Raw genomic sequence first — 53,841 nt, 5'->3', positions numbered from 1 at the left:
CGATGGAGGCGGAGCCGGGAGCGCAGCTGATCAGAAGATTGAATCCAAAACGCCACGGCCAAATCAGGGGTCACTGCTGATTGATGCGACATGCGTTCCGGCAGATATTCGGCATCCAACGGATCTCTCGCTGCTCAATGAAGGCCGAGAGCTCACCGAGACTCTGATCGATGCCATGTATTCGCAGGTCAGAGAGTCCTTTGGTCACAAACCACGAACGCATCGGAAGCAGGCCAGGCAGCAGTTCCTCGCCGTGGCCAAGAAAAAACGCCCTCGGTTTCTCAAGATCCGCAAAGCGATCAAGCAACAGCTTGGGCATCTCAAGCGCAACCTTGCCAACATTGACGCCCTGACAGCCTGTGGCGCAAGCCTTCTGGCGGCTGGGCGGCATGCCTATCAGAAGCTGTTGGTTGTCAGTGAGCTGGTCCGCCAGCAGAACATTCTCTATCGCTCAGACACCAGAAGTATTCCCGCTCGCATCGTCAGCCTCTGTCAAGCGCACATCAGGCCAATTGTTCGCGGCAAGGCGAGGTGCAATGTTGAGTTCGGCGCCAAGATCTCACTTTCTGTCACCGATGAAGGATTTGCTTTCCTGGATCGGCTGAGCTTTGACCCCTACAACGAAGGGGAAGATCTGAAAGTTCAGGCCCAAGCCTATCGTCGTCGATACGGCTGCTATCCGGAGGTGATCTGCGCTGATCAGATCTACCGCACAAGATCAAATCGGGCATTCTGCCAGCGTCACGGCATTCGGCTGAGTGGGCCTCGTCTTGGTCGCCCGAAGAATGATCCGGAGTTGGTGGCAGCCGAGAGGCGGCAGTTCGTTGATGATCAAAGGCGGCGCAATGCTGTTGAAGGCAAGATCGGTCAAGGCAAGCGTCGCTATGGATTGGGATTGATCCGAGAGAAACTGCCGGCAACACAGGGTTCATCCATCGCGATGAATGTCCTGGTCATGAACCTCCAGAAGCTCCTGGAGCTTCTTTGTCTCTATTTTGTGCTCTGCTGGCAACTCTTGGTCTCCGCCGCACGGGCTCTGAGCTCCAGCAGCAGAGAGCTGAGTTGTCAGCTCAGCGGGGCCTGAGGATCACTCAGAGGTCGCCCGGGCAGGCTCATTGTGGTGCGCATTGCCCGCGGCTCACTTTCTCAGGAGGCCCCAGGTGAGCACGGGGATGCAGTTCACCCCGGCGTGGTGGCGGAACCAGTGGCAGGTCATGCAGGCCTTGCGGCTGCGGGTCTTGAGCAGCACGGCTTCATCGAGATAGGGCCAGTCCTCGATCTCGTCGGTGCGGGAAGGCTGCAGACGGGAGAGCGGGACCGGCACCATGACAACCAGGACATGCGTACGTCTGTACTAGCAGGGGATGCGCCTTGGCGCCAGGGGCTCAGTCGCTGCTCGCCTGGTGCTGCACGAGGAAGGTCTCAATCCAGTCGTGGTGGCACTTCTGGTTGATCCGATCGGCGATGGTGGCAGCGGCCTCGGGCACCTGGAACCGTTTGCGGAAGGCCCGGGTGAGGCTCTCCAGTAGTGGCCGGGGCAGGGCCCGGAGGGTGCTGTGGAGGTGCTGGATCGTCTCGGGATCGAGGGGCACCTGGCCGAGGTCGGCCGGGGCTGATGGCGGTGGTGTCGGGGCCGTGGCCTGGGTGTGGCCTTGGCCTGGGGAGGCGGCGGAAGCACCAGCCGACGGCCGGCTCACAGCAGACCGCTGCCCTGATTGACGCTGGGGCCCATCACCCTGGGCTGCTGCACTGCTGACCTGCCGCTGCGCCTTGTCGTAGAGGGCGAGGCCAAACGGATTCCCGAAGGTCATCAATGCCCGCTTCATGGCGTCGGTCTCGGCTTCCTTGAGGGCGGATTCGTGGGCCTGGCCCAGGTCAACGTCGATGCCGTGGCCGGCACCGCTGCCCTCGCGAACCAGGGGTGCCAGACCTCCAGCGGTGACGGTGACGCGCACACGGGCGGTGTAGGTGACGCCCCAGCCAGGCTTCTGGTCCCGACCGATCAACCGCTCGGCCTGGGCGACGCAGCGGACCGCGATGGTCTGCCGCTGCCAGCCGTCAAAGCCAAAGATCCGGTTGGCTTCCGCGATCACCTGCCAACCCTCCAGGTAGCTCACCCGGCTGCGGCCCTGCTCCCGCTGGCGGACGTTGGCCCGATTGAGTGGGGCGGAGAGCGCCGCGAGCTGCTCGGGGGAGAACCCGGAGGGCTGAGCCTGGGGGGCTTCCGGCGCTGAGGCTGGTGCGGGCTCTGGAGCTGGAGCGACCCCATCACGATCAGCGGAGCGGATCAGCTCCAGGGCTGAGGGAGGCCTCTGGACGGGGCGAGGTGCAGCGGGCCTGCTGGTCCCGTTGGCGGAAGGGGCGGCGACGGTCATGGCGATGGAAGCAAAAGAGTGTGAGGAGCGAAGGGGGCCCCGGCTGCCCAGCAAGGACCCCAGTTGCGAGGGGCTTATGCCCCGTTCAACAGATGCGCCAGGAGCGGCGGGAGATCATTTGGACGCCGGGGATCTCCCTGCCTGCTTTCAGGGCCTCTTTGATGGCGGCCTTATCCGGCTTGCTGGTGGTGGTGAAGCTCAGCCACTGGGGATCGAGGGCGTCCTCGTCGTCGATCTCGACGGCCTGCGACTTGCGGGAGCTGAGCTCGTGATTGGGGAAGGAGAAGCGCGTGGCTGTGGGCTGCAGGCGGGTGAGCACCAGGACCAGCGACTCCTCCAGCGCATCGGCCCGGCCGGCATCGGATCGCGACAGCTCGGTGAGCCGTTTGGCCTGCTGCTGGCGGTAGGCGGCCTGACTGCGCAGGTGCTCGATCACCCAGCAGGTGGCATCGGCCTTGGCGGCGAGGGCGTGCTTGTTGCCCTCTTCGGCCAGCAGGGCGGCCTCGAGCTCGGCCAGGGCCAGGGCGCGGGTGTCGTCATCGGCTTCCAGCTGCTCAGCCAACTGGCCGATGGCGGTGGTGAGCTCCTGGGCCTCGATGCCCAGCTGCCAGAGGGAACCGGATCGCTGCAGGGAGCAGGTAGGGCCTGAGGCGATGGCCCCTGGGGCAGGGACACCCACAGGAGCCGCGGGGATGGGGGTGAGGACAGCCATGGGATGGACGGCGATGGAATAGGGATGGAGTCAGCGGCAATGCCGCTGGGATCAAGGGACAGCGGGGGCTTGGCTGATCTGCGCCACGGCGATCGGCACAGGGGAACTGGCGGCCATGCGCCGGGCCTGCTGCACCAGTGAGGCGGTGCCGGCACCACCGGGGAACGCCACCACCAGCACGGCAACCGGGGCCGCGGCGGACGTGAGGGCCACGGCCCGGCTGACCGCCAGCTCGAGCAGCTCACGATTGCGGATCGGCCCGGCAGCGCGGCCATGGCGGCGCCAATCGGCGGGGAGCACCCCAACAGGCCAGCCCAGCTGACGGGCGGCGCGGCCGATGGCGCGATCAGCGCCACGGGCCCCGCCATGGAGCAGCTCATGCACGAGCTGGCCACTGGTGCGGGCCCCCAGGGCAGCGGCGATCTGCTGGGGCGACCAAAGGAGATCGCGGCCACCACCGGCGACGACCACCCGACCAGCGCGGACGGGCCGCAGCGGGGTGATCACGGCCGGCGCCAGCAACGGCACAACCGAATGGCTGCCCAATGCGGCGGCCTGGACCACCACAGAAGGGTGTGAATTCATGACCTACGGAGCAAACGAACGGAGCAGGTTGTCTCGGGATTTCGTTGCCGCAGGCGATGGGCTCGGGGCCTTTGGCGTAGCCCATATTCTACCAGTACAGAAGCACTGGCTAGCCAGTAGGGCCCAGCCGCTGCAATGCTTCTCAAGGAATGACTGCCTCTGGCCTGGCGAGGGAAAATGGAGAGCTTCTGGTCACGATCTTGAGGCTTCTAGATGCATCGGCCGTGCAGCCGTGCGCGCCAACATCAGACCTTCTCCCCATCAAGCTGGTGCCTTTCATGCGCCAGGCCACCGCAGCCGCGGGAGCACCACTTCGCTATTCCTTCACCCCATGGCACCCCCGCTAAGGGCGGCGGCGGCGACCGACGCAGGCCACGGCGCAGCCGTGGCACGCTGAGGGAGGCCGCTGCCGGCCGCAGCTCCTTGGGGAGAGGCGAGCGCCGCGACCTCCCGTTGATCACGACTCGGGGAACATTTGCCCCAGCGGCCTCTGATCGCCACCATGGCTTGATGAGCACCAGGCAGCTGTCTCTCCTGGCCTCAGGCCATCAAGCATCAGGGGTGGACAGGCCCAAGTCAATGTCCCCGGAGGTCCCAGTCGATCCGCCAGAAGCCCGCCAAAGAGGTGGTGCAAATGGTGGTGTATTGACCGGATCTCCCGCAGAGAACCCAGTCATGCCAATGACTAATAAGACCAGTTCAGAGGACACCCTCTCCGTTCTTCTGGCGCCGTGCCTGTCGGGGCTGGTCCTGTCGCCGCCCATGAAAAAGGCGGAGACCTGATGGTGTCCGCCCGAGGAACGTCGTGTGAAATTGTATTACAGACCGTGAACCGCCTTTCTCAGGGTGGCGGGTGCCCTGGTGACGGCTGGCCGAGCGGCGTCGGTGTGCCGTTCTGGCGCCCCTCCGGCGCCGTGTCTAGGTTGGACTCAGCTCCAGCCCACTGGTGACGGTGATGCGGATCACCCAGTGCGACGGCCAGTTCCTGGTCTCGTTGAATGCCCAGGAGGCGTCACGCCTGATGGATGCCTGCGCCATGGTCGTGCTGGCGGCGGATTCCGTGCCGGTGGCCACCCTGCCCCGCGAGATGGCCATCCTGCTGGGTGACCTGTTCGAAGGGCTGCGGGCTCCAGCCAGCTGCGCGGCCTCCGGCGAGCAGGCTCCCGAGGCCTGAATGGAGGGGCTGCCGGCCTGGCTTCTGAGCCGCCTGCGGGAGGGGAGATGGCCTGGTTCGTGAAGCTGGAGGAGGGCATCGTCACCAAGGCCCGCTTCGATGCGGTCGTCCCGGAGCACCTCGCCTGGCTGGCCCAGCTGGAGCGCCAGGGGCACCGCCCGGTGAGTGGCTACTGGGCCGACCGCCGCGGCTGCAACGGCGACGGCGCCGGTGGCATGCTGCTGTTCTGGGCCGACAGCTGGGAGGAGGCCGATGCCCTGGTCCGGCAGGATCCGCTCATCCGCCACGGCTGCGTGCGCTGGACCCTCCACGCCTGGACCACGGTGTTCGGCAGCCCCGGCGCCCACTAGAGCCGGTTCAGGAGTGGAACAGCAGCACCAGTCCGGAACTGATCTGGTGAAACTCCCGTTCCTCCCGGCTGAGGTCCAGGCCCACCTGCAGCCCCTCCTTGAGCGCATCCTCGTAGGGCGGAGCGGTGGGCGCCTTGCCGGCGTGCCACAGGGCCGCGATGCCGACCGGTGTGGCATGCCACCGGAAACAGGCAGTGGTCCCGATGTCCGGCTCCTGGAGGGCTTCTTCAAGGAGTTCGCGAATCGGCATGGGCCCAGGAACGTGCAAGCAGCTTCGGCAGTTCCTCGAGGCACGGCAATCAGCTGAGAGCTTTCGTGATGAAAAGGGCCAGGATCCCAGTGAGCAGGCCCGCTCCCAGCCACAGCCCCTCCAGCCGCGCCGAGAGCCGCAGCATGGCGTCCACAGCCGTGGCATCGGGCGCTGGCGATCCAGCGGCCAGCAGCGGTTTGCGCGTCGCGCTGCCGCCGTAGCGGTTGACGCCCCCCAGCTGCACCCCCACGACGTGGGCATAGGCCGCCTGCGACACCCCGGCATTGGGGGAGGGATCCGGGGCCCCGTCCCGCAGGGCGCATTGCAGCACCCCCCACGCCCGCGCAGGACCGCCGCCGCCCACCAGCGGCAGGGTGAGGGCCACCAGCCTGCAGGGCAGCCACACCAGCAGGTCATCGAGCCTGGCGCCGGCGGTGCCCAGCCAGGTGAGCCGGCCGCGGCGGTAGCCCAGCATCGAGTCCAGCGTGCTGGCCGCCTTGAAGCCCCAGGCCAGGCCCAGGGGCCCCGGCGCCCCGGGCAGCCACCCGCCGAGCAGGATTCCGGCCAGCATCCAGAACAGGGGAGCGAACAGCCCGTCCACGGCGTTCTCGCTGGCCGTTTCGGCCAGGGCCCGCAGGATGGCCTCCCGGTCGAGCTCCGCCGTGTCGCGTCCCACGATCCAGGCCAGGCGCCGGCGGGCCGGCTCCAGATCCTCCGCGCCGGATCTGCACAGCTCCAGCACGGCCCGCACCGCCTGATCCAGGCTCCTGCCGGCCAGGGCGCTGGCCAGGGCGATCACCAGCACCACCTGCCCCAGGGCATGGCGGCGGGCCCAGGCCTCCAGCAGCCAGCCGGCCGTCCCACTCGCGGCCACCACCAGCAGCGTGATGGCGAGGCCGGCCCAGCGCAGCCGGCCCGGCCGGTCGCCGGCCCAGCTCTCGGCCCGCCACCGCAGCCGGCTGATCAGCCAGCCCATCACCTGCACCGGGTGCAGCCAGCTGGCGGGATCGCCCACCAGGCGGTCGAGGCCGGCGGCGGCGGCCACCGCCGCCGTGTACAGCAGACCAGGCGGCATCGCTCAGGGGCTGGAGGGCCGCAGCGGCTGGCGGCCCAGGGGCCAGGCCACCCCCAGGAAGGCCAGCAGCTGCAGCGGCAGGGCCAGTCCCAGCCCCAGGGCCTGGCTCAGCAGGCCCATGCCCAGGCTGCCCGCCAGGCCGCCGATGGCCCCTGAGCGCTGCAGCACCTGCCAGCGCAATGGGGCATCACCGAGCGGACCCATCCCCTCCACCAGGGCGCCGTCGCAGGCGGCCGCGAGGGCACCCAGCGGCAGGAACAACAGCACCGTGGCCCAGCCGGGGGTGAGCTGCCCCACAGCCAGCAGAGCGGCCATCAGGCCGTAGCGCAGGGGGCCGGCCAGGACCGGCAGCAGGCCCGTGCAGCCGCGGCCGAGTCCGTAGGCCGCCAGCACCATGCCGAAGTCGAAGCAGTTGCCCGCCCCCACCTCCCGCACCCAGAGGGGCAGCAGGGCGAAGAGGCCACCGAACAGCAGCCCCTGAAGGGCGCAGCGTCGGTTGAAGGGAATGGCCTGGCCCGCCGGTGCGGCCGGCGCCGTGCGTGGTGGCTCCGCCGGGGTGTCGCCGCTGCCGAGGGCGGGCACGCCCAGGGGCAGCAGCAGCAGCAGGGCCGGAGCGAACTGCAGGGCGGCCGGAAACAGCAGGGCCGTGAGCAGATTGCCCAGCAGTCCCCCGAGATCGGTGCCGCGGCGCAGGCCCTCGATGGTGCTGCCCCGCCCCTGCAGCAGGCGGCGTTGCAGGGGCAGCTGGCTCATCTCCAGGCCGAGGCCGAACAGCAGCACCGCCAGCAGGGAGATCGGCAGCAGCACCCATTGGGGCAGGGCACCGCTCAGCTGGCCGAGTCCCACTCCCAGCAGCGCCAGTGCGGCGGCCAGCTGCAGGCCGTAGCCCGTGGCACGGCGTTGCAGGGGCAGCAGGACCGGCAGGGTGGCCAGGGCCGGCAGCAGGCTGTTCAGCAGCGGCGAGGCCGTGAGTCCGCTCACCAGCCACGCCGTGGCGGCCAGGGTGAGGCTGCTGCCGGCCTGGGCACTGCCCCAGAGCAGGGAGGGGGGAACGGAACGGAGGCGCATGGCCCTCGGGGCAGGGGGAGCGGCCGGCCCGGGTGCCGGCCGCCGGCGCGGCGGCTCCGGCTCAGGCGGCCTTCAACCAGCTGAACATGGAACGCAGGCCCTTGCCCACCTGCTCGATCGGGTGCTGGGAATCGCGCTCGCGGATCCGCTTCATCTCGGGCTTGCCCGCTTCGCATTCGGCCACGAAGTTCCTGGCGAAGGTGCCGTCCTGGATGTCGGCCAGGATGCGCTTCATCTCGGCCTTGGTGTCGGCGGTGATCAGGCGCGGGCCGCTCACGTAGTCGCCGTACTCGGCGGTGTTGGAGATGGAATCGCGCATGGCGGTGAGGCCGCCCTTCACCATCAGATCCACGATCAGCTTCACCTCGTGCAGGCACTCGAAGTAGGCCAGCTCGGGCTGGTAGCCGGCTTCCACCAGGGTTTCGAAGCCCGCCTTCACCAGCTCGCTCAGGCCGCCGCAGAGCACGGCCTGCTCGCCGAACAGGTCGGTTTCGGTCTCCTCCTTGAAGTTGGTTTCGAGGATGCCGGCGCGGGTGCCGCCGATGCCCTTGGCGTAGGCCATGGCCAGGTCGCGGGCCTGGCCGCTGGCGTCCTGCTGCACGGCGAACAGGGCCGGCACGCCCATGCCGTTCTGGTACTCCCAGCGCACCGTGTGGCCGGGACCCTTCGGCGCGATCATCACCACATCCACGTCGGCGGGGGGCTGGATCAGGCCGAAGCGGATGTTGAAGCCGTGGGCGAAGCTCAGCACCTTTCCGGCGCTCAGATGGGGCGCGATCTCCTTCTCGTAGATCGTCTTCTGGATCTCATCGGGCAGCAGCACCATGATCCAGTCGGCCTTGGCGCAGGCGTCGGCGACGCTGAGCACCTCGAGGCCGTCGGCCCGGGCCTTCTCGGCGGAGCGGCTGCCCTCGTAGAGGCCCACCACCACGTTCACGCCGCTGTCCTTGAGGTTCAGGGCATGGGCATGGCCCTGGGAGCCGTAGCCGATGATGGCCACCGTCTTGCCCTCCAGCAGGCTGAGATCGGCGTCGGAGTCGTAGAAGAGCTGGGCCATCCGGGCAGGTGCGCAGGCAGGGAGCAAGGGTCGAGCTTACGCAAGGGCCCGGCCTGGTTCCTTGGTTGACCCGCCGGGTTGGTCCGGGCGGGCTCAGGCCTCGCTGGGATGGGCGATCACGCGGTCGATCAGGCCATAGTCCTTCGCTTCGGCGGCGCTGAGGAAGTAGTCGCGGTCGGTGTCCTTCTCGATCTTCTCGAAGGGCTGGCCCGTCATGTCGGCCATGCTGTGGTTGAGCATGTCCTTGATGCGCAGGATCTCCTTGGCCTCGATGGCGATGTCGCTGGCCTGGCGCTGGCTGGTGCCCCCCAGGGGCTGGTGGATCATGATGCGGCTGTGGGGCAGGGCGAGCCGCTTGCCCTTGGTGCCGGCGCCCAGCAGGAAGGCCCCCATCGAGGCGGCCAGGCCCACGCAGATCGTCACCACGTCACTCTTGACGTACTGCATCGTGTCGTAGATGGCCAGACCGGCCGTCACCGACCCGCCGGGGGAGTTGATGTACAGGTAGATGGGCTTGGAATTGTCCTCCGAATCGAGGTAGAGCATCTGGGCCACGAGGGCATTGGCCACCGCATCGTTCACCTCCGAGCCCAGAAACAGGATCCGCTCCACCCCCAGGCGGGTGTAGATGTCGACCCAGCGCTCGTACTGGCTGCCGGGCAGGCGGTAGGGAACGCTGGGGGTGCCGATGGGCATGGCTCGGGGGCGGCGGTGGGGGTGGTGGAGAGAAAGGGTTGGAGGCGGGGAGCCGTGACGGGGGTGGGACGGCAGCCGGTTCAGCCGATGCCGGCCGGGCTGCGATCGCCCGCCAAGGGCACGCCGGCGGGAAGATCCTTCTGGCTGGTGAGCACCCGGTCGATCAGGCCGTATTCCCTGGCCTGCTCCGCCGTGAGGTAGGTCATGCGGTCGGAGTCCTTGGAGAGCTGCTCCACGCTCTTGCCGGTGTTGTCGGCCAGCATCTGCAGCATGGTGCGCTTGTTGTGCAGCACCTCCTGGGCGCGGATCTGGATGTCGCTGGCCTGGCCCTGGGCGCCGCTGCGGGGCTGATGCAGCACGATCGTGGCGTGGGGCAGGGCGGCCCGCTGGCCCTTGGTGCCGGCGCTGAGGATCATGGCGGCGGTGCCCATGGCCTGGCCGATGCAGATCGTGTGCACCGGCGGCTTCACGTAGCGGATCGTGTCGGCGATGGCGAAGGCCTCGGTTTCGAAGCCGATGGCGTCGCCGGTGAACCAGGAGGTGCCGGTGGAGTTGATGTAGAAGAAGATCGGCTTCTCCGGGTTGTCGAACTCCAGATAGAGCAGCTGGGCAATGATGAGCTCGGTCACATCGATGCCCATCTGCCGCTTGGCCTGGTCGTCGCTGAACAGGGGCAGACCGAGGTACACGATCCGCTCCTTGAGCAGCAGGGAGGGCAGGTCGGGCGGCGGGGTGCGCAGCACGGCGGAATCGCCGTAGTAAGGAGCTGACACCGACATCCGCTGACCCTGGCTGGCACTGGGTTGGAGCCTAGCGGGAGGGCCTCGGCTTGCGCTTGCCGTTCCCAGGTGCGGATCGCTCCCCCCTGCCGGAGCGGGCGGCATGGCTGTCGCTGGCGGCGGGAGCGTCGCCGCCGCCGTGCTGGCCCGCGGCTTCCCACCGGGCGAACACGATCCGCCCGGTGGGGTTCTGCAGGGCGCCGGTGACGATCACCGGCAGCCGCTCGCCGATGTGCTGGCGCGCCCCTTCCACCACCACCATGGTGCCGTCGTCCAGGTAGCCCACCCCCTGGTCGGCCTCCTTGCCCTCGCGGGCGATCTTGAGCTGGAACTCGTCGCCGGGCTGCACCTCCGGCCGCAGCGCGATCACCAGCTCACTGAGGTTCACCACCCGCAGGCTCTTCACCTCGGCCACCTTGGCCAGGTTGTAGTCGGTGGTGAGCAGGGTGCCGCCCGTGTCGGCGGTGAGGGTCTGCAGCTTGTCGTCCACCCCCTTGCCCTCGTAGCGGGTGCTGTTCACCACCAGCCGCCGTCCGTACTGCTCGCGCAGCTCACTGAGCAGCTTCAGGCCGCGGCGGCCGCGGCCCCGCTTCTCGGCGTTGGCGGAGTCGGCCAGGGCCTGCAGTTCATCGATCACGCTCTGGGCCACGATCACCTGGCCCTCCAGCAGGCCGGAATCGAGCAGGCCGCGGATGCGGCCGTCGATGATCACGCTGGTGTCGAGGATCTTGGCGCTCGCCGGCCGCAGCACCCCTTCGGCCACCAGCAGGGCCTCGGTGGTGCCGGGGCTGAACAGGCGCAGCAGGGTGCGGCCGTGCACCTCCGCCAGGTTGTAGCCCGACACGCCGAAGAACACGTTGCTAAGCACCGCCGCCAGGGGTTTGACGAACACCACCTCCCAGGGCAGGGGCAGCAGCAGGATCGGCGCCAGCAGCAGGTTGGCCACCAGCAGGCCGAGGATCAGGCCCACGGCGCGGCTGATCAGCAGGTCGGTGGGCATGCTGCGCACCTGCTGCATCAGCCGGCGCCGCAGCTGGCCGAAGAACACCCCCGCGATCAGGCCGAAGAACGCCCCGAATCCCCCCAGCACGGTGCGCAGGCCCTCGGGGTTGTCCACCTGCACCAGCAGGTTTTCCGGCAGCAGGTCGACCCCCAGCCAGCCGGCGGCGGCGCCGGAGACCATGAACAGGATCAGGATGAGGGAGTCCACCATTGCCGCTGTGCGTGGCTGCCCCAGCAATCCACACCGCAGCTTGCCTGAAACCGGCCGCTTTGGCCGGCAGGGGTAACCGCACTTGATCGGTTCCGCACCGTTGGCCGTGTCCTTCCCCCCGCGCAGCGCCTACCTCCACATCCCCTTCTGTCACCGGCGCTGCTTTTATTGCGATTTCCCGATCGTCCCGCTGGGGGACCGCGCCGGAGCCGCACCCGGCCAGCCCGGTGCCGCCTCGATCGCGGCCTATCTGGCTCTGTTGCAGCGGGAGATCGCCCTGGCCCCGGCCGGGCCGCCCCTCAGCACCGTGTATTTCGGCGGCGGCACGCCCTCGTTGCTGGATCCGGGCCAGCTGGAGGGGCTGCTGCAGGCCCTGCGGCAGCACTTCGGCCTCGCGCCCGGCGCGGAGATCAGCCTGGAGCTGGATCCGGCCAGCTTCGATCGCGAGCGGCTGCGGGGCTATCTGGCCGCGGGGGTGAACCGGGTGAGCCTGGGGGGGCAGAGCTTCGATGACGGGGTGCTGCAGCAGCTGGGCCGTCGCCACGGCAGCCACGATCTGCGCCAGGCCGCCGGCTGGTTGGGGCAGGCCCACCGCAGCGGTGAGCTCGGCAGCTGGAGCCTGGATCTGATTCAGGCCGTGCCGGGCCAGACCCTGCCGGCCTGGCGCGACCAGCTGGGGCAGGCGATCGCCAGCGGCGCTCCCCATCTCTCGGTGTACGACCTCACGATCGAGCCCGGCACCGTCTTCGCCCGGCGGCTGGAGCAGGGCCGGCTGGAGCTGCCGGAGCACGACCTGGCCGCCGATCTCATGGACCTGACCAGCGCGGAGCTCGCGGCGGCGGGCTACGGCCGCTACGAGGTGTCGAACTACGCCCTGCCGGGCCATGCCGCGCGCCACAACCGCGTGTACTGGAGCGGCGCCGGCTGGTGGGGCTTCGGCATGGGGGCCACCGCGGCCCCCTGGGGGGACCGGCTGGCCCGGCCCCGCACCCGGGAGGCCTACGCGGCCTGGCTGGACGCGGAGGGCTGCCCGCCCGCGGCGCCGGAGGGGGCCGGGATGCCGGTGGAAGAGCGCCTGATGGTGGGTCTGCGCCGCCGGGAGGGGGTGCGGCTGCCGGCCCTGCTGCGCCGGGAGGGCTGGTCGGAGGCCGCGATCGCCGCCGGACTGATCGGGCTGCGCCGGCAGCTGGAGCCCTGGCGGGCCCGGGGACTGCTGCTGGAGGAGGGCGAGCGCTGGCGGCTGGCCGACCCCGGCGGTCTGGCCCTCAGCAATGCGGTGCTGCGGGAGCTGTGGGCCTGGTGGGATGCCGCTGGGAGCCCAGCCAGCGCTGCAGGGCCTCCACGGCCAGAGCCCGCCCCTGCAGCAGCGGCGGGCTGAACGGGGGCTGCCGGCTGGTGAGCCCCAGCAGATCGGCGGTGACGCGCACCTGGCCGTCGCAGGCCTCGCCGGCGCCGATGCCGATCACCGGGATCGCCAGGCTGGTGCTCAGGTGGGCGGCCACCTCGGCGGGCACATGTTCCACCACCAGGGCAAAGCAGCCCGCCTGCTCCAGGGCCCGGGCCTGGCGCTCCAGCCGCTGCCGGCCGGCGGCATCGGCGGCCTGGCGGCGGTAGCCGGTGCGATGCACCGCCTGGGGCGTGAGGCCCACGTGCCCCATCACCGGGATTCCGCTGCGCACCAGCCGGTCGACCACCGCCAGGGTTTCGGGTTCGGCGCCCTCCAGCTTCACCGCGGCGGCGGGGCTCTCCTTGAGCACACGCCCGGCCGCCGCCACCGCATCGTCGGCGGCGCACTGGTAGGAGAGGAAGGGCAGATCGCAGATCAGCAGCGGCTCCTGCCCCGGGGAGCACACGCTGGCCATGCCGCGCGCCGTGGCCCGGCAGTGGTGCAGCATCTCGTCGAGCGTCACCGGCAGGGTGGTGGCATGGCCGAGCACCACCATGGCCAGGGAGTCGCCCACCAGCACCGCGTCAGCGCCGGCCTCGGCCACCACCGCTCCGGAGAGGGCATCCCAGGCGGTGAGGATGCTGATCGGCAGGCCGGCCTGCTTGCGACGGGCCAGGTCGGCGGGGCGCAGCGGCACGGCGTGGGGGCGCGGAGGGGGCCATTGCTAGCATCCAGCCGACTCGGACCCACGCGGCTCTGACGCCCAAACCTGGTCAGGCCCGGAAGGGAGCAGCCACACGGGATGCTCAGGGCAGGCGTGGACTCCGGGTCACCCCATTCAGCCCCGCAGGCTCCCGGCAGCGCAGAGTGCTGGCCGGCTGAGGCTCAGCTGTCCTGCTCGTTGCTGCGGCCCTGGCGGTTGAGCAGGAAGGGCGGGATCTTGGCGCCCTTCTCCTCGCTGGCGGGGCTGTAGGGGGCGCTGCTGGTGAAGGTCATGGCCGGACGCTCCGTGCGGTAGGAGGTGCTGCCGTCGAAGCCGGTGGCGATCACGGTCACGTGGATCTCCCCTTCCAGCTTGTCGTCCACCACCGCGCCCACGATGATGTTGGCCTCGGGATCCACCACCTCGTAGATCACCTCGGAGGCGGTGGTCATGTCTTCCAGGGTCATGTCCTTGCCGCCGCTGATGTTGATCACGCAGCCCTTGGCGCCATCGATCCGCGCCGACTCCAGCAGCGGGCTGCTCATGGCCGCCTGGGCGGCCTCGCTGGCCCTGCTGCGGCCCGATCCCACGCCGATGCCGAGCAGAGCGGTGCCGGCATCGGCCATCACCGAGCGGATGTCGGCGAAGTCCACATTCACCAGGCCGGGCCTGGTGATGATGTCGCTGATGCCCTTCACCCCCATGCGCAGCACGTCATCGGCGGCGCGGAAGGCCTCGTTCAGGGGGGCACCGGCGATCTCGTCACGCAGCCGGTCGTTCGGGATCACGATCAGGGTGTCCACGTGCTCCGCCAGGCGGGCGATGCCCTCCTCCGCCTGACGCATCCGCTTGCGGCCCTCGAAGCTGAAGGGCTTGGTGACGATCCCCACCGTGAGGGCGCCCACCTCCTTGGCCACCTCCGCGAGGATCGGTGCCGCGCCGGTGCCGGTGCCGCCGCCCATGCCCGCGGCGATGAAGATCAGGTCGGCGCCCACCAGCGACTCCTGCAGTTCTGCCCGCGATTCCTCGGCGGCCTTCTGGCCGATCACCGGATTGCCGCCCGCGCCCAGGCCGCGGGTGAGCTTCTGGCCCAGCTGGGTGCGCTTCTGGGCCGCCGACTGCAGCAGGGCCTGGGCATCGGTGTTGAGCACCCGGTAGCCCAGACCCTGCAGGTCGGACGCGATCATCCGGTTGACGGCATTGCTGCCGCCACCACCCACGCCGATCACCTCGATGCGTGCCGACTGGCTGGGAACAATGCCGGCGGAGGTGGTCGGGGTATGGGTCATGGCAGCACGGGTGAGGTAGGCACCATTGGTGGAGGAGCCGTTGGGAGCCAGGGTGTGTTCACCGGTGTGGGTCGGCGGCACGAGCTTGGGGCCGTCGTCTTGCGCCATGGGGCAGAGGTGCCGGTGAGCTGGGCTGCATTATGTCGGTAGCAGGCCTTTCTGACCTTGTCACGGGCGACGGTTTGCCGGATTCCTCGCAGGACGGCATGGTTTTGTGCCGACTGCACCGGTCTCAGCCGCACCATCACGGTGCCCTTGGGGGCGTTCCGGGGCTCTTGCTGCCCACCAGAACGAGCTCCGGCTGCTCGGGATCGCTCAGATCCAGGCTGCGCAGCCGCTGGCCCTTCAGCTGGGCCGGCAGGGTCTCCACCAGGTGATCCAGCACCTGCAGCCGCCGCGTCAGCTGGGCGTCGGCAGGGCCGAGCCGCACCTGCCCGAGCGTGGCGCTGCGCAGCCAGAGGCTTCCCTCCGGCTCGAAGCGGATCTCCTGGAGGTCGTTGCCGAACCGGCTGCGCTGCTCCAGCACCCTGGTGAGGCTGGCCCGGTGCCGGGGCTGCCAGCCCTTCACCAGCAGGGCAGCCGTGGCTTCGCCGGCCATCAGGTCGCCCTGGCTGCTGTTCATCCAGTGCCCCAGCCGGTCCACATAGCCCCGCTCCACACCCTGGCCGGTGCGGCGCTGGGCCCTGGCCACGGCCTGGCGGTCCACCAGGCTCACCCGCAGCCGTGGCGGCGCCATCAGCCTGCTCACGTGCACCTCCTCCACGGGCAGGGTCTCGGCCAGGTCCGCGGCCAGCTTGCGGGGCTGGAGGCCGAGCAGGGGCTGGGGGAACGTCAGACCCGCCGCTTCGATCACCCGATCCGGCGTGACCAGCCGGCTGCCCACCACCTGCACCTGGTCAGGGCCGGTGAGGGTCCAGCCCTCGCGCAGGAGCCCGTAGCCAAGGCCGCCGGCAATACCCAGGAGCACCAGCAGCCGCCAGGCGTTGCGCAGCCGCTCCCGGCGGCGCTGCAGCCGCAGCTGGCGTCGGCGCTCGGCCCCGGGGGGGAGGGTCCGGGCCTGGCTCACAGCTCGCAGCGGGAGCGGGCCATCAGCTCGTCCATCCAGCGACGGGCCCGCTCGGCGTCGGAGAAGGGCAGATCCTTCTGTTCACCTCCTCCAACGAGCCGGAGGCGGCAGGCGCCCTGGGCTTCGTCCGTGAGCGGGGCTTCCCCGGAGCCGAGCGCCAGCAGCTCCACCAGTTCCAGCTGCTTGATCACGAACCGGCCCTGCTCCGCCAGCTGCCCGGCGGAGAAGGTGCTCCAGCTCAGCACCCCGTCGATCAGGCGGGCGGCGCCGCAGCCATCGAGCTTGGCCAGTTCCGCCCCCTCCGCCCAGACGCGGAACAGGTGTTGCCGCCTCCGCTCCAGCCAGCCCAGCGTGGTGAGCAGCACGAAGATGAGCAGCAGCGGCAGCCAGAGCAAGCCGTGAATCATGCCGGGGGTCCTCCTGGCTGCAACGCCGCACGGGGCCAGTCTCGTGCCGCCTGGATCAACTCATCCACCAGGGTTTCGAGAGGCACACCCGTGGCCTCCCACAGCATCGGAAACATGCTCTGGCTGGTGAACCCCGGCAGGGTGTTGATCTCGTTGAGCCAGAGACGGCCTTCGCCCGCCTCGCCCGGGCCGGCTTCGCTGTAGAAGAAATCCACCCTCGCCAGCCCCGAGGCGTTCACCGCCCGGCAGGCCTGCAGGGCCATCGTGCGCGCCGAGGCCGCGACGGGCTCGGGAATCTCGGCCGGAATCACGGTGTGGCTCCTGCCCTCGCTGTATTTGGTCTCGAAGTCGTACCAGTCCGCGTCGTAGCGGATCTCACCCAGCACCGAGGCCTGCAGCGGCCGCGGGCCGCCGCCCCGCACCGCGCATTCGAGCTCCCGGGCGCTCACCCCCTGCTCCACCACCAGGCGGGGGTCGAGGGCCGCCGCGGTGCGCAGACCCGCCAGCAGGGCGGCGCGGTCGCCGGCCTTGCTGATCCCCACCGACGAGCCCAGATTGGCGGGCTTCACGAAGCACGGATAGCCCAGATCCCGCTCCAGCCGCTCCAGCACCGCCTCCGGGTCGGCCTCCAGATCGCCGGCCTCCAGGCAGACGTAGGGCACCTGGGGCAGGCCCGCGGCGGCGAGGGCGGCCTTCATCGCCTGCTTGTCCATCCCCACCGCCGAGCCGAGCACGCCCGAGCCCACGTAGGGCACCTGCATCAGGGTGAACAGGCCCTGGATGGTGCCGTCCTCCCCGTTGGGGCCATGCAGCACCGGAAACCACACCTCCATCGCCAGGGCCTCGGCTGGAAATCCCTGGAAGCCGGGGCGCTCGGGAGCCGATGCCAGCTGATCCGGGCCGGCCGGCCGGCCCTGGGCCAGCACCTGCTCCGCCAGCTCCGGACCCCACCAGCGGCCCTGGAGGTCGATGTAGAAGCAGCTCGTGGCGTAGCGCCCCCCGTTCTCCCCCCGCCGCAGCGCGGCGGCCACGGTGGCGGCTGAGCGGATCGAGATCGCATGCTCGCCGGAGGCCCCGCCGAAGATCAGGCCAACGCGGATGGGGCCGGGGGGCGCGATTCGGCTGGGATCAGGGGGCATCGCGGCGCAGCAGACCAACCGGGCGGGAACTCAGGCCAGTGTGCCGCTCAGCGAGAAGGCCCGCACCTCCTCGATGCGCACGTTCACCAGATCACCCGGCTCCAGCGGGGTGCCGTCCGGGCGCTGGCCCGGGAAGAAGGTGAGCCGGTTGGTGCGGGTGCGGCCCATGCGCTGGGAGGGATCGCGTCGATTGGTGCCCTCCACCAGCACCTCCTCGGTGCGGCCGGCGTAGCGGGCGCTGCGGCGGCGGGCCTGCTGCTCCACCAGGGCGTTGAGTTCCTGCAGGCGTTCCACCTTCACGGCCTCGCTCAGCTGATCGGGCCAGTCGGCGGCCGGGGTGCTGGGCCGCGGCGAATAGGCGGCGGTGTTCACCTGGTCGAAGCCGATCTCCTCCACCAGGCGCAGGGTGTTGCGGAACTGGGCGTCGGTTTCGCCGGGGAAGGCCACGATCACATCGGCACTGATGGCGGCATCGGGCATGCGCTCGCGGATGCGGTCCACGATGCGGCGGTAGCGCTCCACCGTGTAGCCGCGGGCCATCGCCTTCAGCACCGCGTCATCGCCGCTCTGGAAGGGAATGTGGAAGTGCTCACACACCTTGGGCAGAGCGGCGCAGGCGTCGATCAGGCGCTCGGTGAAGTAGCGCGGGTGGCTGGTGGCGAAGCGGATCCGCTCGATCCCCTCAACGGCGTGCACATGCTGCAGCAGGTCGGTGAGGGTGTGGCGGCGCCGGCCCTCCGGGGTGATGCCGGGCAGATCGCGGCCGTAGGCGTCGATGTTCTGCCCCAGCAGGGTGATCTCCTTGAAGCCCCGGGCGGCGAGCCCTTCCATCTCCAGGCGGATGGCTTCGGGAAGCCGGCTCTGCTCCCGGCCCCGCACCGAGGGCACCACGCAGTAGGTGCAGCGCTCGTTGCAGCCGTAGATCACGTTCACCCAGGCGCAGACGCTGCTGTCACGGCGGGCGGTGGTGATGTCTTCGAGGATGTGGTGCTCCTCGGTGGCCACCACCTGCTGCCCCTGCTCCACCTGGCTCAGCAGGGTCTCCAGCCGGTTGGCGTGCTGGGGGCCCATCACCAGGTCGAGCTCCGGCACCCGCCGCAGCAGGGCCTCGCCCTCCTGCTGGGCCACACAGCCCGCCACCACCAGGGTGAGGTGGGGGTTGGCGCGCTTGCGCTGGGCCTGGCGGCCCAGGTAGCTGTACACCTTCTGCTCGGCGTTGTCGCGGATCGTGCAGGTGTTGTAGAGCACCAGATCCGCCTCGAGTTCCGCGCCGGCTTCGCGGTAGCCCATGGCTTCCAGGATCCCGGCCATCCGCTCGGAATCCGCCTTGTTCATCTGGCAGCCGAAGGTGGTGATCCAGTAGCTGCGGCGCTCGGCCGCCGTGGCCGGGGCTGTGGGGGTGGGTTGGAGTCGGGTGGCCGTCATCCCCCCAGTTTCCGCCATGGGGGGCGCGCCTGGGCTTGCTGCTGATTCCACGGCCACGCCGGGCTCATTCCTCCTCCAGCAGCGCCAGCTGGTCGGTGGTGCGCTGCAGCTTGATCGCCAGGTCACCGTGCAGCACCCGCAGCAGGTCGATCACCGCCTGGGGATGGGTCTGCCCCAGCCGCTCCAGGCCCTGCCGCTCGAGCACCAGGCAGCTGCCGGCCTGATCGGCGATCACGCTGCCGCGGCGCGGGGTGCGGCCCAGAAAGGACACCTCGCCGAAGCAGGAGCCGGCGCTGAAGCTGGCCAGGCGGAGTCCGCTCGGGTGGCGGGCGGTGAAGAGACGGGCGCTGAAGCGGCCCGCTTCGATCAGGTAGAGCTCCGCGGCCACCTCACCCTGGCGGCACACCACGGCGCCGGCCTCGAAGTGGCGGCGCTGCAGCAGGGGCAGCAGCGCCTGCCGGCTGGGCTCGGCCAGGCGCTCGAGCAGGGCCTCAGCCGGCTCGCTCGGTTCGGCCTTCCGGGCCGGCCCGGCGGCCTCCAGCTCGGCCAGCAGTTGATCCTCGGCGGCCTCCAGGGCCTCATCCAGGTTGGGGAAGCGGCGCAGCCAGGCGCAGGCAGCGGCCCGGCCGCCGCCCAGGGCCGGCAGATGGTCGGCATGGCAGAGCAGCACCTGCCCACCGGAGCGCCCGAAGCCGGCGAGCTGCTCCAGCAGCAGCCCCGCGGCCACCGGCGGCAGGTCCAGCACCCGGGCCAGGTCGAGCACCAGGCAGGTACCCGATCCGCCCAGCCGATCGATCTGCGCCAGCAGGGTTTCGGTGGCGGCGAAATCGAACACCCCCTGCGCCTGCAGCACCTGGATCCTGTCGCCATACCGGTCGAGCCGCTGGCGCTCGTTGCCGCTGCGCCAGCGGCGTGACTGGCGCTGGCGGCCGTCGGTGGCCGTGCGGATGGCGCTGCTGCCGAGGGGCTGCTGGTGGAACAGGTGCAGCTCCAGCCGCTGCGACAGCCACTCGCACACCGCGGTGCCGCGCACCGAGTTGCCGTAGCCGTCCAGGGGTGGGGAGTACACCGCCAGGCCCAGCGTGCCCGGCACCACCGCCAGCACGCCTCCGCCCACGCCGCTCTTGGCCGGCATCCCCACGTTGTAGAGCCACTGGCCGGTGTAGTCGTACATGCCGCAGCTGCCCATCACGGCCAGCACGTTGGTGGTGATCGCCGCGTCGATCACCGCCTCGCCGGTGAAGGGATTGCGCCCCTGGCAGGCCAGGGTGGCGGCCATCACGGCCAGATCCACGCAGCTCACCGCCACGGCGCACTGGCGGAAGTAGAGCTGCAGCCCCGGTTCCGGGTCGGTGCCGATGATGGCGAAGGTGCGCAGCAGGTGGCCGATCGCCCGGTTGCGATGGCCGCTGTCCCGCTCGGAGCGGAACACGGCTTCATCCACCGTGAGCCGCCGCCCGGCCATGGCGGCGTAGAAGTCGAGCAGCAGGGTTTCGGCGCCCTCCGGATCGTGGGCCAGGATCTGGGCCGTGGTGGCGATCGCCCCGGCATTGATCATCGGATTGCGGGGAATGCCGGTGTCCGGATCCAGGCTGATCGCGTTGAAGGCATCGCCCGAAGGCTCCACCCCCACCTTGCGCATCAGCTCCTCGGCGGACAGCAGCTTGAGGGCCAGGGCGTAGGTGAGCGGCTTGGAGATCGACTGGATCGAGAAGCGGTGGCGGACATCCCCCACGCTGTAGAGGTGGCCGCCCGTGGTGGCCAGCACGATGCCGAAATCGGCGGGGCAGGCCCCGGCCAGCTCCGGGATGTAGTCCGCCGGGCGGCCCGCCTCCAGCGGAGAGAAACGGGCATGGGCCTCCTCCAGGATCCGCTGGATCACGCTGGCTCTGCCGTCGGTGGCGCCGTCGCTGGGGTCGTCGGTGGCGCCGTCGATCGGGGCCATGGCGAGGGCGGTGGTGGCGGGATGGCCCCATGCTGCTCCAGGCCCCGGCGGGGCAGTGGTCCGCTTCCCATGCCAGCGTGAGGCCCACGCCCGCCCTGCCGGCACCCTGAGCCGATGCGCTGCCGCCTGCGCCGCTTCACCCTCACCAAGGCCGTGCCGCTGGCCATCAGCCGCGGTGTGACCAGCAGCGTGGAGCACCTGCTCGTGGAGGTGGAGCACCACGGCCTGCGGGGCTGGGGGGAAACGGGCGGGCTGGACACGGGCCACCGGCACTACAGCACCGAGGCCATCGCCGCCGAACTGGAGCCGCTGCTGCCCCAGCTCGCCGACGCCTCGCCGCTGGAGGACCAGGCACTGGAGCCCCGGCTGGCCGGGCTGTCGCCGCCGGCGCGCTGCGGCCTCGATCTGGCCCTGCACGACTGGCGCGGCAAGCACTTCGGCCAGCCCCTCTGGCGGCTCTGGGGCCTGGATCCGGGTGCCTGCGCCGCCACCAGCGTGACCCTCGGGCTGGGCTCCTCCGAGGCTGTGCTGGCGCGGCTCGCGCGCTGGTGGCAGCAGCTGCCCGCCACCCGCATCAAGCTCAAGCTCGGCAGTCCGGACGGGCTGGAGCACGACCGCGCCCTGCTGGCGGCCGTGGCGGCGGCCCTGGAGCAGCGGCGGCAGGACACTGGCGCGGCCTGTGAGCTGCAGGTGGACGCCAACGGCGGCTGGAGCCTGGAGCAGGCCCTGGCGATGCTGCCGCTGCTGGAGGCCCACGGCGTGGTGCTGCTGGAGCAGCCGCTGGCCCCCCACGCCGATCCGGCCGACGACACCGCCGGCTTCGCGGCGCTCCATCCCCACTGCCCCCTGCCGCTGGTGGCGGACGAGAGCTGCTGGAGCCTGGAGGATCTGCTGCGCCTGGCGCCCCATGTGGACGGCATCAACATCAAGCTGCTCAAGAGCGGCGGCCTGGGCGAGGCCCTGCTGATGGCCCGCACCGCGCGGCGGCTGGGGCTCGGGGTGATGCTGGGCTGCTATTCCGACGGCGCCCTGCTCAACGGTGCCGCCGCCCAGCTGCTGCCCCTGGTGCGCTGGCCCGACCTGGACAGCCACCTCAACCTGGTGGATGACCCCTTCAGCGGGCTGGACGCCGAAGCCGATCAGCTGCAGCTGCCCCGGGGTGCCGGCCTGGGGATCGAGGTGCCCGTGGCCTGGCAGCAGGCCCCCTGGCAGGAGCAGGCATGAGCGGCGGTGCGGGCCCGCTGCGGCCGGAGGCAAGGGTGGTGCTGCTCCTGCATGGGGGCCTGGACAATCTTTCCGGCAAGACCGGCCTGGCCCTGCTCCGCTACCGGCCTGGGCCGATCGTGGCGGTGGTGGATCCCCGCCATGCCGGGGCCAGCCTGGAGGCCGTGACCGGGATCGAGCGGGCGGTGCCGGTGCTGGGCAGCGTGGCGGAGGCCCTGCCCCTGGGGCCCGAGGTGGCGGTGATCGGCCTGGCGCCCTCGGGCGGGCAGCTGCCCGCCGATGTGCGGGCCGATGTGGCGGCGGCGCTGCGGGCCGGCCTCTCGGTGGCCAGCGGGCTGCACAGCCGCCTTGGGGCGGATCCCGAGCTGGCGGCCCTGCGCCGCGACCCGGCCTGGATCTGGGACCTGCGGCAGGAGCCCCCCGCTCTGGCGGTGGCCGCGGCCCGGGCTGCCGCCCTGCCCTGCCGCCGGCTGCTGGCGGTGGGCAGCGACATGGCCGTGGGCAAGATGAGCGCCTGCCTGGAGCTGCTGGCCGAAGCGGGCCGCCGCGGCCTCCCGGCCCGCTTCGTGGGCACGGGCCAGGCGGGGATCCTGATCTCCGGCGCAGGGGTGCCGCTCGATGCGGTGCGGGTGGACTACGCCGCCGGTGCGGTGGAGGCCGCCGTGCTCGAGGCGGGCCGGGATCTCGGCCCGGCCGGGCAGCTGCTGGTGGAGGGCCAGGGTTCCCTGGCCCACCCCGGCTCCACGGCCACCCTGCCGCTGCTGCGCGGCAGCCAGCCCACCGATCTGCTGCTGGTGCACCGGGCGGGGCAGCGCCACATCAAGGGTCTGCCTGCGCTGCCCCTCCCACCCCTGCCGGAACTGATCGCCGCCGTGGAGGCCCTGGCGGCCCTGGGACGGCCGGACGGGCTGCGGCCGCGGGTGCGGGCGATCGCCCTCAACACCGCCGCACTGGAGCCGGACCAGGCCCTGCGGGAGAGCCGCAAGCTCGGCGATGCCACGGGCTTGGTGTGCGCCGATCCGGTGCGCCAGGGGGCCGGCCAGCTGCTGGATGCCCTTGCCCCGGGTGAAGGCGGAGCCTGCCCCGGGTGAGGACTGAGGGAAAAAGAGGGCGAGCGAGGGGATTCGAACCCCCGAATGGCGGCGCCACAAGCCGCTGCCTTAACCACTTGGCGACGCCCGCCGTGGGCCGCGCCAATGTACCAAGCCACCGACAGCCTGCTCGGGGGCCCGTTCCGGCAGGCTGATGCCAACCTGGCAGCACCTCTGCCCCCGTTCTTCCTGCCCTCTCCTGCCCGCCCGTCCTGGCTCTCTCCCTCGCTGGGACTCCCGGCCCTGCTCGCGCTGGTCGGAGGCAGCCTGGCCTTCACCAATCCAGGCCCCGACGAGTTCGCCGACTACGCCGGAGGGCGGCTGGTGCAGGAGATCACGGCTCAGGTGTGCGAGGGCGACCGGCTGCCCAGCCTGCTGCGCCTCGCCCTCACCAACTGCTCCGAGCTGGTGGCCTCCCAGCGGCAGGCCCTCGGCGCGGTGGTGCTGCAGCAGACCCGGCGCACCAACCTGGGCCTGTTCAGCCTCTACCACAGCGACCTGGGCGGGCAGCAGGTGTTGCGCTGGCGGGTGCCCCGGCTCAAGGCCACCGTGGTGGGCGTGGCCGGGCAGTTCGTGCTGGTGCAGGGAGGCGAGGCCGAGCCCGATTCTGATGCCGAGGCCGATGCCGAGCCGTGATGCTTGCCCATCCCCTCTGTGATGTCCAGCCTTGCTGTGCTGCCCTGACCCCCTGTGATGGCTGACGACCACTCCGGAACGGGCTCCCTGCGGCTGAAGCTGCCCCGGGCCCTGGTGGACGCCCGGCTCGAGCCGTTCGGCCCGGTGGATGCCGATGGCCTGGTGGCTCTGGAGGTGGGCTGGAAGCACGGCCGGATCACGGAACTGCGCCCCCTCGGCTGTTCCGCTGGGGAGCAGGCGGCCCTGCCCCTGGCGCTCACCCCGCCGGTGGAGCCCCATGCCCACCTGGACAAGGCCTTCACCGCCGCCGCCCATCCCAACTGGCAGGGCACGATGGCCCAGGCGATGCTCAGCAACCAGGAGGAGCACGGCGTGCGCAGCGCCGAGCAGGTGCTCGCGCGCGGAGAGCGCGCCCTCGATCTGGCCTGGCGGCAGGGTCTGCGCGCCATCCGCAGCCATGTGGACAGTGCCGGCCCGGCTGCCCTCCCCAGCTGGGAGGCCCTGCTCGAGCTGCGCCAGCGCTGGGCCAGTCGGGTGGAGCTGCAGCTGGTGGCGCTGGTCCCCCTGGCCCACTGGCTCACGCCCCAGGGGGAGGACCTGGCCCGCTGGGTGGCCGATCGCGGCGGGACGCTCGGAGGCGTGCTGGGGCCGCCGTACGCCACGGCCCTCTCCGATCGCGAGGCACTGGCAGCCCTGCTGGCGCTGGCGGAGCGGCTCGGTGTGGCCGTGGACCTCCATGTCGATGAAGCCGATCGGATGCCGGCCCGGGGCGTGGCCCTGGTGGTGGGCCAGGCTCTGGAGCAGCGCGCGGCGGTGCCGATCGTCTGCAGCCATGCCGCCAGCCTCGCCCTGCTGCCGGAGCGGCGTCTGGTGCCTCTGGCCGAGCGGCTGGCCCAGGCCGGCATCGGCGTGGTGGCGTTGCCGCTCACCAACCTCTGGCTGCTGGGGCGGCGGCCGGGCCGCACCCCCGTCCTGCGGGTGCAGGCGCCGATCCGCACCCTGCAGCGTGCCGGGGTTCAGGTGGCCATCGGTGCCGACAACGTGCAGGATCCCTGGTTCCCGGGCAGTGATTTCGACCCCCTGGAGCTGATGCGGCTGGGCGCGCTCACCAGCCATGTGGTGCCGACCCAGCGGCAGGGCCTTGCCCCCTTCACCACAGCGGCCTCCCGGTTGCTCCGCCTGGACTGGGACGGGGTGCTGCGGCTCGGCGCGCCGGCCGATCTGGTGGTGCTCGCCGCCCCGGACTGGATCGGCTTCATGGCCCGCTCTCCCCGCCGGCGGGTGCTGCGGGGTGGGCGGTGGCTCGACCCGCCGCCCCAGGAGCAGCCCTCGCCACTGCTCGCCGAGCTCACCCCCACCCCCGATCGCGCCTGACTGCCATGCCTGAGGAACTCCATGCCGGATGGCCGCCGGGGACGCCACCTCCGAGCGGGCTGATCCAGGAACTGGCGGCGGAACTGGCGCGCTGCGATCCGGAGCTGGAGCTGATCGGTGCTGCCCAGCCGGCCGAACTGGAGCGGCTCTCACGCGACTTCCACGACTATTCGCCCCTGCTGGTGCCCCTGCTCCACGGCTGCCGGGCCCAGCTGGCGGTGCGGGCCACCACGGTGGAGCAGGTGCGGCGGGTGGCGGCGGGCTGTGCCCGGCTGGGTGTGCCCCTCACCCTGCGCGGTGCCGGCACCGGCAACTACGGCCAGTGCGTGCCCCTGGCCGGCGGGGTGGTGCTGGAGCTCAGCGGTCTGAACCGGCTGCGCCAGCTCGAGCCCGCCACCGGGGTGGTGGAGGTGGAACCCGGCCTGGTGATGGCGGCTCTGGATCAGCAGCTGGCCGTCCACGGCCGGGCCCTGCGCCTGCAGCCCAGCACCTATCGCAGCGCCAGCATCGGCGGCTTCATCGCCGGCGGCTCCGGGGGGATCGGCTCGCTGCGCTGGGGCTTCCTGCGGGATCCCGGCAACCTGCTCGGCCTGGAGGTGGTGACCGTGGAACCCGAGCCGCGGCTGCTGCGGCTCGATGCGGCCGCCAGCGCCCCGCTCAACCACGCCTACGGCACCAACGGCATCCTCACGGCTTTGCGGCTGCCCACCACCGAAGCGGTGGCCTGGCAGCAGCTGGTGGTGGGTTTCGACGCCTGGGACTCGGCCCTCGCCGCCGCCGCCGCCCTTCCCGCCACAGCCCTGCTGCTGAACGCCCTCAGCCTGCTGGAGGCCCCGATCGCTGCCCGCTCGCCCTGGCCCGCGGGTTGTCCGGCTGCGGTGCCAGGTGAGCACCGCCTGCTGCTGCTGGCCGCTCCCGACACCCTGGAGGTGCTGCCGGGCTGGCTCCAGGCCCGCGGCGGCACGGTGCGCTGGCAGGCCCCCCAGGGGGAGAGCAAGGGCCTGCCGCTGCGGGAGCTCACCTGGAACCACACCACCCTGCACTGGCGCGCCCAGCAGCAGGGCTGGACCTACCTGCAGATGCTCCTGCCCCAGCCGGAGGCGCCGTGTCTGGCGGCCCTGCGCCGCCGTTGGGGCGAGGATCTGCTCTGGCACCTGGAGGCCGTGCGGCAGCAGGGGGCGCCGCGGCTGGCGGCCCTGCCGCTGCTGCGCTGGAGCGGCGAGGAGCCCCTGACGGCCCTGATGCAGCAGTGCCGCGAGCTCGGGGCGGTGATCTTCAATCCCCACACGATCACGGTGGAGGATGGGGGGCTCGGGGTGGTCGATGCCGACCAGGTGGCCGCCAAGGCGGCGTACGACCCCGCCGGACTGCTCAACCCGGGCAAGCTGCGCGGCTGGCTGGAGCGCTGATCCAGCGGGCCGCTCCGGGAGGCCCCTCCAGGGAGCTGCTCAGCAGCCCAGGCTCAGCCGGGTGTCGGCACCGGTGCCGGGGTGGATTCCCTCCGCATCCCGGCACAGCAGCCGCTGGTCGGCCCGATCGATCAGGGCGCCGGTGAAGTCGGCGTTGGTCACGGTGGCGCCGCTGAAGTTGCTGCCGGAGGCGATCACGTCGCTGAGGTCGGCGCCGGTGAAGTCGGCGCCACTGAAGTCCACCTTGTCCATCAGCACACCGCTGAGATCCGCGCCCGCGAAGCTGGCCTCCGGGAAGGCCGCCTGGGTGAGGATGGCCCCGTGCAGGTTGGCCCCTGAAAAGTCGGCATGGCGGCCGGCGGCTCCGGCGAAGGAGGTGTTGGCCAGATCCTGGCCGCTGAAGTCCTGTTCGTTCTGGTTGGTGAGGGTGTAGTCGACACCGGAGAACTCGGCCGCCGCGGGGGCCGGCGCCGCCGCCAGGCCCCACGCCAGCACCACCAGCGCCAGCAGGATGGCCACCAGCCGCTCCAGGTGTGGCACCAGCGGTGACACCAGGGGCGGCACCGGGCGCAGGCGGGCGGGGATGGTGGTCACGGGGCGGCCCTCCAGGAAGGGGTCTGCCCTCTCACTCTGCCGCGATCGCCGCCAGAAGGTGACCGATCAGATAGAGCGAGCCGGCCACCGGCACCGGGCCGGGCGCCGCGGCCCGCAGGGCCTGCTCCAGGCTCTCCGCCGGATGGAGCCGGCGGGCCAGATCGTCCTCGAGCGCCTGTTGCAGCTGGCGGTGCGACCAGGACGGGTGGCCCGGCACCGGCACGATCCAGGCCTGGTCCCCCGGGGCCAGCAGGGAACCCACGATCTGCGGGCCCTCCTTGCTGGCCAGCATCCCCAGCACCCAGCGCCGTGGTCCCGGCGGCAGCCCGTGGCGGCGGCCGTTGCTGTCGAGTTCCGCCCGCAGGGCCGCCGCCGCCGGGGGGTTGTGGGCGCCATCCAGCAGCAGCGGCAGGCCGCGCCACTGCACCTGCTGCAGGCGTCCGGGCCAGCGGGCGGCGGCGAAACCGCGGCGGATGGCCGCCTGCGGGATCACCCAGCCCTGATCCGCCAGGGCCTGCAGCACCCCCAGGGCCACGGCGCCGTTGCTGGTCTGCACAGCGCCGGGCAGGCCCAGATCCCATTGGCGGGGATCCAGGGGGTCCACCCAGGTGAGGCGCGCCCCCCGGCGCCGGGCCTCCTCCTCCAGCACCGCGCGTGCCGCCGGGACCTGCGCCCCACTGATCGCCACGGCGCCCTCCTCCAGCACCCCGGCCTTCTCGCGGGTGATGCTGGCCACATCCGGCCCCAGGAACTCGGCATGGTCCAGCCCGATGCTGGCGAAGCCGATCACGCGTCGGCCGGGGTGGCAGGTGGTGGCATCCAGCCGCCCCCCCAGACCCACCTCCAGCACCACCAGCTCCAGCCCAGCGGCGGCGAAGGCCAGGAACGCGGCGGCGGTGACCAGCTCGAACGGGGTGAGGTGGTGGCGGCGGGCTGCCGCGCTGGCGGCCTCCAGGTGGGTGCGCAGGGCGGCGGGGCTGATGGGGTGGGCGCCGAGGCGGATCCGTTCCGTCCAGCTCACCAGGTGGGGCGAGGTGTAGAGCCCGGTGCGGATTCCGGCGGCCAGCAGGGCCTGATGGAGCAGGGTGCAGATCGATCCCTTGCCGTTGGTGCCCGCCACCTGCACGGCGGCGAAGCGCCGCTCCGGATGGCCGAGGTCGGCGAGGGCCGCCTGCAGGCGATCGAGGCCGAGGTCCACCCCCCGGCGGCTGAACGGCTCGATCAGGTCGGAGAAGTCGTCCAAGGTCTGCCCCGGCCTCAGCCGAGGCCCACCAGCGCCCGTTCCAGCAGCAGCACGGCCTGGCGCAGCTGGCGGGCCTGGATCGTGAGCGGCGGCACGAAGCGCACCACGCCGGGGCCGGCGGGCACCACCAGCAGGCCCTGGCCCAGGGCGGCCTTCACCAGCTCCGGTGCCGTCGGACCCTGGTCCCTGAGCACCAGCCCCTGCAGCAGTCCCCAGCCCCGCACCCCCTCCAGCTGGGCGGGATGGCGGTCCACCAGGGCGCCCAGCTCCCGCTGCAGCAGCTCTCCCATCCGCTGCACGTGATCGAGCAGGCGGCGCCGCCGGATTTCATCGAGCACGGTGAGGCCCGCGCGGCAGGCGAAGGGATTGCCGCCGAAGGTGCTGGCGTGGTCGCCGGGGCGGAAGTGGTCCACCGCCCGCTTCACCGCCAGGGCCCCGATCGGAATGCCGCCCCCCAGGCCCTTGGCGAGGGTGATGGCATCGGGCTCCACGCCCAGTTGCTCGTAGCCCCAGAGCCGGCCGCTGCGCCCCACGCCGATCTGCACCTCATCGAAGATCAGCAGGATCTGCTTGGCGTCACAGAGCTGACGCACCCGCTGGAAGAAGGTGCGATCGCCCGGATGCACGCCCCCTTCCCCCTGCAGGGGTTCCAGGAGCACGGCCGCCACCTGGGGGCCATCGGCCTCGGCAGCGGTGAGCAGGGCTTCGAAGGCGGCGATGTCGTTGTAGGGGAAGTAGCGGAAGCCCTGCACCATCGGGGCGAAGCCCTGGTGGTACTTGGGTTGGCCCGTGGCCGTCACCGCCGCGAGGGTGCGGCCGTGGAAGCTGGCCTCGGCGGTGAGGATCAGGGGCGGCCGCTCGGTGGTGCCGCGGATGCCCCGCACCACCTGGCCATGCTTGCGGGCCAGCTTGATGGCCGCTTCGTTGGCCTCGGCCCCGGAGTTGCAGAAGAACACCCGGTCGAAGCAGCTCTGGCCGGTGATGGCCCGGGCGAGCTGCTCCTGCTCCGGGATCCGGTAGAGGTTGGAGACATGCTGCAGCCTTCCCAGCTGCCGGCCGAGGGAACGCCGCAGGCTGGGATCGCTGTGGCCCAGGGTGCAGACAGCGATCCCGGCCACACAGTCCAGATAGCGCCTGCCCTGCTCGTCCCACACCCACACGCCCCGGCCGCGGCTGAGGCTGATCGGGAAACGGGCGTAGGTGTCCATCACGGCACTGTCCGCCGTGGCGGCGGCCGCCTCGGCAGCGGTGCCCGGGGTGCTCCCCCGGGGCTCAGGGACGTTGCCTGGGGCCATAGGAGCGGTGGGACTTGAACCCACATGCCCGAAGGCGCTCGATTTTGAGTCGAGTCCGTCTACCAATTCCGGCACGCTCCCCTGGCGCTGAGCTTAGGCGGCGACGCGGGCGGGGGTCTTCAGGGTGGAGGTGGCACAGCCGACCCGCTCGATCGAGGCCCCCACGGAGGAGAGCTTGTCCTCGAGGCCGGCGTAACCCCGGTCGAGGTAGTCGAGGCCGCGCACGGTGGTGATGCCCTCGGCGGCAAGACCGGCGAGCACCATGGCGGCCGATGCCCGCAGGTCGGTTCCCTGCACCGGGGCACCGCTGAGCCGGGGCACGCCCTCCACGAAGGCCGTGTTGCTCTGCATCCGGATCGCGGCACCCATGCGCTGGAGTTCGGCCACGTGCTGCAACCGGTTTTCGAAGATGTTCTCGGTGATGACGCTGGTGCCCCGGGCGGTGGCGAGCAGGCTCATGAAGGGAGCCTGAAGATCGGTGGGGAAACCGGGGAACGGCTGGGTGCGCAGATCCACCGCCTGGAGTTCCCGGGCTGTGATGGTGAGGCCGATGCCGTCATGCTCGATGCGGCAGCCGGCTTCCTCGAGCTTGGTGAGCACGGCCCCGAGATGCTCGGGGATCACCGGGGTCACCCGCAGGGCCGACCGGGTGATGGCCGCGGCCAGCAGCAGCGTGCCGGCCTCGATGCGATCGGGGATCACGGCGTAGTCCGCACCGTGCAGCCGCGGCACCCCCACGATCGTGATGGTGGGGGTGCCGGCGCCCCGGATGCGGGCGCCCATCGCCAGCAGCAGGCCGGCCAGGTCCACCACTTCGGGCTCCTGGGCGGCGTTGTCGATCACGGTTTCACCCTCGGCCAGGGCCGCCGCCATCATCAGGGTTTCGGTGGCGCCGACGCTGGGGCAGTCGAGGTGGATGCGGCTGCCGCGCAGGCGGTGCCCCTGGCCGGGCACCACCGCCGTCACCACGCCGTGATCGATCGTCACCTGGGCCCCGAGGGCCTTGAGCCCCTTCACATGCTCGATCACCGGTCGGGTGCCGATCTTGCAGCCGCCGGGCAGCGGAACCTTCGCCATGCCCATGCGGGCCAGAAGGGGACCGATGCAGAAGAAGCTGGCGCGCAGGCTGTTCACCAGTTCATAGGGGGCTGTGGCGCTGTGGATGCCGGAGCCATCGAGTTCGAGGGTGTCGTTGTGGCGGTGCACCCTGCCGCCGAGGCTCTCGAGCATCTCGCCCATGCCGGTGATGTCGGTGAGCGGCGGCACGTTCCGCAGCCGCATGGGTTCGCGGGTGAGCAGACAGGCGGCCATCAGCACCAGAGCTGAATTCTTGGCTCCGCTCACCTTCAGCTCGCCTTCCAGACGCCGTCCACCGGCGATCAGTAGCTGGGGATCAGGGGTGGCCAGGGACCCATCCACGGCCGGAGCTGTCGCAAGACCCATGATTCCCAGCCCGTTCCGGCACCCTTGTGGCGGCATCTTGACAACAAATCGTGAGACCGTCTAGACGGCCGCCCCCTGAACTGGCCCGGCCCGGCAGGTGATGCCGTATCCTTTCCCAGTCGCTGAGCGACGGCCACGCGGATGTGGCGGAATTGGTAGACGCGCTAGTTTCAGGTACTAGTGGCAGCAATGTCGTGGGAGTTCAAGTCTCCCCATCCGCACTTTCCCTCTCATGATTCTGCTCAACATTTCCAATTCTTCCGAGGTCATTGCCTCGAAAGTGGGCAAGTTTCTGGAGAGTCTCACTCCCGATGGCCTCGATCAGGCCACGGTCGAAGACATCGTGGTGAGCAAGCTGATCGAGAACCTCAAGGCCGAGGGCATCAAAGGGGAGGTGGCGACCGTGAAAGGGCTGGAACTCCAGGCTGACGACATCGTGATGCATGACGCCATGCGGGTGCGGCGTCGCGAGCGTTTCTGAGCCGCCCGGAGCCTGGAGTGAGCCTGCCGTGAGCCGCGCGGCCGATCCCTCCCCGGCCGCCCCCGGCGGCCGTCACCACGGCGGCCTGATCTCCAGCCGGCGCCATCCCCTGGTGCGCCGGCTGCGCCAGCTTCACAGTGCCAAGGGCCGGCGGGAGCAGCAGCTGCTGCTCCTCGAAGGCACCCACCTGGTTCAGGAGGCCCTGCGCCTTGGCCTGGAGCCCGTGGATCTGCTGGCCACCGAGCCCTGGCAACGGAGCCATGGCGCCGTGCTCCGCGCCCTCCCCGCCGGTCTGGCAGCCACCATGGTCAGCGAGGAGGTGCTGGCCGCCGTGGCCACCACAGACCATCCCGATGGGGTTGTGGCCACCCTCGCGCCGCCGCCGGCCAGCTGGGGACCGGCATCGCCCCGGCTGGTGCTGGCCCTCGATGGCGTGCAGGATCCCGGCAACCTCGGCACGCTCATCCGCACGGCCCTCGCCGCCGGGGTGGAGGCGCTGTGGTTGGCCGAAGGGGCCGATCCCCTGCAGCCCAAGGTGCTGCGGGCCTCGGCCGGGGCGGCCCTGGCCCTGCCGCTGCAGCGGGCCGGCCGCTCCGACCTGCTGCACCAGCTCGAACTGCTCGCCACTCCTGCAGGGCCTGGGGCCCTGCAGGTGGTGGCCACCGTTCCCCCCCGGGCTGGGGCGATGCCCTACTGGGAGCTGGACTGGCTGCAACCCACGGTGCTGATGCTCGGCCAGGAGGGCGCCGGCCTCGGCGAGGCGTTCCTGCAGCGGGCCACCCACCGCGTCACGGTCCCCCACAGTGCGGCCGTGGAGTCGCTGAATGTGGCCGTGGCGGCCGCCCCGCTGCTGCTGGAGCGGTGGCGTCAGCAGCAGCGGGGCGGGCCGCTGGCCTGACGCCGGACCGATCACGGGAGAGAATGCCCCCACCTGAGCACGGCCCCCGGTGAGCGACGCCCCCTCCACAGCCGCCCATGACTTCGACGTGATCGTGATCGGAGCCGGTTACGGCGGCTTTGATGCCGCCAAACATGCGGCGGAGCACGGGTTGCGGGTGGCCATCGTGGAGTCGGGCGACATGGGGGGCACCTGCGTGAACCGGGGCTGTGTGCCGAGCAAGGCGCTGCTGGCCGCCAGCGGCCGGGTGCGGGAGCTGGCCGATGCCGAGCATCTGGCCGGCTTCGGCATCCACGCGGCGCCGGTGCGCTTCGAGCGCCAGAAGATCGCCGACCACGCCAACCAGCTGGTGGCCACGATCCGCACCAACCTCACCCGCACCCTGGAGCGGGCCGGCGCCACCATCCTGCGGGGCAAGGGGCGTCTGGCCGGCCACCAGCAGGTGACCGTGCGGGAGAGCGGCAGCGGTGTGGAGCGCACCTACAGCGCCCGTGACGTAATCCTGGCCACCGGCTCCGAGCCGTTTGTGCCGCCGGGCATTGAAACCGACGGCCGCACGGTGTTCACCAGTGATGAGGCCGTGAGCCTGGAATGGCTGCCCCGCTGGCTGGCGATCATCGGCAGCGGCTACATCGGGCTGGAGTTCGCCGATGTCTACACGGCCCTGGGCTGCGAGGTCACGATGATCGAGGCCCTCGACCGGGTGATGCCCACCTTCGATCCGGACATCGCCAAGATCGCCACCCGCCACCTGATCGACGGCCGCGACATCGATGCCCGCTCCGGCGTGCTGGCCCGCAAGGTCACCCCGGGCTGTCCTGTGACCATCGAGCTGGCGGACATGCAGAGCAGGGAGCTGGTGGAAACCCTGGAGGTGGATGCGGTGCTGGTGGCCACCGGCCGGGTGCCGAGCAGCCGGGAGCTGAACCTCGCCGCCGTGGGGGTGGAAACCAACCGGGGGTTCATTCCGGTGGATGAGCGGATGCAGGTGCTGGTGAACGGCCAGCCGGTGCCCCACCTCTGGGCCGTGGGCGACGTGACCGGCAAGATGATGCTGGCCCACACCGCCGCTGCCCAGGGCACCGTGGCCGTGGACAACATCCTCGGCCACAGCCGCCGCATCGATTACCGCTCCATCCCGGCGGCCACCTTCACCCACCCCGAGATCAGCTCGGTGGGGCTGAGCGAGGCTGAAGCGAAGGAGCTGGCTGCGCAGGATGGTTTCGAGCTGGGCAGTGTGCGCAGCTACTTCAAGGCCAACTCCAAGGCCCTGGCGGAGCTCGAGAGCGACGGCCTGATGAAGCTGCTGTTCAACAAGGCCACCGGCGAAGTGCTGGGGGCCCACATCTACGGACTCCACGCCGCCGATCTGATCCAGGAGATCGCCAACGCCGTGGCACGCCGCCAGAGTGTGGTGCAGCTGGCCAGCGAGGTGCACACCCACCCCACCCTCAGCGAGGTGGTGGAGGTGGCCTACAAGCAGGCCGCCATGGCGGTGGCCTGACGCTGCCCGTCGTCCGCCCCCCTGCCCCCGCCTTCCCCTCACCAGACCCCCCCCGCCCCTGATGGAGATCCGCCGCCGCCCCCCGAACCCCAAGGTGAAGGTGGCCCACCTGGAATACGCCATCCCCCACGCGGAGGCCGAACCGCGGCACATCCTCGAGCGGATCGTGTGGGAGAAAGACCGGGAGGTGGAGAGAGCCCGGGTACGGGTGCCGCTGGAGAAGCTGCGCAGCCAGGTGGCCGATCTGCCGCCCACCCGCGATTTCGAGGCGGCCCTGCGGTCCAGCTGCCGCAAGCCGGCCGTGATCGCCGAGATCAAGAAGGCCAGCCCCAGCAAGGGGGTGATCCGGGAGCACTTCGACCCCGAAGCCATCGCCCGGGGCTATGCCGCCGGCGGTGCCAGCTGCCTCTCGGTGCTCACCGACAAGACCTTCTTCCAGGGGGGCTTCGAGGTGCTGGTGCAGGTGCGCCAGGTGGTGGATCTGCCCCTGCTGTGCAAGGACTTCATCCTCACCCCCTACCAGCTGTATCAGGCCCGGGCCGCCGGTGCCGACGCCGCCCTGCTGATCGCCGCCATCCTCAGCGACCAGGACCTGGCCTACCTGCTCAAGGTGGCCCGCAGCCTGGGGCTGGCGGTGCTGGTGGAGGTGCACGACGGCGCCGAGCTGGAGCGGGTGCTCGCCCTGGAGGGGGTGCGGCTGATCGGCATCAACAACCGCGACCTCACCAGCTTCCGCACCGATCTGGCCACCACCGAGCAGCTCACCCAGCGCTTCGGCGCGGCGATCCGCCAGCGCGGGGCCCTGCTGGTGAGCGAGTCGGGCCTGTTCTGCCGCGACGACCTCGACCGGGTGCAGCAGGCCGGCGCCGATGCCGTGCTGGTGGGGGAGGCGCTGATGCGCCAGGACGACGTGACGGCCGCGCTGGAGATCCTGATTCAAGGAGGCTGAGAGGAGCCTCAGCCGAACAGAAACAGGTCGGAGCCGCCGGTGAGCTGGGGGATGTCATCCCCGTTGCCCGTGAAGGTGGACCGGCGGAGCCGGGCGAAACCGCTGCCCCGCAGATCCAGGCCATCCCCGCTGTTGCCGCTGGATGTGAACCGGTTGAGCACCACCTCCATCGGGGCGTAGAGCACCGGATCCCCGTCGGCCGAGGCCAGGCTGTCGAGCCGCAGGCCGTCGTTGCCGTTGTTGAAGGTGTGGATGGAGAGCCCGCGGAGCGCCACACGGCCGCCGCCGAACTGCTCGAGCTGGATGCCGTCGTCACCATTGCCGCCAGCCCTGAGATGCCGCAGGCCGGTGATGATGTCGCCGCCATCCTCTTCGGTCACCTTGAGGCCTTCGTCGCCATTGCCCGAGATCTCCGTGTTGGAGAGCTGCAGCAGCACACGGCCGCCGCCGGCTTCGTCGAGGTCGAGACCCTCGTCGAAGTTGTCGTTGATCCGGCTGTTCGAGATCCGGGTCGTGATGTCACCGAGGCCGGTTTCATCCACATCGACGCCATCATCGAGATCGTCAGGATCCCAGATCCCATTCTTTTCGAAGATCGACCTGCTGATCACCAGGCTGGCGTCGCCGTCGCCGGTTTCATCCAGCTCCACACCATCGGCACCGTTGCCGGTGATGGCACTGGAGCGGATGATCACGGTGCCGCTGCCTGCTCCTCCTTCATCCACGCGAACGCCATCGGCATCCGAGAGGCTCGAGCCTGGGGTTCCGAAGCTGCCCACGCGCCCGTTGCTGTCGATGGTGGAGTTGGTCAGCTTCAGAACAACACTGGCGTCAGAGTTGTTGATCTGATCATCCACGTGCACTCCGTGGAAGAAGGTTCCACTCACCTTCACGTTGTTGAGATCCACCGTGGTGGTGCCGGTGGCATCAGCCGGCAGAGGCGTCCAGATGGCCCGATAGCCGCCCTCGAAACTGAGGTTCCTGATCGAGAGGTTGGCGCCGGCCTCGGAGATGAGGATGTCGGTGGCGCTGTTGCCTTGGCTGAGGGTGGCGCCGTTGCCGTGGATCCTGAGTGGTGTGGTGCCGCTGTAGACGAGCGGTGTGTCGGAGAGTTCCACCGTGCCGAAGTCCGGCGCGAGAACAATGGTGTGCGGCTGGTCCTGGCCTGAGGCCTTCGCCAGGGCGGCTCTCAGTTCCCCTTCAGAGGACACGACAAAGCTGGCCATCGACGTACCGAATGTGCGCTGCGCAAACCCTCGCGCAGCGGACTTCGCCGTCGTTAAAGCCACCGTGAAGCCTTCTTCAAGACTGGGTTAGGGGTTGGGCCTCGGCGCCTCCATTCCCGTGTTCCCTCTCCGTCAACCACAGAACAACCGCAGGGCCTGGTGGGGCTCTGCGGTCGACAGCGGCTGGGCTCTGGATGCAGCCGGATGAACCCGTGGGTAGATCGGTCTGAGCAGGACGAGGACGCCCGGCTCCGGGATCAGACCTTGCGGCTGTAGAACTCCACCACCAGCAGTTCGTTGATCTCGAGGGCGACCCACTCGCGCTCGCACTTGCTGATCACCTTGGCGGAGAGCTTGGCCTTGTCGAGCTCCAGGTGGGGCGGAATGTTGGCCAGGCCCGGAAATTCCAGGTTGCCTTCGGCCAGTTTCCTGCTCTGCTTGCGCTCGCGGATGGCCACCACGTCGCCGGGCTTGCACTGGTAGCTGGCGATGTCCACGACGCGGCCGTTCACGGTCACGTGGCCATGGTTCACCAGCTGCCGGGCACCGGGCACGGTGGGGCCGAAGCCGAGGCGGAAACAGATGTTGTCGAGGCGGTTCTCCAGCAGCTTGAGCAGGTTGGTTCCGCTGGAACCACCCTGGGCGCGGGCCTTCTTGACGTAGCGAACGAGCTGCCGCTCGGAGATGCCGTAGTTGAAGCGCAGTTTCTGCTTCTCTTCCAGACGGATGGCGTATTCGGAGCGCTTGCGACGGGCTTGGCCGTGCTGACCGGGGGGATAAGACCGCTTGGCGGACTTACGGGTGAGACCGGGAAGGTCTCCCAAGCGCCGCGTGATCCTCAGGCGAGGGCCGCGGTAACGGGACATGAAAACAGGATCGTGGGACGGAATGGCCCCGCTCTGGGGCCCATGGCGGCGGCGGCTCGGGCATGCTGGAGGGCGTCCGCAACCCGCGCTTGACGCGCCAGCGATCGATCCTATCTGTTGGCCCTGAAGCCCTCGGGCTTCCTCCAACCCCCCAGGGAGAGCTGGCCCTGCCAGCCGGGCCCTCCCGCTGGCTGGCCCTGCTGCTGCTAGAGCTGATCGGCTTCTACCGCCGCTTCCTCTCCCCCCTGCTCGGACCCCGCTGCCGCTTCATCCCCAGCTGCAGCGCCTACGGCCTCGAGGCGATCCGCCGCCATGGCCCGTGGCGCGGCAGCTGGCTCACCCTGCGCCGCCTGCTGCGCTGCCACCCGTTCACGCCCTGCGGCTGTGATCCTGTGCCTGACTGACCCATCTGCTCCCATGGCCCCGCTGCTGCTCTATTCCCGTCCGGGCTGCTGCCTGTGCGAGGGCCTCGAGGAGAAGTTGCGGCTCCTCTCTCCAGCGCCTGATCTCGAGGTGGTGAATGTGGACGAGGATCCGGCCCTGCAGGCGCGCTTCGGGCTGGAGGTGCCGGTGCTGGCCTGGCGGAGTGCCCAGGGTGAGCGGGTGTTGCCCCGGGTGCCGCCTCGCCTGGTGGACACGGCGCTGCTGGTTTGGTTGCGGAAGAACGGTTTTCCTGGGTGAAGCGCCTAGAACGGCGCCACCTCTCCGGTGTTCCGGCCCATGACCCACCTGCTCCACCCCCTGCTGCACGAAGTGGGACTGCAGGTACCCGAGGCCCTCCCCGATGCCGCGGTGCAGGCCATCAGCTGCGATTCCCGCCGGGTCGGGCCCGGCACCCTCTTCGTGGGCCTGCCGGGCACCCAGGTGGATGGCGGCGCCTACTGGCGTTCGGCGATCGCCGCCGGGGCCTGCGCGGCAGTGGTGGGTTCCGCCGCCGCCGCCGCCGACCCGCCGGCTGCGAGCGACCCGGTGGTGGTGGTGGAGGGATCGGTGGCCCGCTGGGCCGGGCTGCTGGCGGCCGCCTTCTGGGGTGAACCCAGCCAGCGGATGGCCCTGATCGGGGTGACCGGCACCAATGGCAAGACCACCACCACCCACCTGATCGAGCACCTGGCCGCCGCCGCCGGTACCCCGGCAGCCCTGTTCGGCACCCTGGAGAACCGCTGGCCCGGCTACGCCGTGACCGCCCAGCACACCACCGCCTTCGCCGATCTGCTCCAGGCCCAGCTGGCCCTGGCCGCCGATGCCGGCGCCCGCATCGGGGCGATGGAGGTGAGTTCCCATGCCCTGGATCAGCAGCGGGTGGCGGGCTGCCGCTTCGCCGGGGCCGTGTTCACCAACCTCACCCAGGACCACCTCGACTACCACCCCTCGATGGAGGCCTACTTCGCGGCCAAGGCGAGCCTGTTCGCGGTGCCGCTGCTGCTGGAGAGCGCCGCGCCCAACGCCGTGGTCAATGTGGATGACCCCTGGGGAGCCCAGCTGGCCCGGCAGCTCGGCGAGCGCTGCTGGACCAGCTCCCTCGAGGATCCCGCCGCCCACCTCCGCGTCGACGACCTGGAGATGGAGAGCAGCGGGGTTCGGGGGGTGCTGCGCACTCCGCTCGGCGAGGGCGCCTTCCGCTCGCCCCTGCTCGGCCGCTTCAATCTGATGAACCTGCTCCAGGCGGTGGGCGCCCTGGTGCAGCAGGGTCTGCCCCTGCCGATGGTGCTGGAGGGCCTGGCCACCTTCCGGGGGGTGCCGGGGCGGATGGAGCGCGTGCAGGGGGGAAGCCGGGAGGGCGAACCGGCCGTGCTGGTCGACTACGCCCACACGCCCGATGGTCTGGACAATGCGCTGCGGGCCAGCCGGCCCTTCACCCGGGGGCGGCTGATCTGCGTGTTCGGCTGCGGCGGTGACCGGGACCGCAGCAAGCGCCCCCAGATGGGCGCGATCGCGGCCCGCCTCGCCGATCGGGTGGTGGTGACCTCCGACAACCCGCGCACCGAGGATCCCCTCCGCATCCTCGAGGACGTGGTGGCCGGCATCCCCGCCGGCACGGCCCTGCAGGTGGAGGCCGATCGGGCCACGGCGATCGCCGCGGCCATCGCCAGTGCCGCACCCGCGGATCTGGTGCTGATTGCCGGCAAGGGCCATGAGGACTACCAGATCCTCGGCACCACCAAGATCCACTTCGACGACCGTGAGGAGGCCGAGAAGGCCCTGCGCTCCAGGCTCGGTTAAGCCGGGCCCTGCATCACAGGCTGCGTTGCATTCGGGAAGAACCCGATGCCGAGCACCGGATTGACCAGTACCTTTGCGGCGCCAGGTTGAACCTTCCACCGCAGTCATGTCTTCCCTTGTCCCCCTGTCGAGGAAATTCCTCGCTGAGTTGATCGGCACGTTCTGGCTGGTGTTCGGCGGCTGCGGCAGCGCCGTGCTGGCCGCGGCCTTCCCCTACGACCAGGCCGCCGCCAATCCCCTGGGTCTCGGTTTCCTCGGGGTGTCCCTGGCCTTCGGCCTCACCCTGCTCACCATGGCCTATGCCATCGGCCACATCTCCGGCTGCCACATCAACCCGGCGGTGACCTTCGGCCTCTGGGCCAGCGGCCGCCATCCAGGCTCCCAGCTGCTTCCCTACATCGTCGCCCAGGTGCTGGGCGGACTGATCGCCGGCGGCCTCCTGCTGGGCATCGCCAGCGGCCGCCCCGGCTTCGAGCTCGCAGGCACCAATCCCCTGGCCACCAATGGCTTCGGTGCCCACTCACCCGGCGGCTACGGCCTCCTGCCGGCGCTGATCATCGAGGTGGTGCTCACCTTCATCTTCCTGCTGGTGATCCTGGGCGCCACCCACAAGGATGCGATCAAGGATCTCGCCGGCGTGCCGATCGGCCTGAGCCTGGCGCTGATTCACCTGATCAGCATTCCGGTTACGAACACCTCGGTCAACCCGGCCCGCAGCACCGGTGTGGCCTTCTGGGCCGGCGGTGATGCCGTGGGGCAGCTGTGGCTGTTCTGGCTGGCGCCGATCGCCGGTGCCCTGCTGGCCGGCTGGGTGCAGCGTCAGCTGCTGGATGGCCCCGGCGACTGAGCGCGTCCAGCGTCTCCGGGCATGGGGGTGATCAGGGGGCTTCGGCCGGCGCCGTGAGCGCCGCCAGGGCCTCCACCAACCGTTCCAGCTCCCCGTCCGTGGTGGTGATGTGCGTGCAGGCCCGCAGGCAGGGAGGATCGTCGAGGCTGCGCAGCCAGAGCCCCTGCTGCCCCAGCTGGCTCACCAGCGCGCCTGGTGCCATGCCGTCCACCACAAAGCTCACCAGCCCGGCCGGCGGGGGGACGTCCAGCAGGGTCCGCACGGCCGGCAGTGCCTGCAGCTGCCGCCAGAGCTTCCCGGCCCGGGCCTGGATCCGCCGGTGCCGTTCCTCTGCCGTGCCCTCGGCCTCCAGCAGCCGCAGGGATTGCTCCAGGCCCGCGAACAGGGGAATGCAGGAGGTGGCCACCTCGAAGCGCCGCCCATCGCGGTGAAAACCGCTCTCCGCGGCGCCTTCATGGCTGAGGCTGCGCCAGCCGATCAGGGTGGGGCGCGCTTCGGCCAGCAACCGCTCCGAGAGGGCCACCACCCCCAGCCCCTCGGGGCCGCAGCACCATTTGTGGCCAGTGCAGGCATAGATGTCCGCTGCCTGGGCGGCCGCCTGGGCCGGCAGGCTGCCGAGGGCCTGGGCGGCGTCCACCAGCAGCCAGGGCTGGCGTGGATGAGCCTGCAGCCGCCGGGCCGCCGCAGCGATGGGCATGATCTGGCCCGTGTTCCAGAGCAGGTGGGAGAGCACCACGAGCCGGGTGCGGGGCGTGAGTGCCGCCTCCAGGCGCTGCAGCACGGCCGCGTCGGTGGCGGCGGGATCCCCGCGCAGATCGCCCAGGGGCCAGGTGCTCACCACGAGGCCTTCGCGGTGGGCGAGTTCCCGGCAGGCGGCCACCACGCCGGGGTGCTCACAGTCGCCGATCAGCAGCTCATCGCCCGCTGCCCAGGGCAGGCCCCACAGGGGCAGCACGCAGCCGCTGGTCACGTTCTCGGTGAACGCCAGCCGTGCCGGGGGAACGCCCAGCCAGTGGGCCAGCCGCTGCCGCAGCCGCGACACGGTGGTCTCCACGAAGGGCCAGACCTCGTCGGTGAACGGCCCCAGCTCCTGGATGCGCTGCCAGGCCGCCACCATGGCCTCCAGGCTGGAGCTGGGCAGGGGGCCCTGGCCGCCGTAGTTGAAATAGGTCTTGTTGGCCAGGGCCGGGAGCTGCCGGCGGAACTCGGAGGCCATCAGTCGGAGGCCATCAGGTGGAGGCTGTGGCCAGCTCAGATCTGGGTGCCATAGGTGACCTGACAGGCGGCGTTGATCAGCTGGGCCTCGGCCGGGGTGGTGGGCACCTCCCCGTTGAGCAGGCCCTCGTTGCAGTCGGCCTCCATCTGGTAGGTGCCGGCGCCGTTGTACACGGCAAAGGTCACACCCGACTCCTGCACCGGTTGCACGCTGCCGTAGTACAGCTGCCAGTTGGTGTCAGGCACCAGCACCGTGGGCTGGCGACGCTCGATGGCGCGCTCGATGGCGTTGTTGATGATCGCGGCCGTGGCGATGGTGGTGATGCCCCACACCAGCGACTGACCGAACCACCAGCCCCACGGCGGTGAGCTCGACCCCCAGCCGCCGTACCAGCCGCCTCCCCAGGGCCGGTCGCGGTACCAGGTGCGGCTTCGGGCCCAGCCGGGGTTGCCGTAGTAGTTGTTCACCACCACCGGCCGGCGCCAGATGTCGCGGCGGCGGTTGTTGTAGGTGCGCCAGCGGTTGCTGTCCCAGTCCTTCCAGCGATCGGAGGCCTTGCGGTACCCCCGGTCGTAACCGCGGTTGTAGCCACGGTTGTATTCGCGGTCACGCCCCTTGTCCAGGCCCTCGCGGTAGCCGGACCTGACCCCCCGGTCGTAGCCGCGCTCCTTGCCGTCGCGCACCCCCTTGCGGTAGATGCGGTCGCGCTCCTCCTTGGTGAGGGTGCGTTCGGGTGTTGTTTTGTTGTTGCTCTTCTTGTTGTTGCTCTTTCTGTCGTTGCGCTGGATCTCCTGCTTCCTGGTTTCCTTCCGGCGCTGCTCGGAGTGGCGCTGCTCAGACTGTTTCTTTTTGTTCTTCTTTCGTCTCTCTTCCTTGTCGTCCTTGTCCTTGTCGCGCTCCTTCGCCAGCAGCACTTCGGTGGTGATGACTCCCGGCGATGGCTGCCGGAGGGAAGCCATCGCCGGCAATGTGCTGCTGCAGGCCATGACCACGGCCATGGCGATGGCAGGGCCCCCCAGGGGGGGCAGGCGTTTCGTTGGGCGGTTCATCGAACGACCGCAAGGGCTCTGTCTTCACTTCTAGGCCTGCCCCTGGGGGGCGGACACAAGTCCACCCCCTTTGCAAAGTGGCTGGATGGCAGGGAGAGATCGGGGGACCGGGAAGAGGGCAGCGACAGCTCAGCTGCAGGGGTCGTGAAGCACGCCCGACTGTCAGAGCACCTGGCCCAGCATCACCGCCGCCACGGCGGAGAAGAGGGTGATGCCCAGCGCGGTTATGGGATTCTGGCCCTGGGCCACGGCCACGGTGGTGACCACGCCGGCCCCGATGCAGGCCACGGCCAGCTGGGTGAAGAGTTCACCGCGGTCGCGGGGGGTGGGGCTGGGGGTCATGGCGGAGCCTGGTTCTGACGCCGACCGTAGGGAGCGCTTCCGGGCAGGCCATGGCGCGGCCCCAGGCTTGTTACCTGGCGTCGGAGTTCGTTACGCCCCGCAACCTTGAGGCCGGGCGGGCGCGGCCGGTGCTGGCCCACTGGTGCAGCGCCTCGAGCTGTTCGCGGGCGGTGCGGCTCAGCGGCACCACCTGGCTGGCGGCCATGATCAGATCGGCTTCGCCGAACTCCCGCTGCTCGGCGAAGGCCAGGTGCATCGCCTCGATCACGGTCTGCTCCAGTTCGGCGCCGGAGAAGCCGGCGGTGCGGTCCACCAGCACCTCGAGGGGCAGCTGGTGGTGGGGCCGCCGGCGCCTCAGCTGCAGATCCAGGATCGCCCGCCGCTCCTCCGCGCCCGGCAGATCGAGCAGGAAGATCTCATCGAAGCGGCCCTTGCGCAGCAGCTCGGGGGGCAGGCGCTCCACCGCGTTGGCCGTGGCCACCACGAACACCGGACTGGTCTTCTCCGCCATCCAGGTGAGCACCGTGCCGAGCACCCGCTGGCTGGTGCCCCCATCGCTGCGGCCGTCGCCGCCGGTCATCAGGCCGAAGCCCTTGTCGATCTCGTCGATCCAGAGCACGCAGGGGGCCATGGCCTCCGCCCGCTGGATCATGTCGCGGGTGCGGGCCTCGGAGGCCCCCACCAGCCCGGCGAAGAGCCGCCCCACATCGAGCCGCAGCAGGGGCATCCCCCAGCTGTGGGCGATCGCCTTGGCCGTGAGCGACTTGCCGGTGCCCTGCGGGCCCACCAGCAGCACCCCCCGCGGCAGGGGGAGGCCATAGGCCCGCGCCTCCTCGCTGAACGCCATGCGGCGCTGCTCCAGCCACTGCTTGAGGCTCTCCAGCCCGCCGATGTCCGCCGGCGTGGAGCTGCTGGGGCAGTACTCCAGCAGCTCGCTGCGGGCGATCGCCAGGCGCTTCTCCTCCAGCACCTCGGCCAGGTCGTCTTCCCCCAGCTGGCCGCGGCGGGCCAGGGCGCGGGCGGCCAGCTGGCGCACCCGCTGCTCGCTGAGGCCGTGGCAGGCGGCCGTGAGCTGGCGCAGCACCGGGGGCTCGAGCGGCTGCCCGCTGGCCAGGGCGATCGAGCTGAGCAATGCCCCGATCTCGTCCGCATCGGGGAGGGGCAGATCCAGCAGGGTGATGCAATCCTCGAGGTCCGGCGGCACCTGCCAGTCCGCCGCGGTGATGATCAGGGTGCGCGGGCTCTGGCGCAGGTCCCGGGCCAGGTTGCGAAGCCGCCGGCAGATGCCGGCATCCTCGCTGTAGCGGTGGAAGTCGCGCAGCAGCAGGATCGCCTCCTGATCCGGGGGCAGGCTGCTGAGGCAGGCCAGGGCCGCCATCGGGTTGCGGGCGGCTTCCCCTTCCCGGTTGGGAGCCCCCTGCAGCCCCTCCACGAAGTCCCAGCGCAGCAGGGTGCGGTTGCCCAGCCTCACGGCCGCCTGCTGCAGCAGGGCGTCCAGCCGCTGCTCCTCCAGGCTGCGGATCCAGATGATCGGGGTGCGGGCCCGGATCATCAGATCGAGTTGGTCAGCCCAGCTGGTTTCGCTGCTCATCGAGCGTCGGGGTTGGGCGCGTCGTCCGACGGCTCCGGTACGAGCGGCTCCGGTACGGGCCGCAGGCGGGTCAGCGCCGCCCAGCGGGGATCGGTGGCGCTGGCGGCGCTGCCCCAGGTGGCGGGGCCGGGGCAGGCCTCACCGCAGCGGTTCACCAGCGGCAGGCGGAGGCTGAGCTGCTCGAAGATCCAGTGGGCCGGGTCGAAGTCGGTGCGTGGGTCGAGGCTCTCGGTGAGGCTGTCCGCGTCCAGATCCAGGGCGGCAGCGCCGGTGTCGGCCAGCACCGCCTCCAGATCCGGCTGCCGAGCCGCTTCACCGAGCCAGATCAGCTCACGGGCCTCCATCGCCAGGGCATGGTTGTACTGCTGCAGGCAGCGGTCGCAGCAGAGGGTCACGATGGTGCTGGCCTGGCCCTCCACCTCCAGCAGATTGCCGCGGTGCACGGCCCGCAGGGTTCCCCGCACCGGCGTGAGGCTGGCGAGGCCGGCCAGGTGCTCGTCCACCCTCCAGGCACGGCCCTGCTCCAGACCCTGCAGCTCCCGGATGGGAACAGGCCGCAGGCCGGCTGGCACAGACGACGGCGGGGTGCTCACGGCGTGAGGGGGCTCACTTCTTGCGCTTCGGCTCGAAGGGCAGCCGACCCCCCGCACCGGAGCCTGCGGCGGCCACGGTGACGGTCTGCTGGGAGAGCTGCTGGTCCAGGATCGCCTGCAGGTTGTCGGGAAGGGCCTCGCGGCTGAGCAGGAAGGTCTGCAGCGCCTGGAAGACGTTGGCCACCACCATGTAGAGCAGCACCCCCGCCGGCAGCGGGAAGAACAGGAACATGGCCGTGATCATCACCGGCGTGATCTTGTTGGCCGTGGACTGCTGAGGATTGGGGGGCATGCCCATCCCCGAGAGGATCTGGGAGAGGAAGAGGGTGGCGCCGAAGGCGGCCACCAGGCCGGCGATGTCCCAGTTGACGCTGCCGTCGGTCATGAAGCCCACCTGGCCGAGGGCCTGGATGAACAGGAAGCCGCTGCGGGCCGCCAGGCCGGGGATCTTCGCCTCCACGGTGGCATCCCCCGGGCTGAGGGCGGTGATGGTGCCGTCCTGGTCCACGCTCACCACGCCCTCGCCCTTGGTGACGCTCCAGCTGGGGGAGAAGGACTCGCCGTTCTCCACGCCTGCCAGCACCGAGGCGAAGCTGCTGCCGTCCTTGGTGTGGAGGCTCACGGTCTCGCGGCTGCCGACCCCCAGCTTGTTGCCGCCCTCCAGGCTGGCGATCACCGGCACGTGGTTGGTGCTGGTGACGAAGATGGAATGGCTGGCGCTGTTGAAGGGCTTGGTCTCGATCGCCGCCGCCTGCTCCGCGGGCACCACCTTCAGGTTGAGGGTGTAGGGCACGTCGGCGAAGGGTGAGCCCCGCAGGGTGGCGAACAGGGCGAACAGGATCGGCATCTGCACCAGCAGGGGCAAGCAGCCCGCCAGCGGGCTGCCGAACTCCTTCATCAGCTTGCCGAGCTCCTCCTGCTGCTTCTGGGGGTTGCTGGCATAGCGCGTCTTGATCTCGGCCTGGCGTTTCTGCATCACCGGCTGGGCGATGCGCATGCGGCGGGCGTTGCGGATCGACCCGGCGCTCAGCGGGAACAGGGCGAGCCGGATCACCACCGTGAGGGCAATGATCGCCAGCCCGTAGCTCGGCACCAATCCGTAGAAGAAATCGAGGATCGGGAGGAGCAGGTTGTCGGAGATGTAGCCGATCACGGCGGAGGGGGCCTGGGTGTAGGTGGACAGCGTGGGTCAGTGTGCCTGAGCGCTCACGGACTCGGAGGGCGGCTCAGGTGCGGTTCAGGTGCGGTTCAGGTGCGGCTCAGGCCGCGATGCCCTTCGGAGCGGCGGAGCGCTTGGCCTGCCGCCGCTCCTCGATGTAGGCCTCCAGCTCGCGGAAACGGGGCACCGAACGCATCTCCAGCTTGGCGCCGTCGCTGAGCACCAGCACCATGTCGCCCCAGGCGCCGAAGCCGCGGGGCACGCTGCGCACCTCGCGGATCTGGCTGTACACCACCTGGGTGCGGTCCCGGCCCATCCAGCCGCCGTTCACCTCGATGCGGCGGCTGGTGATCCGGAAGCGCAGCCACAGGGCCCGCACCACGGCCCCCACGGCGAAGGGGAGGCCGATCACGGTGAGGCCGAACAGCAGGTTCACGATCAGATCGCCCCGGGCCGGTCCGCCCTCGTAGAACACGGTTTCCTGAATCTCTCCCGGGCCCTGCTTGCTCATCGGATCAGACCTGCTCGGTGCAGAAGCTCCTGACATTCTTCCAGCAGGGCGTCGGAACTGCGCTCGGCGCAGCCAGGCCTGAGGCTCAACAGCAGCCAGACCGGTTGTCCATCGCGGCCGATCGGCTGCTGGATCAGATGCCCGTGAAGCAGGCGCCGCAGCCGGTTGCGCTGCACCGACCGCTTGTGCACCTTGGTGCTGATCACCACGCCGCATCGCCAGGGGCTGAAGGCATGGTTCCGTTGGCCGGGGGGAAGCAGGTCGGCCCTGGCGGGCTGCCAGCGGAGCATCAAAAAAGGGCCGTGGGTCGCACGGCCCTGGCGGTAGAGGCTGTCGAACACCCGCTGCCCCTTGAGCCGGTGGCGCTGGGGCAGGGCCATCGGATTCGGTCAGGGGGCAGGGTTTGGGTGTGGGTTCAGACAGCCAGGCGAGCCCGGCCGCGGCGGCGACGGCTGCGGATCACACGGCGGCCGGTGTAGGTGCGCATGCGCACGCGGAAGCCGGACACCCGCTTGCGTTTCCGGCTCGTTCCCTCGAGAGTGCGCTTGGTCATGACGGTCTGGTCGCTCCTGGAGTCCCGGCGTTATCGGCGTCGGATCAAGTTATCAGGCGGCCCTGCCTCAGTTGCTGGGGGGATCGATCTGGATCAGCCAGCTGCCGAGGTAGCCCGAGATCGGCACATCGCCCGGGGCCTGGGCCAGGGCGTTGAACTGGTACATCCCGATGCTGTAGGGGTTGAAGATGCTCATATGCACCCCGATCGTGTCGGTGTCGTCCACGGGGGTGTCCGGGAAGATCTCGATCGCTCCGCCGTTCTCCGCCAGCTCGATGGTGGCCGGAATCGTCTCGGTGCAGCGGGTGCGCGAGAGCATGCCCCCCTTGCTCATCCTGCAGAGCTTCACCCTGGCCGGGTCGATCTTGGCGTCGAAGTGGCTGGGGATGGTGACGCTGAGCTTGAGGATGGCGGTCTTGCGGTCCTTCGGCCGCAGCATCAGGTAGTAGTCCGAGCGCTTGAGGCGCTGGGTGTTGCTCATCCAGAAGTAGAGCTTGCGGTAGTCGCGGTTGTTCTCCCAGCGGAACTCCAGCAGCCCGGGGGTGCCCTGGGCCCGGGCCGGGGATTCCAGCCCCAGGGGGCCAAGGCCGCCCAAGCCGACCGCCAGGCTGGCTCCGAGAGCGGCGGCGCCCCCCAGAGCCGCCCGTAGGGCCAGGGCGCGGCGTGGTGATGAGAACCCCATTGGGCCTCCTTGTGTCGTTGCATCAATCCCAGCAGAGCCCATGGGGGCCTGCGGGAGGGGGTGGCCGGCCGCTTAGCTGGCGCGATCGGGCCGGAGCCGGCTCGCCGCGCGCAGGTAGGGGTGGGAGGGCAGACGATCGGGCTCCATCCAGGCATGCGCCAGCAGCCGGATGCAGCGCTCCAGATCCCCGGCCACCGCCATCTGCTGACAATCCAGCAGGGCCACGTGCTCCCAGCCCGGCCGCCGGCGGGCGATGGCGGCGGGGAAGCAGGCATCCAGGTCGGCGGTGACCGAGAAGGTCACCGACAGCACCCGCTCCCCGTCCAGGCCGTTGCGTGCCACCAGGGTGTCCACCAGTTCGGCCACGGCCTCGTCGATGGCAGCGGCGGTGTTGGCGGAGCAGGTGGTGGCGCCCCGCAGGGCGCGGAGGCGCAACGGCTGGCTCATGGGCGGTAGAGCCACAGGGGCTGGCCGCCCCAGCCGAGTTCGAGGCTGAACAGCTGCAGCAACGCCCGCAGCTGGCTGCGGCCCGGGATGAGGCCGGCGAAACGGCGGGGCGGCGCCCCGAAGGTGATCGGCCGCGTCTTCTCCACGTCCAGCCCGGCCAGTTCGGCCGCCAGCCGGCGGGCCGCCTCCTCATCCCCCAGGCAGTCCACCAGGCCGAGCTCGAGGGCCTGGGCGCCACTGAACACCCGGCCGTCGGCGAAGCCCCGCACCGCCTCCTCCTCCAGCTTGCGGCCTTCGGCCACGGCGGTCACGAACTGGCCGTAGCTGGAGTCGATCAGGCTCTGCAGCAGCCCCCGTTCGGCCTCGGTGAGGGCGCGATCGGGCGAGAGGATGTCCTTGTAGAGGCCGCTCTTGACGGTTTCGAAGCTCACCCCGATCCGCTCCAGCAGCTTGGAGAGATTGTTGCCCCGCAGGATCACGCCGATCGAGCCGGTGATGCTGCCGGGGTTGGCCACGATCTTCTCGGCGGCCACGCCGATGTACACCCCGCCCGAGGCGGAGATGTTGCCGAAGCTGGCCACCACGCGGCAGCCCTTCTGGCGCAGCCGCAGCAGGGCGGCGTGGATCTCCTGGCTGTCGCCCACGGTGCCGCCGGGGCTGTCGATGCGCAGCAGCAGGGCCGGGCATTCCCGCTGCTCCACCTGCCGCAGCGCCTTGAGCACGCGCGTGCGGGTGCCGCCGCCGATCGGCCCTTCGATGGCGATCCGCGCCATGGTGCGGCGTGTCTTGCGGCGCCAGGGCCAGACCATGGGGATGTCGGAAAGTGGCTGGATCTTAAAAAGAAGGCCCAAGCCCGACCCGGCGGCGCCCTCCCACCCCATGCCCCTGGCTCTGCGCTGGCCCCTGATGCTGCTGCCCTTCGCCCTGTGGGGAACGGCGATGGCGGCGATGAAGCCACTGCTGCCGGCCGCCGGTCCCCTGCCCGTGGCCACCCTGCGGCTCCTGCCCGCGGGGGCGCTGCTGCTGCTCACCGCCTGGCTGATGGGCCGCCCGCTGCGGGTGCACCGGGCCGACTGGCCCTGGTTGCTCACCTTCGCCCTGGTGGACGGCAGCCTGTTTCAGGGCCTGCTGGCCCGGGGTCTGGTCGAGACCGGTGCCGGCCTCGGCTCGGTGCTGATCGATTCCCAGCCGCTGCTGGTGGCCCTGCTGGCCCGCAGCCTGTTCGGCGAGGCGATCAATCCGGTGGGCTGGCTGGGGCTGCTGGTGGGGCTGCTGGGCATCCTCTGCCTGGGGCTGCCGCCGGCGGTGCTGCGGCACTGGTGGCTGGATGGGCCGGCGGTGCTCGAGCAGCGGGCCTGGAGCCATGGCGAGCTCTGGATGCTCGCGGCCGCGGTGGCGATGGCGGTGGGCACCGTGCTCTGCCGCTATGCCGCCCGCCACAGCGATCCGGTGGCGATCACGGGCTGGCACATGCTGCTGGGGGGGTGCCCCTGCTGCTGCTGGCGGAAGCGCCTGCCGCGGCCGGCCGGGGTCCTTGGCTGCCCGCCTGGTCGCTGGGGCAGTGGGGTCTGATGGCCTACGCCAGCCTGCTCGGCAGTGCCCTGGCCTATGGGCTGTTCTTCTGGTTCGCCAGCCGCGGGGATCTCACGGGCTTCACCTCGCTCACCTTCCTCACGCCCGTGTTCGCCGTGCTCTGCGGGGTGGTGTGGCTGGACGAGAGCCTGGCTCCGCTGCAGTGGCTCGGTGCGGGTCTGGCGCTGGGGTCGGTGCTGCTGATCAACCGTCGCGGCCAGCTCTGGCAGGCCAGTCCCTGATGCGGATCCTCGTGGTGAGCACCCCGGTGGGGAGCCTGGGCAGCGGCCAGGGCGGTGGCGTGGAGCTCACCGCCTTCGCCCTGGTGGCCGGCCTGCTGCGCAGGGGCCACCAGGTGAGCGTGCTGGCCGCCGCCGGTTCGGTGCTGCCGGCGGCCTGCCGGCGGGCCCAGCTCTGGCTGGAGAGCGGCGTCGATCAGCCCAGCTGGCAGCACCGTCCCCAGCAGAGCCCCGTGGAGATCCCTGCCGGGGGGCTGCTGCCCCGGTTCTGGCGCCGCGCCCTGGGCCGGCAGGCCGACGTGGATGTGATCGTCAACCTGGCCTACGACTGGCTGCCGATCTGGCTCACCCCCCACGTGGCCACACCGATCGCCCACCTGATCAGCATGGGTTCGGTGGGCCAGGCCATGGACGCGGTGATCGCCGAGGTGGCCGCCCTTCACCCCGAGCGGTTCGCCTTCCACACCGCCGCCCAGGCGGCCGATTTCGCGCTGCCGGGCCCGCCGCGGCTGGTGGGCAACGGCTTCGATCTGAGCCGCTACCGGTTTGAGCCACGGCCCGAGCCGCTGCTGGGCTGGGCGGGCCGCGTCGCCCCCGAGAAGGGCCTGGAGGATGCGGCGGCGGTGGCGGCCGCCCTGGATCTGCCCCTGGCGGTGTGGGGGCTGCGGCAGGACGCGGCCTACGCCGAGCGCGTGGAGGCTTCGGTGCCGCCTGGAACGCTGCAGTGGCGCGGTTTTCTGCCCACCGAGCAGTTGCAGGCGGAGCTGGGCCGCTGCGCCGTGCTGCTGAACACCCCCAAGTGGAACGAGGCTTTCGGCAATGTGGTGGTGGAGGCGATGGCCTGTGGGGTGCCCGTGGCCGCCTATGCCCGGGGGGGACCTGGGGAACTCGTGCAGCCGGGAGTGAACGGCGCTCTGGCCTCGCCCGACGATCGCCAGGCGCTGGCCGAGGCGGTGCGGCGGGCCCAGCGGATCGAGCGTGCCGCCTGCCGCCGCTGGGTGGAACAGCACTGCTCCCAGGAGGTGTTTGCCGGGCGGATCGAAGCCTGGCTGGAGGCCGTGACCCGCGGGATAACGTCCCCCCAGCCGCCTGGGCCCGTGTGATCCCCCCTCCGGATCTCCCCTCCGCGCCGTCTGCGGTGCCCTCTGCCGTGCCGCCGTGCGGACCGCAGTCCGAACCGCGGTCCGTGCCGTGGCGCACGCGCCGCTCGATCCTTGTGCTCACCCTGGCGCTGGGGGCCCTTCTGTTTCTCTGGCAGCTGGGCAGCACGGGCCTGGTGGACGAGACCCCACCCCTGTTCGCCGCCTCGGCCCGGGCCATGGCTGAAACGGGTGACTGGCTGGTGCCCCGGGTCAACGGCCTGCCCCGCTACGACAAGCCTCCGCTCGTGTACTGGGCGATGGGCCTGCTCTATGCCCTGCCGGGGCAGGAGCTGTGGAACCCGCTCGGCACCTGGGCGGCCCGGCTTCCCTCCGCCGTGGCCACCCTGGCCGTGATGCTGGCGCTGGCCCGCACCCTGCTGCGCTGGCCCCAGCAGTCGATCCGCCCGGGCCTCACCGCCCTCACGGCCGCCCTGGCCTTCGCCCTCTCCCCGCTGGTGCTGCTCTGGGGGCGGATCGCCGTGAGTGATGCCCTGTTCAGCGGCTGCCTCAGCCTCGGCCTGCTGAGCTGCTGGTGCAGCTATGCGGCCGGCGGCCGGCGCTGGTGGGCCGCCTGGATCTGGCTCGGGCTGGCGGTGCTCACCAAGGGGCCCGTGGCCGTGGTGCTGCTGGGCCTCACCCTGCTGCTGTTCGGCTGGCTGCAGGCCGATCTGGGGCGGCTCTGGCAACGGCTGCGGCCGCTGCGGGGGCTGGGGCTCACGGCCGCGCTCTCCGTGCCCTGGTACGCCCTGGCCCTGTGGAGGGAGGGGGAGCCGTTCTGGCGCAGCTTCTTCGGCTACCACAACCTGGAGCGGTTCACCGCGGTGGTGAACCAGCATCTCCAGCCCTGGTGGTTCTTCGCTCCCGTGCTCCTGCTGGCCAGCCTGCCCTGGAGTCCGCTCCTGCTGGTGGGCCTGGCCCAGGGGGTCACGGGCCCCGGGCCCTGGCGCTGGCGCCCCACTCCGGTGGAGGTGCTGCCGCCGCCGCTCTCGCTGCAACGCTTCGCGGCCTGCTGGCTGCTGGCGGTGCTGCTCTTCTTCACGGCGGCCGCCACCAAGCTGCCCAGCTACTGGCTGCCGGCCACCCCTGCAGCGGGGCTGCTCATCGCCCTGGCGGCCCAGCGCCCCCGCGGGCGCCTCTGGCCTCTGGCGGCGGCGCTCTCGGTGCTGCTCAGTGCCGTGCTGGCCCTGGCCTTCGCGGCGGCCCCCCTGTGGGTGCCCAGGATCGTGACCCCCGAGATGCCCACCCTGCCCCGGGAGCTGCTGGCGGGGGGCAGGCTCTGGTGGGCCGCGGCCTGCTTCGGCCTGGCGGCCGTGGCCGCAGCCCTGCTCTGGTGGCCGTTCTCCCCCCGCCCCCGGGACGGCGGCCGGGCCCTGGCTGCTCTCCAGGCTGGGATGGCGCTCTTCGTGCTGCTGGTGCTGCTGCCCTGCTGGCAGCTGGGCGACCGGCTGCGCAGCCTGCCGGTGCGCCAGCTGGCCGCCGCCGTGCGGCGGGATCAGCGAGCGGCTGAACCCCTGGCCATGGTGGGCATGCTGAAGCCCTCCCTCCTGTACTACAGCCGCCGCGTGGTGATCTACGAGGGCGCCCCGGCCACGGGCCTGGTCAACCTGGCCGACCGGCTGAACCGGGAGCGGCGCAGCGGCCAGGTGCCGGCTCCGGCGGCACGGGCCCCCTCGCTGCTGCTGGTGATCGATGCCGACACGGCCGCTCAGCCCCACTGGAGCGGGCTCGATCCGGAGCTGCTGGGCCGGGCCGGGATCTACCGGCTGTGGCGCCTGGATCGGCGGCGGCTGGAACGGCGCGCTGCCGACCTGGGCCAGGCCGGGGTCCGGGCCGACTGGGAGGATCCCAGGCCCGAGCGCTACTGAGCAGGGGCTCGCCGGAACCCCCCGCGTGAGCCGTCACCGCTTTCAGCCGTCACCCCGCGCCGCCCGGAGTGCTGCCGGGGTCGAGGGCCTGCCGCCGGCAGAAGCTGCAGGTTCCCCAGAGCGCCATCTCCCCGCGCGGTGCGGGACTGCCGCATCGGGGACAGACCCCCATGCCGTGCACGTCCACCCGGCTGGGATGGCGCGCCCAGCTGCCTGCCTCCACGGCGGCGGCCAGCTCGGGCAGCGCTGTGGCGTGATGCTGGGTGATGCGCACCTCCCGGATGGGGAAGCCGGCCGCCTTCAGGCTGGCCAGCAGCTGGTGGCGGTTGTACTGCAGGGCCTGCAGCCAGGGGCCCGGTGCGGCCCCGACGGTGAGAACCGAGCCCTGCACCCGTAGGGGACGGCAGTGGGGAGCCAGCTGGGGGCCGGCCAGGCTCGCCCAGTGCTGCCACAGTCCTCCCAGACTGCCCTCCCGCTGCCACTGCTGCTGGAGCCCATCGAGGCAGGTGGACAGGGGCGTGGCCGGTGCCCGGGGAGGGGCGGTCAGCACCGTGACCGTGCCGATCCGGCGCTGCCCCTGTCCGCCGGGCCCGGCAGCCTCCTGCCGGGCCCGGCGGGAGCGTCGCCGGGAGCCGTCGCTGGGAATGCCACGCACCATGCACCGACGCTAGGCCCGTTCGTGGTTAGCCTCTGGCATCGCCCCCAGCTGCGCCATGGGCTTCTTCGATCGCCTCAGCCGTCTGCTCCGCGCCAACGCCAATGCGGCGATCGGCAGCATGGAGGATCCCGGCAAGATCCTCGACCAGTCCGTGGCCGACATGCAGGCGGATCTGGTCAAGCTCCGCCAGGCCGTGGCCACGGCCATCGCCAGCCAGAAGCGGA

At 70.9% G+C, this 53,841-nt stretch carries 57 protein-coding genes, 3 tRNA genes, 1 other RNA gene and 1 pseudogene (2 of these 62 cut by a window edge); 23 read left to right on the top strand and 39 right to left on the bottom strand.

Annotated features, from left to right (window positions below):
- Window positions 1-1,084 carry the 3' portion of an IS5 family transposase gene (locus CBM981_RS06395; RefSeq protein ID WP_225867339.1) on the top strand. 443 nt of this gene lie to the left of the window's left edge, so only the last 1,084 of its 1,527 coding nucleotides appear in the window; its start codon lies off the left edge, out of view; its stop codon occupies window positions 1,082-1,084.
- A 54-nt stretch (window positions 1,085-1,138) separates the two neighbouring features.
- Here CBM981_RS06395 and CBM981_RS06390 read toward each other — a convergent pair whose 3' ends face one another.
- The 4 genes from CBM981_RS06390 to CBM981_RS06375 all read right to left on the bottom strand — a co-directional run bounded on the left by CBM981_RS06390 (window position 1,139) and on the right by CBM981_RS06375 (window position 3,651).
- Window positions 1,139-1,327, bottom strand: coding sequence for a hypothetical protein (locus CBM981_RS06390; protein ID WP_087067736.1), 189 nt, complete (start codon window positions 1,325-1,327; stop codon window positions 1,139-1,141).
- A 58-nt stretch (window positions 1,328-1,385) separates the two neighbouring features.
- Entirely contained in the window at window positions 1,386-2,375 is a 990-nt protein-coding gene (locus tag CBM981_RS06385) for an RAD52 family DNA repair protein (protein WP_087067735.1), read from the bottom strand.
- A gap of 85 nt (window positions 2,376-2,460) precedes the next feature.
- Window positions 2,461-3,087 carry a siphovirus Gp157 family protein gene (locus CBM981_RS06380; protein ID WP_087067734.1) on the bottom strand — a complete coding sequence of 209 codons (627 nt, stop codon included), beginning with the start codon at window positions 3,085-3,087 and terminating at the stop codon, window positions 2,461-2,463.
- 51 nt (window positions 3,088-3,138) lie between these two features.
- Window positions 3,139-3,651, bottom strand: coding sequence for an SLOG family protein (locus tag CBM981_RS06375; RefSeq protein ID WP_225867566.1), 513 nt, complete (start codon window positions 3,649-3,651; stop codon window positions 3,139-3,141).
- Between the two features lie 976 nt (window positions 3,652-4,627).
- Here CBM981_RS06375 and CBM981_RS06370 point away from each other — a divergent pair.
- Both CBM981_RS06370 and CBM981_RS06365 read left to right on the top strand, forming a co-directional pair.
- A complete protein-coding gene (locus tag CBM981_RS06370) occupies window positions 4,628-4,846 on the top strand; it encodes a hypothetical protein (protein ID WP_172820838.1) in 219 nt (72 codons plus the stop codon).
- 47 nt (window positions 4,847-4,893) lie between these two features.
- Window positions 4,894-5,196 (top strand): YciI family protein, encoded by a 303-nt coding sequence (locus CBM981_RS06365; protein ID WP_087067732.1) that lies wholly within the window; start codon window positions 4,894-4,896, stop codon window positions 5,194-5,196.
- A 7-nt stretch (window positions 5,197-5,203) separates the two neighbouring features.
- Here the strand turns inward: CBM981_RS06365 and CBM981_RS06360 are convergent, their stop codons facing one another.
- The 7 genes from CBM981_RS06360 to CBM981_RS06330 all read right to left on the bottom strand — a co-directional run bounded on the left by CBM981_RS06360 (window position 5,204) and on the right by CBM981_RS06330 (window position 11,334).
- Window positions 5,204-5,446, bottom strand: a complete 243-nt coding sequence (locus tag CBM981_RS06360) for a hypothetical protein (protein ID WP_043368694.1) — start codon at window positions 5,444-5,446, stop codon at window positions 5,204-5,206.
- Between the two features lie 49 nt (window positions 5,447-5,495).
- Window positions 5,496-6,521, bottom strand: a complete 1,026-nt coding sequence (cbiB, locus tag CBM981_RS06355; protein WP_087067731.1) for an adenosylcobinamide-phosphate synthase CbiB — start codon at window positions 6,519-6,521, stop codon at window positions 5,496-5,498.
- Window positions 6,522-6,524: 3 nt separating this feature from the next.
- The gene (locus CBM981_RS06350) at window positions 6,525-7,589 is read right to left on the bottom strand and encodes a hypothetical protein (protein ID WP_087067730.1); all 1,065 of its coding nucleotides are present in this window, start codon (window positions 7,587-7,589) and stop codon (window positions 6,525-6,527) included.
- 61 nt (window positions 7,590-7,650) lie between these two features.
- Window positions 7,651-8,646, bottom strand: a complete 996-nt coding sequence (gene ilvC / locus CBM981_RS06345; protein ID WP_087067729.1) for a ketol-acid reductoisomerase — start codon at window positions 8,644-8,646, stop codon at window positions 7,651-7,653.
- A gap of 93 nt (window positions 8,647-8,739) precedes the next feature.
- On the bottom strand, window positions 8,740-9,342 hold the full coding sequence (locus CBM981_RS06340) for an ATP-dependent Clp protease proteolytic subunit (protein ID WP_087067728.1): 603 nt from the start codon (window positions 9,340-9,342) through the stop codon (window positions 8,740-8,742).
- Between the two features lie 80 nt (window positions 9,343-9,422).
- Window positions 9,423-10,121: an ATP-dependent Clp protease proteolytic subunit gene (locus CBM981_RS06335; RefSeq protein WP_087067727.1), complete on the bottom strand. Its 699-nt coding sequence runs from the start codon at window positions 10,119-10,121 to the stop codon at window positions 9,423-9,425.
- Window positions 10,122-10,152: 31 nt separating this feature from the next.
- Complete coding sequence (locus tag CBM981_RS06330; protein WP_225867565.1) at window positions 10,153-11,334, bottom strand: PIN/TRAM domain-containing protein; 1,182 nt, start codon at window positions 11,332-11,334, stop codon at window positions 10,153-10,155.
- Window positions 11,335-11,434: 100 nt separating this feature from the next.
- On the opposite strand from CBM981_RS06330, the gene hemW reads away from it, so the two are divergent.
- A complete protein-coding gene (gene hemW, locus CBM981_RS06325; protein WP_369801673.1) occupies window positions 11,435-12,712 on the top strand; it encodes a radical SAM family heme chaperone HemW in 1,278 nt (425 codons plus the stop codon).
- On the opposite strand, the gene panB is transcribed toward hemW, so the two are convergent.
- Complete coding sequence (panB, locus tag CBM981_RS06320) at window positions 12,600-13,412, bottom strand: 3-methyl-2-oxobutanoate hydroxymethyltransferase (RefSeq protein ID WP_087069243.1); 813 nt, start codon at window positions 13,410-13,412, stop codon at window positions 12,600-12,602. The genes hemW and panB overlap by 113 nt on opposite strands.
- 46 nt (window positions 13,413-13,458) lie before the next feature.
- Here panB and ffs point away from each other — a divergent pair.
- Window positions 13,459-13,555: signal recognition particle sRNA small type (ffs, locus tag CBM981_RS06315), an RNA gene on the top strand.
- Between the two features lie 51 nt (window positions 13,556-13,606).
- On the opposite strand, the gene ftsZ is transcribed toward ffs, so the two are convergent.
- The 6 genes from ftsZ to glsA all read right to left on the bottom strand — a co-directional run bounded on the left by ftsZ (window position 13,607) and on the right by glsA (window position 20,695).
- Entirely contained in the window at window positions 13,607-14,713 is a 1,107-nt protein-coding gene (ftsZ, locus tag CBM981_RS06310) for a cell division protein FtsZ (protein WP_087069242.1), read from the bottom strand.
- A 244-nt stretch (window positions 14,714-14,957) separates the two neighbouring features.
- Complete coding sequence (locus tag CBM981_RS06305; protein WP_087067726.1) at window positions 14,958-15,779, bottom strand: cell division protein FtsQ/DivIB; 822 nt, start codon at window positions 15,777-15,779, stop codon at window positions 14,958-14,960.
- Window positions 15,776-16,186 (bottom strand): hypothetical protein, encoded by a 411-nt coding sequence (locus tag CBM981_RS06300; RefSeq protein WP_087067725.1) that lies wholly within the window; start codon window positions 16,184-16,186, stop codon window positions 15,776-15,778. Before CBM981_RS06300 ends, CBM981_RS06305 begins: the two co-directional genes overlap by 4 nt.
- On the bottom strand, window positions 16,183-17,325 hold the full coding sequence (locus CBM981_RS06295; protein WP_087067724.1) for a D-alanine--D-alanine ligase family protein: 1,143 nt from the start codon (window positions 17,323-17,325) through the stop codon (window positions 16,183-16,185). The genes CBM981_RS06300 and CBM981_RS06295 overlap by 4 nt, the downstream gene beginning before the upstream one ends.
- Before the next feature lie 30 nt (window positions 17,326-17,355).
- Entirely contained in the window at window positions 17,356-18,750 is a 1,395-nt protein-coding gene (miaB, locus tag CBM981_RS06290) for a tRNA (N6-isopentenyl adenosine(37)-C2)-methylthiotransferase MiaB (RefSeq protein ID WP_087067723.1), read from the bottom strand.
- Window positions 18,751-18,814: 64 nt separating this feature from the next.
- A complete protein-coding gene (gene glsA / locus CBM981_RS06285) occupies window positions 18,815-20,695 on the bottom strand; it encodes a glutaminase A (protein WP_087067722.1) in 1,881 nt (626 codons plus the stop codon).
- A 114-nt stretch (window positions 20,696-20,809) separates the two neighbouring features.
- Between glsA and CBM981_RS06280 the strand changes: the two genes are divergently transcribed.
- Both CBM981_RS06280 and CBM981_RS06275 read left to right on the top strand, forming a co-directional pair.
- A complete protein-coding gene (locus CBM981_RS06280) occupies window positions 20,810-21,919 on the top strand; it encodes a dipeptide epimerase (RefSeq protein WP_087067721.1) in 1,110 nt (369 codons plus the stop codon).
- Entirely contained in the window at window positions 21,916-23,010 is a 1,095-nt protein-coding gene (locus CBM981_RS06275; protein ID WP_087067720.1) for a DUF1611 domain-containing protein, read from the top strand. The genes CBM981_RS06280 and CBM981_RS06275 overlap by 4 nt, the downstream gene beginning before the upstream one ends.
- Window positions 23,011-23,028: 18 nt before the next feature.
- On the opposite strand, the gene CBM981_RS06270 is transcribed toward CBM981_RS06275, so the two are convergent.
- Window positions 23,029-23,101: transfer RNA gene (locus CBM981_RS06270), tRNA-His, on the bottom strand.
- A 14-nt stretch (window positions 23,102-23,115) separates the two neighbouring features.
- On the opposite strand from CBM981_RS06270, the gene CBM981_RS06265 reads away from it, so the two are divergent.
- Genes CBM981_RS06265 through CBM981_RS06255 form a run of 3 tightly spaced genes read left to right on the top strand, consistent with a single transcriptional unit; the run spans window position 23,116 to window position 26,429 of the window.
- Window positions 23,116-23,646, top strand: coding sequence for a DUF4359 domain-containing protein (locus CBM981_RS06265; protein ID WP_157665349.1), 531 nt, complete (start codon window positions 23,116-23,118; stop codon window positions 23,644-23,646).
- 57 nt (window positions 23,647-23,703) lie between these two features.
- A complete protein-coding gene (locus CBM981_RS06260) occupies window positions 23,704-25,020 on the top strand; it encodes an amidohydrolase family protein (protein WP_087067718.1) in 1,317 nt (438 codons plus the stop codon).
- Window positions 25,021-25,025: 5 nt separating this feature from the next.
- The gene (locus CBM981_RS06255; RefSeq protein WP_087067717.1) at window positions 25,026-26,429 is read left to right on the top strand and encodes an FAD-binding oxidoreductase; all 1,404 of its coding nucleotides are present in this window, start codon (window positions 25,026-25,028) and stop codon (window positions 26,427-26,429) included.
- 39 nt (window positions 26,430-26,468) lie between these two features.
- Here the strand turns inward: CBM981_RS06255 and CBM981_RS06250 are convergent, their stop codons facing one another.
- The 5 genes from CBM981_RS06250 to murA form a co-directional block, all read right to left on the bottom strand.
- The gene (locus tag CBM981_RS06250) at window positions 26,469-27,023 is read right to left on the bottom strand and encodes a pentapeptide repeat-containing protein (RefSeq protein ID WP_087067716.1); all 555 of its coding nucleotides are present in this window, start codon (window positions 27,021-27,023) and stop codon (window positions 26,469-26,471) included.
- Between the two features lie 31 nt (window positions 27,024-27,054).
- A complete protein-coding gene (locus CBM981_RS06245) occupies window positions 27,055-28,266 on the bottom strand; it encodes a folylpolyglutamate synthase/dihydrofolate synthase family protein (protein WP_087067715.1) in 1,212 nt (403 codons plus the stop codon).
- Between the two features lie 14 nt (window positions 28,267-28,280).
- Window positions 28,281-29,474, bottom strand: a complete 1,194-nt coding sequence (locus CBM981_RS06240; protein WP_087069241.1) for an aspartate aminotransferase family protein — start codon at window positions 29,472-29,474, stop codon at window positions 28,281-28,283.
- A gap of 86 nt (window positions 29,475-29,560) precedes the next feature.
- A tRNA-Leu gene (locus CBM981_RS06235) sits at window positions 29,561-29,642 on the bottom strand.
- Window positions 29,643-29,654: 12 nt separating this feature from the next.
- Window positions 29,655-31,004, bottom strand: coding sequence for a UDP-N-acetylglucosamine 1-carboxyvinyltransferase (gene murA, locus CBM981_RS06230; RefSeq protein WP_087067714.1), 1,350 nt, complete (start codon window positions 31,002-31,004; stop codon window positions 29,655-29,657).
- A 137-nt stretch (window positions 31,005-31,141) separates the two neighbouring features.
- On the opposite strand from murA, the gene CBM981_RS06225 reads away from it, so the two are divergent.
- From CBM981_RS06225 to trpC, 5 genes are all read left to right on the top strand, one after another.
- Window positions 31,142-31,225: transfer RNA gene (locus tag CBM981_RS06225), tRNA-Leu, on the top strand.
- 11 nt (window positions 31,226-31,236) lie between these two features.
- Window positions 31,237-31,485: a hypothetical protein gene (locus CBM981_RS06220; RefSeq protein WP_087067713.1), complete on the top strand. Its 249-nt coding sequence runs from the start codon at window positions 31,237-31,239 to the stop codon at window positions 31,483-31,485.
- Between the two features lie 28 nt (window positions 31,486-31,513).
- Window positions 31,514-32,383 (top strand): RNA methyltransferase, encoded by an 870-nt coding sequence (locus tag CBM981_RS06215; RefSeq protein ID WP_225867563.1) that lies wholly within the window; start codon window positions 31,514-31,516, stop codon window positions 32,381-32,383.
- A 49-nt stretch (window positions 32,384-32,432) separates the two neighbouring features.
- Window positions 32,433-33,887, top strand: a complete 1,455-nt coding sequence (gene lpdA, locus CBM981_RS06210) for a dihydrolipoyl dehydrogenase (RefSeq protein WP_087067712.1) — start codon at window positions 32,433-32,435, stop codon at window positions 33,885-33,887.
- A gap of 61 nt (window positions 33,888-33,948) precedes the next feature.
- Window positions 33,949-34,836, top strand: coding sequence for an indole-3-glycerol phosphate synthase TrpC (trpC, locus tag CBM981_RS06205; protein ID WP_087067711.1), 888 nt, complete (start codon window positions 33,949-33,951; stop codon window positions 34,834-34,836).
- Between the two features lie 8 nt (window positions 34,837-34,844).
- On the opposite strand, the gene CBM981_RS06200 is transcribed toward trpC, so the two are convergent.
- The gene (locus tag CBM981_RS06200) at window positions 34,845-36,062 is read right to left on the bottom strand and encodes a right-handed parallel beta-helix repeat-containing protein (protein ID WP_087067710.1); all 1,218 of its coding nucleotides are present in this window, start codon (window positions 36,060-36,062) and stop codon (window positions 34,845-34,847) included.
- A gap of 257 nt (window positions 36,063-36,319) precedes the next feature.
- On the bottom strand, window positions 36,320-36,928 hold the full coding sequence (gene rpsD / locus CBM981_RS06195) for a 30S ribosomal protein S4 (RefSeq protein ID WP_087067709.1): 609 nt from the start codon (window positions 36,926-36,928) through the stop codon (window positions 36,320-36,322).
- A 62-nt stretch (window positions 36,929-36,990) separates the two neighbouring features.
- Between rpsD and yidD the strand changes: the two genes are divergently transcribed.
- The 4 genes from yidD to aqpZ all read left to right on the top strand — a co-directional run bounded on the left by yidD (window position 36,991) and on the right by aqpZ (window position 39,998).
- Window positions 36,991-37,332 (top strand): membrane protein insertion efficiency factor YidD, encoded by a 342-nt coding sequence (yidD, locus tag CBM981_RS06190; RefSeq protein ID WP_087067708.1) that lies wholly within the window; start codon window positions 36,991-36,993, stop codon window positions 37,330-37,332.
- A gap of 13 nt (window positions 37,333-37,345) precedes the next feature.
- Window positions 37,346-37,609: a glutaredoxin family protein gene (locus CBM981_RS06185; RefSeq protein ID WP_087067707.1), complete on the top strand. Its 264-nt coding sequence runs from the start codon at window positions 37,346-37,348 to the stop codon at window positions 37,607-37,609.
- 39 nt (window positions 37,610-37,648) lie between these two features.
- Window positions 37,649-39,151, top strand: a complete 1,503-nt coding sequence (locus CBM981_RS06180) for a UDP-N-acetylmuramoyl-L-alanyl-D-glutamate--2,6-diaminopimelate ligase (RefSeq protein ID WP_087067706.1) — start codon at window positions 37,649-37,651, stop codon at window positions 39,149-39,151.
- 106 nt (window positions 39,152-39,257) lie between these two features.
- Window positions 39,258-39,998: an aquaporin Z gene (aqpZ, locus tag CBM981_RS06175; RefSeq protein WP_087067705.1), complete on the top strand. Its 741-nt coding sequence runs from the start codon at window positions 39,258-39,260 to the stop codon at window positions 39,996-39,998.
- Window positions 39,999-40,029: 31 nt separating this feature from the next.
- Here the strand turns inward: aqpZ and CBM981_RS06170 are convergent, their stop codons facing one another.
- The 12 genes from CBM981_RS06170 to sppA form a co-directional block, all read right to left on the bottom strand.
- Window positions 40,030-41,214: an aminotransferase class V-fold PLP-dependent enzyme gene (locus tag CBM981_RS06170; RefSeq protein ID WP_087067704.1), complete on the bottom strand. Its 1,185-nt coding sequence runs from the start codon at window positions 41,212-41,214 to the stop codon at window positions 40,030-40,032.
- 35 nt (window positions 41,215-41,249) lie between these two features.
- Window positions 41,250-42,263, bottom strand: coding sequence for a hypothetical protein (locus CBM981_RS06165; protein ID WP_087067703.1), 1,014 nt, complete (start codon window positions 42,261-42,263; stop codon window positions 41,250-41,252).
- A gap of 162 nt (window positions 42,264-42,425) precedes the next feature.
- Window positions 42,426-42,605, bottom strand: a complete 180-nt coding sequence (locus tag CBM981_RS06160) for a hypothetical protein (protein ID WP_006911115.1) — start codon at window positions 42,603-42,605, stop codon at window positions 42,426-42,428.
- A 70-nt stretch (window positions 42,606-42,675) separates the two neighbouring features.
- Entirely contained in the window at window positions 42,676-44,196 is a 1,521-nt protein-coding gene (locus CBM981_RS06155) for an AAA family ATPase (RefSeq protein WP_087067702.1), read from the bottom strand.
- On the bottom strand, window positions 44,193-44,789 hold the full coding sequence (locus CBM981_RS06150; RefSeq protein WP_225867562.1) for a DUF177 domain-containing protein: 597 nt from the start codon (window positions 44,787-44,789) through the stop codon (window positions 44,193-44,195). Before CBM981_RS06150 ends, CBM981_RS06155 begins: the two co-directional genes overlap by 4 nt.
- A gap of 13 nt (window positions 44,790-44,802) precedes the next feature.
- Window positions 44,803-45,942 (bottom strand): membrane protein insertase YidC, encoded by a 1,140-nt coding sequence (gene yidC / locus CBM981_RS06145; RefSeq protein ID WP_087067700.1) that lies wholly within the window; start codon window positions 45,940-45,942, stop codon window positions 44,803-44,805.
- 106 nt (window positions 45,943-46,048) lie between these two features.
- Entirely contained in the window at window positions 46,049-46,459 is a 411-nt protein-coding gene (locus CBM981_RS06140) for a PH domain-containing protein (protein ID WP_087067699.1), read from the bottom strand.
- A complete protein-coding gene (gene rnpA / locus CBM981_RS06135) occupies window positions 46,456-46,839 on the bottom strand; it encodes a ribonuclease P protein component (RefSeq protein WP_087067698.1) in 384 nt (127 codons plus the stop codon). Before rnpA ends, CBM981_RS06140 begins: the two co-directional genes overlap by 4 nt.
- Before the next feature lie 35 nt (window positions 46,840-46,874).
- The gene (rpmH, locus tag CBM981_RS06130) at window positions 46,875-47,012 is read right to left on the bottom strand and encodes a 50S ribosomal protein L34 (protein ID WP_087067697.1); all 138 of its coding nucleotides are present in this window, start codon (window positions 47,010-47,012) and stop codon (window positions 46,875-46,877) included.
- 67 nt (window positions 47,013-47,079) lie between these two features.
- The gene (locus tag CBM981_RS06125; protein WP_225867561.1) at window positions 47,080-47,694 is read right to left on the bottom strand and encodes a DUF2808 domain-containing protein; all 615 of its coding nucleotides are present in this window, start codon (window positions 47,692-47,694) and stop codon (window positions 47,080-47,082) included.
- 72 nt (window positions 47,695-47,766) lie between these two features.
- Entirely contained in the window at window positions 47,767-48,141 is a 375-nt protein-coding gene (gene aroH, locus CBM981_RS06120) for a chorismate mutase (RefSeq protein ID WP_087067696.1), read from the bottom strand.
- Window positions 48,138-48,950, bottom strand: a complete 813-nt coding sequence (sppA, locus tag CBM981_RS06115; RefSeq protein WP_087067695.1) for a signal peptide peptidase SppA — start codon at window positions 48,948-48,950, stop codon at window positions 48,138-48,140. Before sppA ends, aroH begins: the two co-directional genes overlap by 4 nt.
- 70 nt (window positions 48,951-49,020) lie before the next feature.
- On the opposite strand from sppA, the pseudogene CBM981_RS06110 reads away from it, so the two are divergent.
- The 3 genes and pseudogenes from CBM981_RS06110 to CBM981_RS06100 all read left to right on the top strand — a co-directional run bounded on the left by CBM981_RS06110 (window position 49,021) and on the right by CBM981_RS06100 (window position 52,959).
- Window positions 49,021-49,955, top strand: a pseudogene (locus CBM981_RS06110) (DMT family transporter).
- The gene (locus CBM981_RS06105) at window positions 49,955-51,055 is read left to right on the top strand and encodes a glycosyltransferase (protein ID WP_087067694.1); all 1,101 of its coding nucleotides are present in this window, start codon (window positions 49,955-49,957) and stop codon (window positions 51,053-51,055) included. The pseudogene CBM981_RS06110 and the gene CBM981_RS06105 overlap by 1 nt, the downstream one beginning before the upstream one ends.
- Window positions 51,056-51,138: 83 nt before the next feature.
- Complete coding sequence (locus tag CBM981_RS06100) at window positions 51,139-52,959, top strand: glycosyltransferase family 39 protein (protein WP_225867558.1); 1,821 nt, start codon at window positions 51,139-51,141, stop codon at window positions 52,957-52,959.
- Window positions 52,960-53,008: 49 nt separating this feature from the next.
- Here the strand turns inward: CBM981_RS06100 and CBM981_RS06095 are convergent, their stop codons facing one another.
- On the bottom strand, window positions 53,009-53,617 hold the full coding sequence (locus tag CBM981_RS06095; RefSeq protein ID WP_087067693.1) for a DUF721 domain-containing protein: 609 nt from the start codon (window positions 53,615-53,617) through the stop codon (window positions 53,009-53,011).
- 55 nt (window positions 53,618-53,672) lie between these two features.
- Here CBM981_RS06095 and CBM981_RS06090 point away from each other — a divergent pair, with 55 nt between their 5' ends.
- On the top strand, window positions 53,673-53,841 hold the start of the coding sequence (locus CBM981_RS06090) for a PspA/IM30 family protein (RefSeq protein ID WP_087067692.1). It continues 611 nt past the right edge of the window; only the first 169 of its 780 coding nucleotides appear in the window; the start codon lies at window positions 53,673-53,675; its stop codon lies beyond the right edge, outside the window.

Origin of the sequence: Cyanobium sp. NIES-981, from assembly GCF_900088535.1 — a bacterium.
GTDB lineage: Bacteria > Cyanobacteriota > Cyanobacteriia > PCC-6307 > Cyanobiaceae > NIES-981.
The sequence above is the reverse complement of the archived record's forward strand: the minus strand, read 5'-3'. Positions and strand labels throughout refer to the sequence as shown.

Bases quoted from the DNA above. Each gene is read 5' to 3' on its own strand.
- CBM981_RS06390 (WP_087067736.1), bottom strand. From the start codon at position 1,327: ATGGTGCCGGTCCCGCTCTCCCGTCTGCAGCCTTCCCGCACCGACGAG.
- ilvC (WP_087067729.1), bottom strand. From the start codon at position 8,646: ATGGCCCAGCTCTTCTACGACTCCGACGCCGATCTCAGCCTGCTGGAG.
- CBM981_RS06260 (WP_087067718.1), top strand. From the start codon at position 23,704: ATGGCTGACGACCACTCCGGAACGGGCTCCCTGCGGCTGAAGCTGCCC.
- rpsD (WP_087067709.1), bottom strand. From the start codon at position 36,928: ATGTCCCGTTACCGCGGCCCTCGCCTGAGGATCACGCGGCGCTTGGGA.
- CBM981_RS06165 (WP_087067703.1), bottom strand. From the start codon at position 42,263: ATGAACCGCCCAACGAAACGCCTGCCCCCCCTGGGGGGCCCTGCCATC.
- CBM981_RS06170 (WP_087067704.1), bottom strand. From the start codon at position 41,214: ATGGCCTCCGAGTTCCGCCGGCAGCTCCCGGCCCTGGCCAACAAGACC.
- aqpZ (WP_087067705.1), top strand. From the start codon at position 39,258: ATGTCTTCCCTTGTCCCCCTGTCGAGGAAATTCCTCGCTGAGTTGATC.
- CBM981_RS06370 (WP_172820838.1), top strand. From the start codon at position 4,628: ATGCGGATCACCCAGTGCGACGGCCAGTTCCTGGTCTCGTTGAATGCC.
- CBM981_RS06280 (WP_087067721.1), top strand. From the start codon at position 20,810: ATGCGCTGCCGCCTGCGCCGCTTCACCCTCACCAAGGCCGTGCCGCTG.
- CBM981_RS06105 (WP_087067694.1), top strand. From the start codon at position 49,955: ATGCGGATCCTCGTGGTGAGCACCCCGGTGGGGAGCCTGGGCAGCGGC.
- CBM981_RS06380 (WP_087067734.1), bottom strand. From the start codon at position 3,087: ATGGCTGTCCTCACCCCCATCCCCGCGGCTCCTGTGGGTGTCCCTGCC.
- CBM981_RS06360 (WP_043368694.1), bottom strand. From the start codon at position 5,446: ATGCCGATTCGCGAACTCCTTGAAGAAGCCCTCCAGGAGCCGGACATC.
- CBM981_RS06095 (WP_087067693.1), bottom strand. From the start codon at position 53,617: ATGGTGCGTGGCATTCCCAGCGACGGCTCCCGGCGACGCTCCCGCCGG.
- murA (WP_087067714.1), bottom strand. From the start codon at position 31,004: ATGGGTCTTGCGACAGCTCCGGCCGTGGATGGGTCCCTGGCCACCCCT.
- CBM981_RS06265 (WP_157665349.1), top strand. From the start codon at position 23,116: ATGTACCAAGCCACCGACAGCCTGCTCGGGGGCCCGTTCCGGCAGGCT.
- CBM981_RS06300 (WP_087067725.1), bottom strand. From the start codon at position 16,186: ATGATTCACGGCTTGCTCTGGCTGCCGCTGCTGCTCATCTTCGTGCTG.
- miaB (WP_087067723.1), bottom strand. From the start codon at position 18,750: ATGACGGCCACCCGACTCCAACCCACCCCCACAGCCCCGGCCACGGCG.
- CBM981_RS06160 (WP_006911115.1), bottom strand. From the start codon at position 42,605: ATGACCCCCAGCCCCACCCCCCGCGACCGCGGTGAACTCTTCACCCAG.
- CBM981_RS06200 (WP_087067710.1), bottom strand. From the start codon at position 36,062: ATGGCCAGCTTTGTCGTGTCCTCTGAAGGGGAACTGAGAGCCGCCCTG.
- yidD (WP_087067708.1), top strand. From the start codon at position 36,991: ATGCTGGAGGGCGTCCGCAACCCGCGCTTGACGCGCCAGCGATCGATC.
- CBM981_RS06350 (WP_087067730.1), bottom strand. From the start codon at position 7,589: ATGCGCCTCCGTTCCGTTCCCCCCTCCCTGCTCTGGGGCAGTGCCCAG.
- cbiB (WP_087067731.1), bottom strand. From the start codon at position 6,521: ATGCCGCCTGGTCTGCTGTACACGGCGGCGGTGGCCGCCGCCGCCGGC.
- CBM981_RS06125 (WP_225867561.1), bottom strand. From the start codon at position 47,694: ATGGGGTTCTCATCACCACGCCGCGCCCTGGCCCTACGGGCGGCTCTG.
- CBM981_RS06155 (WP_087067702.1), bottom strand. From the start codon at position 44,196: ATGAGCAGCGAAACCAGCTGGGCTGACCAACTCGATCTGATGATCCGG.
- trpC (WP_087067711.1), top strand. From the start codon at position 33,949: ATGGAGATCCGCCGCCGCCCCCCGAACCCCAAGGTGAAGGTGGCCCAC.
- ftsZ (WP_087069242.1), bottom strand. From the start codon at position 14,713: ATGACCCATACCCCGACCACCTCCGCCGGCATTGTTCCCAGCCAGTCG.
- rpmH (WP_087067697.1), bottom strand. From the start codon at position 47,012: ATGACCAAGCGCACTCTCGAGGGAACGAGCCGGAAACGCAAGCGGGTG.
- CBM981_RS06330 (WP_225867565.1), bottom strand. From the start codon at position 11,334: ATGGTGGACTCCCTCATCCTGATCCTGTTCATGGTCTCCGGCGCCGCC.
- CBM981_RS06295 (WP_087067724.1), bottom strand. From the start codon at position 17,325: ATGCCCCCTGATCCCAGCCGAATCGCGCCCCCCGGCCCCATCCGCGTT.
- CBM981_RS06240 (WP_087069241.1), bottom strand. From the start codon at position 29,474: ATGGACACCTACGCCCGTTTCCCGATCAGCCTCAGCCGCGGCCGGGGC.
- CBM981_RS06220 (WP_087067713.1), top strand. From the start codon at position 31,237: ATGATTCTGCTCAACATTTCCAATTCTTCCGAGGTCATTGCCTCGAAA.
- CBM981_RS06275 (WP_087067720.1), top strand. From the start codon at position 21,916: ATGAGCGGCGGTGCGGGCCCGCTGCGGCCGGAGGCAAGGGTGGTGCTG.
- glsA (WP_087067722.1), bottom strand. From the start codon at position 20,695: ATGGCCCCGATCGACGGCGCCACCGACGACCCCAGCGACGGCGCCACC.
- CBM981_RS06140 (WP_087067699.1), bottom strand. From the start codon at position 46,459: ATGAGCAAGCAGGGCCCGGGAGAGATTCAGGAAACCGTGTTCTACGAG.
- CBM981_RS06180 (WP_087067706.1), top strand. From the start codon at position 37,649: ATGACCCACCTGCTCCACCCCCTGCTGCACGAAGTGGGACTGCAGGTA.
- CBM981_RS06335 (WP_087067727.1), bottom strand. From the start codon at position 10,121: ATGTCGGTGTCAGCTCCTTACTACGGCGATTCCGCCGTGCTGCGCACC.
- CBM981_RS06365 (WP_087067732.1), top strand. From the start codon at position 4,894: ATGGCCTGGTTCGTGAAGCTGGAGGAGGGCATCGTCACCAAGGCCCGC.
- sppA (WP_087067695.1), bottom strand. From the start codon at position 48,950: ATGGTCTGGCCCTGGCGCCGCAAGACACGCCGCACCATGGCGCGGATC.
- rnpA (WP_087067698.1), bottom strand. From the start codon at position 46,839: ATGGCCCTGCCCCAGCGCCACCGGCTCAAGGGGCAGCGGGTGTTCGAC.
- CBM981_RS06340 (WP_087067728.1), bottom strand. From the start codon at position 9,342: ATGCCCATCGGCACCCCCAGCGTTCCCTACCGCCTGCCCGGCAGCCAG.
- aroH (WP_087067696.1), bottom strand. From the start codon at position 48,141: ATGAGCCAGCCGTTGCGCCTCCGCGCCCTGCGGGGCGCCACCACCTGC.
- CBM981_RS06385 (WP_087067735.1), bottom strand. From the start codon at position 2,375: ATGACCGTCGCCGCCCCTTCCGCCAACGGGACCAGCAGGCCCGCTGCA.
- CBM981_RS06185 (WP_087067707.1), top strand. From the start codon at position 37,346: ATGGCCCCGCTGCTGCTCTATTCCCGTCCGGGCTGCTGCCTGTGCGAG.
- CBM981_RS06255 (WP_087067717.1), top strand. From the start codon at position 25,026: ATGCCTGAGGAACTCCATGCCGGATGGCCGCCGGGGACGCCACCTCCG.